Source organism: Methyloceanibacter sp. (assembly GCF_035650995.1).
Taxonomy (GTDB): domain Bacteria; phylum Pseudomonadota; class Alphaproteobacteria; order Rhizobiales; family Methyloligellaceae; genus Methyloceanibacter.
On the sequence record NZ_DASRGO010000080.1, the window covers coordinates 1 to 45,706 of the forward strand.

Below are 45,706 nucleotides of genomic sequence, written 5' to 3' on the forward strand. Positions count from 1 at the left end.
GCCCGCGCCGAGCGGCAAGGGTGCGCCGGGCGGCGGCAGAGGGGCGGGGGTGTTCAACGCGAAGGCGGGCGTCGTTAACCCAGGGACGGCCCGCATGTTGCACCCGCCGAGGGCAGGCGCAACAACGAGGATGAGCAGGACTAGCACTCGCGCGACCAAGACTCGTTGCATGTCCCTTTCTAGGCCGCGCATGGTTAACAAACGCTGATCGATCGTGCCGAAGCGGACCGCCCCTTAAGCCTTTGGTTACGAGCAATCGGTCTAATGCGGCAAACACACGAGGAGTGTACGCGGTGACGAAGTCGCATAAGCCGGCGCACGACGACGATGTGGATCTCCCCACGCTCGGCCGCGCTCTTTGGAATGCCAAGGGTTGGATCCTAGGTCTCGCGCTCGGCGCCGGCGCCATCACCTTCGCCGTCCTCTCGATGATGCGGCCGCTCTACACCTCCGAAGCCCGCATCCTCATCCAGAACGACGAGTCGGCCTTCACCCGGCCGGCCGAAGACAACAACCGCACGCCATTGCAGCAGACGCTCGACGAGCAGGCGGTGCAAAGCCAGGTGCAGGTGCTCACGTCCCGCGATCTCGCCCTCGACGTGATCAAGGCGCTCGACCTCCCCAACGATCCGCAATTCGTCAAGGACGAGGGCCTCTCTCTCTTCCGCCGCTTGCTCAACAAGATCGGCTTGCGGCCGTCGCCGAAATCCGAAGAGGAAAAGGCCGCCAACACCTTCGCCGAGAATCTCGAGGTCTTCCAGCTGTCGAAATCGAGCGTCATCGCCGTCGAATACACCTCGGGCGACTCGCCGCTCGCCGCCAAGATCGCCAACGATCTCGCCGACAAGTACATCGAGTGGCAGCGCAAGGAGAAGCTCGAGCAGACCAAGGACGCGACCGCCTGGCTCAGCAGCCAGATCGAGGTCCTGCGCAAAAAGGTCGAGGAGTCGGAAGCCGCGGTCGAGCAGTTGCGCTCGAGCGCCGGACTTTACGCCGGCAGCAACAACGTCACCTTGAACGCCCAGCAGCTCTCCGAGGTCAACAGCCAGCTCATCCTCGCCAAGGCGCAGCGCTCGGAAGCCGAGGCGCGCGCGCGGCTGATCCAGCAGATGATCGACAGCGGCGGCGACATCGACGCCACGCCCGAGGTTCTCAAATCCGAGCTGATCGGCCGCCTGATCGAGCAGCGCGTGCAGGTGCAGCGTGAGCTTGCCCAGCTCTCGGCGACGCTCATGCCGTCGCATCCCCGCATCAAGCAACTCAATTCCGAGCTCGCCGACGTCCGCGCCCAGATTCGCGACGAGGCCAAGAAGATCGTCGAAGGACTCAAGAACGAGGCCGAGGTCGCAAGCGCCCGCGAGACCTCGCTGCGCAACAGCCTGAACGACACCAAGGCGCAAGCCTCCGGCCAGAGCGACGCCGAGATCAAGCTTCGCGCGCTCGAGCGCGAGGCCAAGGCCAATCGCGATTTGCTCGAATCCTATCTCGCCCGCTACCGCGATGCGAGCGCACGCCACGACATGGGCGCGGTCCCGGCGCAGGCCGCGATCGTCTCGCGCGCGCATGCCTCGATTCTGCCGTCCTTCCCCAAGCGTGGGCCGCTGTCGCTTCTCGTCATGGCCGCGACCGCTTTGCTCGCGCTCTCCTACGTCGTCGCGCGTGAACTGATCGGGGCGACCGGAGAGGGCAGGGGGCGGCTTCCGTCCTACGAGCCCGAATACGAACCCGAAGCGCCGTCACGCCGGAGGCCCGCGCGCTCGCCGATCGCTCCGGCCGCCAAGCCCAAGCTCGAACCGGCGGCAGCAAACCCGGCGCGAACGCCCGTGGTGATCGCTCCCGGGCGAAGCGAGCTTGTGGCCCAGGCGAAGCAGGAGGCTGCCGCCTCATCAGCCGCCTCATCTGCGGCCGCGCCTGCCAAGCCCGCCGCCGATCCTAAACTCGCGCGCGGGCAGCATCCCGTGCCGGCCGCGAAACCGGAGACGGTGATTGCGCTCGGGCCGCCGGAAACGCCCAAGGCGAAGCCCGCCGAAGCGCCGCTCCCGCCCGTTGCCGAAGAGGCTCCGAAGCCGAAGCCGGCCTATGAGCCTGCCCCGGCCAAGTTCGCTCAGTCGCCGAAGCCTGAGGCGCCGGGCGCGCCGGTCGTGACCGGGCCCAAGGCGAAACCCGCCGTCGCCGAAGAGATCGAATCGGCAATCGCCGCATCCGCCGTCGCGGCAACCGCCGCCTCCACGGCAGAGAGCCCTATGCGAGCGGCGCAAGCGCCGAAGCCGGCAGCAGCGATGGCCTCACCCGGAGGGAACAAGCAGAACATGAAACCGACGGCACCAAACGCTACATCCGCATCCACGGGCGCGGCGCCGGCGGAGTCCGGACTTCTCGACCGGCTGCGTCAAAACCTCGCAAGCGCGAACCCGGAGCCCAAGACGGAGGCGGCTGAGGCTGCTCCCGGACTTCTCGCCCGCTTGCGCCGCATCCTTCCGCGCATCGAGGCGGGCAAAGACGACATCGCAGCCGCCACGGCCGTCACCGCCGGAAAATCCGCCGAGCCAATTCCGCCGCTCAAGCCCAACGACCTTCGCCACTATCTCAATCAGCGTATCGCCGCGGCCACCCACAAGCGCTTCGAGGAGCCGGCCGAGAAGGTCGTACTGACGCCTCCCAAGGTCGGCAACGGCAAGATCGGCCCGGCGTTGAAGTCGCTCGACGGCGTCATGAATCATATTCTCGCGGCTTCGAAAGGCGGAGCACCGCGCGCAATTCTCGTTTCGGGCGTTACGTCGCAGGTCGACGCTACGCAGGAGGCGATCAAAATTGCGCGCGATTTCGTTGCCAGGCGCGAGCAGGTGGTGCTCGTCGATCTCACCCGCGGCGCAAGCGCCGTCTCAGGCCCGCTCGGGCTCCCGCGTGCGCCGGGTTTCACCGATCTTTCCGCCGGCCGCGCCTCTTTCGACGAGGTGATCCGAGTCGACGCCGAAACGCCGCTCCAGGTGATCACCGCAGGCAATCCGGCAGCCAAAGGATCGGCTCCCGAGATCGACCGCTTCATGCGCGTCTTCGAGGCGCTGACCGAGGCTTACGACTGCGTGGTGCTCCACGCCGACCCCGACAGCGTACGCAAGCTAAGCCCCGCGCTCAAATTCGAGCTGCCGATCACGCTCGTCGTGCTCCCGCGCGGGGCGACGGTCGAGAGCGAGGACAGCGGGCTCCGCGATTTCGCGAGCCTCGGCTGCCAGGTCGTGGTCTACGAGAAGGCCGGAAAGGACGGCCGCACGGGGCTCCTTGGCCGCGTCGCCGCGTTCTAACCGGTGACGCCGCTATTCGCGGCCGAACAGCCTCCGGCGCAGCTGCGCCGCAAGCGGCCAGACGGTTCGGCTCGACTTGATCCTGCGCTTGAGCCGTGCCGCGGCGGCAAGCGGCAGCGTCACCAGATAGCCTTGCGGTCCGAGCGCGAGAAAGCTGTCGAACAGCGGCTGCACCACGTCGCACCACTCGTCCTTATGCCGCGCCGCGCCGACGCCGATATCGTAGAAGGCGATGCCCTTGGCGCTCGCTTCCTCGATCTGATGCTTGAGGAGAAGCGCGCCCGGAGATTGCCGCTGCCGCTCGTCCTCGGCGAGCGAAGAGAGCGCGACGCCGAGCCGGTTATGGCAGAGCGTCCCGCTGAAGGTCGCGAGCACTTTGTCGCCGATCCTGAGGTATCCGATCCTGAGCCGGCTCGGATTGTCGCCCTTAAGCCGAGCGATTTCGCGGTAGAAGGCTCGCGCGTGAGCATCGAAGATGTCTTTGACGCCCATGGCGGCGAGTTGGCGCGACTTCTGTGCGAAGAACAGCTCGAGCAACGCGAGCGCCTCCTCGTCGCCCTCCGCCCAGCCATAGACGATGGCTCCCGACTCTGCGAGTTTGCGCGCCTTCCGCTCGAGCGTGCCGCGCGAGCGCTTGCTGAACCTCGTCGCATAGAGCTTGGCGAAATCGCCGAGCCTTACCGCGTAGCCGCTGCTCGGCGCCGCTTGGTGCGGAAGCTTGGCGAAGGGATTCCGAACGCCGTCCCATTCGAATGGCTGCGCGGTCAGGATCGCCGCCACGGCGCCCGTCTTGCGGCCGACTTCCGCAAGAAGCGCGGAGAGATCGCCAGCGGTGAACTTGCTGGCGGCCCCAGGCGCGAACAATCCCATATTGTAGTTGGCGTGCTCGACGCCGAGCCACTTGATGACGGGAAGGCTTCCGACGTTCGCCGTCTCGAACGGCCACAGAAAGAGAAGCGCACCGTCGGCAGCGTGGCCGACGGCGATGACCGGTTCACGGCCCTGTGGCTCGAGGCAATGTCGCGCCCAGGCACTTGCCCAATCGAACGTCTGCGGTCCGGTGCAGGGCGCGATCGCCTGCAGGCGCTTCCAATCCTCTTCGACGCTCGCAAGATCGCCGGTAATGCGCAGCGACACCCGCCCAAGGCTAGTCGTGACGGCAATCGGGCCGTTCGATTCGATCAGGCGACGTGCGATCTCGGCCTCGGTGCGAAAAAGGGCGGTAGAGCTCATACGTTAGCGGCGTCCCTTAGACGGTTACTGGAGCCGCCGCGAGGGCGGGCTCGTGCGGCAATCGTTTCGCAAGGAAGCGCCATCACAATGGGGCATTCCTGGTCGGAACGATGGCAGAGCCGGGTTAATGGTTGATGGCGCGAAGAGGAGGGCAGCCTTGGCCAAGATAAAAACCGCCATGATGAAGGCGGCCATGTCGGGGCTTTACCATACCGGCGCGCATCGCCTGCTCGCGCCTTATACGCAAGGCGTCGGCCTCATCTTCACCTTGCACCAGGTGCATCCCGAGCCGGCAGAGCCCAAGGCTTTCGCGCCGAACCGCATCCTCGAAGTGACGCCCGGCTTCCTCGATGCCGTGATCGACCAGGTGCAGGAGGCCGGACTCGACATCGTTTCGCTCGATGAGGCCGTGCGGCGCTTGCGCGAGGAAGACCCGCGCCGCTTCGTGAGCTTCACCTTCGACGACGGCTATCGCGATAATCTCGAATACGCCTATCCCCTGTTCAGGAAGCGCTCTCTGCCGCTCACCCTCTACGTGCCGACCGACTATCCCGACGGCAAGGGCGAGCTGTGGTGGATCGCGCTCGAGGAGATCGTCGCCCGCGCCGAGGAGATCGAGCTCTGCCGCGACGGCGCGCTGTGGACGCTGCCCACAGCAACGATGCCCGAGAAATACCGCGCCTATAACGAGATCTACTGGTGGCTCCGCCGGATCGACGAGGCGACGCAGCGCCAGGTGGTCCGCGCTCTCGCCGAGCGCTACGACGTCGATATGGGGGCCGATTGCCGCAGGCTGATCATGGGGTGGGACGAGATCAGGCAGCTCGCCGAGGATCCTCTCGTCACCATCGGCGCTCATACCAAGAGCCATTTCGCCATCGCCAAGCTCCCGCCCGCCCGCGCACTCGACGAGATGACGGGAAGCGCCAGCCGTATCGAGCGTGAGCTAGGCGTCCGCCCGCTTCATTTCGCCTTTCCCTACGGCGATCCGGGAAGCGCCGGTCCGCGCGATTTCGCGCTCGCGCGCGAGGCGGGCTTCAAAACGGCGGTGACCACGCGGAAGGGCATGCTGTTCCCGGCGCACCGTCCGCATCTTGCGGCGTTGCCGCGCGTGTCTCTGAACGGTGAGTATCAATCGCTCAGCTACACCGCCCTCTATCTCTCCGGCGCGCCATTTGCGCTGTGGAACCGCTTCCGCCAGGTGAGCGCCGCCTAGCCCTCAATCGGGCCGCTGCATCCATTTGACGAGAAGCCCGGCAGGGATCACCCAGAGAAGCCCCGTGGTCGCGTAGAAGGCGAACTGCACCCATTGAGGGGCAAGAGCGATCCGGCCCGAGCCGATTACGGACGCTAGCGTCGCATAGACCGCGAGGAAGAGAAGAAGCGCGACCGTGCCGATCAGCTTGCGGGTGCGGATATGCATCAGGGCTGCCTTTCCTTGCCAGTCATGCGGCTCGCCGCTTGCCCGGTCAAGCCGAGCGATGCCGGGTGGCGTCGATCACTTTTTTCGCGCCCCCTTGAAGGCACGGAAACGGTAAACCACCTTTCGCCTGAGCGGCCAGGACGAGAAGGGGGGCCGTTCTTGCCGGCACGATGGATCGCCAACATGGCCCTCACGCCGGAACAACATCTGGAAATCGCAAGCGCTTACGAGAGCGCCGCAAGCGATGCTTCCCTCCCGGAAGAGCAGAGAGCGCGGTTCGCAAAGAAGGCGGAGTCGTTCCGCCTCCTCGCCAAGCTCGCTGCGAAACAGACGGCATCCGCCCGGCAGAGGGTGCGGACGCCAATCGACGCTTCCGAGCTTCGCCGCCAAATCTTCGAGCACCTGGAGAAAAAGCGCTCCACGCCGAACCAGCAGCGCGCCGAACCCGAAACGCCTCCTCACATCCAGGCCTTGGAGCAGCTCGCCCTCAGATGGCGGCTGTTCAAGCTCGAAACACGGACCTTCGGGCGCTATGCCCCGCTGCATCCCCGGCCAAGCGGGTCGACGCCGGCAGGGCACTGGCCGGGCGGTGAGATTGGACGGCCCTGGGCGAAGCCGTAGCGTCATTGCTCAGTGCGTGCCACCTTTGACCTCGGCTTGCACCGGGGTGACGCTGGTGGACGAGGCGGTTGTCCATCGACTTATCCCCGGCGCGTAAACCTCGGTTAGACTCACACCACCTCGTCCGTTGAGGGGCGCTTTCGCGAGGCGTCGTGAGATGCGGGACGGGGTGCGGCGCCTGCGGGCTTCGTCGCAACGAAGCGCTCGGGCGGCAACGGAGCTCCCCCCGGACCCAATAAGAGGTCCTGCCAGGAGCTGGCTGACGATTTTGCGTCATGCGCGACCGGGCTTCGGCCACCTAAGCGCTGGATGCAAAGGAGAAAGCGGGGCCCGGTGTCGTAGTGAGAACGCCGCGAAATGAGCATGCGCTTCGGGGTGCCGAAGCCTGCGCCTTGCGCTCAAGCAGCGCGAAGCGCGGGTAGCGCACTCAAAGATGCGCTTGCTGGCGCGCCGGAAGGCGCCCGCCGTGTCTCCCAAAAGGAGATGCGGACACCATAGGTTTGCGCTTTTCGGCGCGCCACCCCCTCAAGGGGGGTAGAGTGGGCTTCGCCCACCCTACGGCTCTTTGACATGACCTCGCGCCTTGCGGCGGCGAGGCGCTGAATCCTGCGCTTCCACTCGCCTGAGCCCGCGCGGAGAACTGCGGCAACGGGGCAGGGGGCCTGGCGTTGAGTTCGCGGCCCGGTCCCGCTATTCACGAGCTGCCATGTCGCAGACGTTGACCCACACCATTGCGGTCCCGCCCGCCGAAAAGCCGATGCCGGCGAAGCACATCCGCGCGCTCCGCATCTGGCTCGGCGCCGTGGCGCTCCTCATCGTCGCCATGATCCTGGTCGGCGGCGCCACTCGGCTCACCGATTCAGGGCTGTCCATCACCGAGTGGAAACCGATCATGGGAGCGATCCCGCCGCTCTCGGAGGCCGACTGGGACAAGGCCTTCGCCGCCTATCGGAAGATCCCCGAATATACCGAGTTGAAGCGCGGCATGAGCCTCAGCGAGTTCAAGACCATCTTTTGGTGGGAATGGGCGCATCGCTTTCTCGGCCGCTTCATCGGCGTCGCCTTTTTCGTGCCCTTCGTCCTGTTCTGGATCGCGGGCTTTATCCCGCGCAGCCTCTTGCCGCGGCTCGCGGGCCTGTTCGTGCTGGGAGGACTGCAAGGGGCGCTCGGCTGGTACATGGTGAAGAGCGGGCTCGTCGACCGCACCGATGTCAGCCAATACCGGCTCGCCGCCCATTTCGGCGTGGCCCTTTCGATCCTCGGCTACACGCTCTGGCTCGTGTTCGGGCTCGCACGCGAAACGCCACCGGAACGCGCGACGCCGATCGCGCGCGCCTCCGCCTTCATCGCCGGCGGCATACTCGCGCTCGTCTTTATGCAGTTGCTGGCCGGCGCTCTCGTCGCCGGCCTCGATGCCGGCATGGGCTACAACACCTGGCCCCTGATCAACGGCGCCTTCGTCCCGAACGGCTTGTTCGAGGCCACACCCTGGTATCTCAACGCCTTCGAGAACCCGCTCACCGTTCAGTTCGATCACCGCATGATCGGCTATACCGTGGTCGTCGCCTCGCTCGCTCAGCTTGCCTGGCTCGCGTGGCGCAGGGCGCCGTCACCGCTCATCGGCAGCGCCATGACGCTCGCGCTTCTCGCCCTCCTGCAGGCGATGCTCGGCGTGTGGACCCTGTTGCTCGCCGTCCCGATTCCGCTTGGTCTTGCGCACCAGGCGGGTGCCGTCGCCGTGTTTACCGCAGCCGTCTACCACTTCTGGCTCGCGGTGCATACGCCTGATCCCCGCGCCGCCGCTCAGGCGAGGGCGAGCGCCTGATCGAGGTCGGCGATGATGTCGGCCTTGTCCTCGAGCCCGATCGAGAGCCTGACCACCTCGTCGCCCGCGCCGGCCAACGCGCGCTGCTCGCTCGTCAGCTGGCGATGCGTGGTCGATGCGGGATGGATGATCAGGCTCCGCGTGTCGCCGAGATTGGCGAGGTGGCTGAACAGCTTGACATTGCTCACGAGCGCGATACCCGCCTCGTAGCCGCCCTTGAGCCCGAAGGTGAACACGGCGCCCGCGCCCTTAGGCGAATAGCGCCTGGCGAGCGCATGATAGGGGTTGGCGGGGAGGCCGGCATAGTTCACCCACGCCACCTTGGGATGGCTTGCGAGATATTCGGCGACCGAAACCGCGTTGTCGCAATGGCGCTGCATGCGCAAAGGCAGCGTCTCGATGCCGGTGAGAATGAGGAAGGCGTTGAACGGCGAGATCGCCGGCCCGAGATCGCGCAAGCCCAATACACGACAGGCGATGGCGAAGGCGAAATTGCCGAACGTCTCAGCGAGCGTGATGCCGTGATAGGAGGCCGACGGCGCCGACAGCGTGGGATAGCGACCGCTTCCGATCCAGTCGAAGGTGCCGCAATCGACGATCGCCCCGCCGATCGAGTTTCCGTGGCCGCCCAGAAACTTGGTGAGCGAATGCACGATGATGTCGGCGCCGTGCTCGATGGGGCGGATGAGATAGGGTGAGGCGAGCGTGTTGTCGACAATGAAGGGGACGCCGGCCTCCTTGGCGACGGCGGCGACCGCCTTGAGATCGGTAACGATGCCGCCGGGATTGGCGATCGACTCGCAGAAGATCGCCTTGGTCTTAGGCGTCAGCGCGGCGCGGAAGGAGTCCGGGTCGGTCGTGTCCGCAAAGCGCACCGTCCAGCCGCATTTGGCGAAGGAGTGCGTGAACTGGTTGATCGAGCCCCCATAGAGCTGGCGTGCGGCGACAAACTCGTCGCCCGGCTCGAGCAGGGTGTGGAAGATCAGCATCTGCGCCGCGTGACCCGACGCCACGGCAAGTCCCGCCGTGCCGCCCTCGAGCGCCGCGACCCGCTCTTCGAGCACCGCCTGGGTCGGGTTGGTGATGCGGGTATAGATGTTGCCGAAGGTCTCGAGGTTGAACAGCGCGGCCGCATGCTCGACGTCGTCGAACACATAGGACGTCGTTTGATAGATCGGCGTCGCCCGCGCGCCCGTGGCGGGGTCGGGCTGAGCGCCGGCATGGATGGCAAGCGTATTGAAGCCGGGCTTCCGGTCGGCGGTCATGGTCCTAGACCCTCCTTGGCGGTCCGCATGGTCGTGAAATCATTCGCCGCCGGCCTTGAGCACGCGATGCTGCACGCCCTTGGCGCCCAGCATCGGCCTTCTCGCCGACACCCTGCGCGAATTGACGCCGGCCCAATTGAGCTCGCCGGACAGACGTCCGTATTCGATCTTCGGGCAGCGATTCATCACCACTTTGAGCCCCGCCGCCTCGGCGAGCTTGGCTGCATCGTCGTTGCGCACGCCGAGCTGCATCCACACTACCTTGGCCCCGATCCGGATGGCCTCCTTGGTGATGCCGAGCGCGGCCTCCGAGTTGCGGAAGATATCGACGATGTCGACGGCCTCCTTGATGTCGGCGAGGGAGGAATAGACCTTCTCGCCGAGAATTTCCTGTCCGGCCTGCCCCGGATTGACCGGGATCACGCGGAAGCCCTTGGCCTTGAGATATTTCATGGCGAAATAGCTCGGCCGCGACGTGTTCGGGCTCGCCCCCACCATGGCGATGGTGCGGTAGGTAACGAGAATGTCCCTGATATAGGCGTCGCTATAGACGTCGTGGTTCATGGCGGCGGGGCGGGCGGGATTAGCGAACTAGCGCGGCCAGCGCGGCTCGCGCTTGTCGAGGAAGGCACCGATGCCTTCCTCGGCCTCGTCATGAAGCATGTTCTCGACCATGACGGAAGAGGCGTAAGCGTAAGCCTCCTCGAGCGGCATCTCGAGTTGGCGGTAGAACGCTTCCTTGCCGATCTTGAGCGTGGCCTTGGGCTTCTCCGCGATCTTGCGCCCAAGCTCAACCGCCTCGTTGACCACGCGATCAGCCGCCACCACGCGATTGACGAGGCCGCACGCCTTGGCGTCATCGGCACCGATCATCTCGCCGAGCAGGAGCATCTCCATCGAAGCTTTGCGCGAGAGATTGCGGCTGAGCGCGACCATCGGCGTCGAGCAGAACAGCCCGATATTGACGCCGGGGGTGGCGAAGCGCGCATCGACGCTGGCCACGGCAAGATCGCACGTGGCGACAAGTTGGCAACCCGCGGCGGTGGCGATGCCGTTCACCGCGGCGATCACCGGCTTCGGGCAGCGCACGATCGAAAGCATCATCTCCGAGCAGGCCTTCAGTGTCTTCTCGAAGAAGGCGCGCCCCCGGTCGGGGTCGTTGCGGTGCGCCGTCAATTCCTTGAGGTCGTGACCCGAAGAGAACGCACTCCCGGCGCCGGTGATGACCACGGCGCGGACGTCATCGCTTCGGCCAAGATCACCGATGGCGCGCGTCACGGCGCCGATCAGCTCCTCGGAGAGGCTATTGCGCGCCGCGGGCCGGTTGAGCGTGAGGATCGTGACTGGTCCACGGGTCTCGCGCTCGAGCACCTCGCCGCCTGGCATCCGCTTTGCCGTGTCGTTCATGCACCGACTCGAAAGAAGCTCGCTGAAAACTCGCGCCTTATATCAGAGGCCGGCGCTGACTTTGCTAGGCTTCCCTGCAGCTTGGGGGAGAGAAAACGCGGGGGCCTTGCTTCGCATCTATGTGGTACCCTCATACCACACAGATAAGTTACTGATTACGCATAGAATTCTATTTCTCCTTGACGGCCTGAGGCGAAGCCGTTAGAAGCGCCGATCTTTCAAGCCGAGAGCCGCCATGAAGAGCTATTCCGCCACGCCGAGCGACATCGAAAAGTCCTGGATTCTCATCGATGCCGACGGCCTGGTCGTCGGCCGCCTCGCTGCTTTGATCGCAAACCGCCTGCGCGGCAAGCACAAGCCCACTTACACGCCTCACATGGACTGCGGCGACAATATCGTCGTCATCAATGCCGCCAATGTCGTGCTGACGGGTAACAAGCGCGCCGACAAGGTCTATCACTGGCACACCGGCTATCCGGGCGGCATCAAGGACCGCACCGCCGAGAGGATTCTCGACGGCAAACATCCCGAGCGCGTGCTGCAGAAGGCTGTCGAGCGGATGATCCCGCGCGGGCCTCTCGGCCGCCAACAGCTGAGGAACCTGCGCATCTATGCCGGGTCCGAGCATCCGCACGCGGCGCAGAACCCGGTGAAGCTCGACGTCGCCGCCCTCAATTCGAAGAATGCAAGGAGCGCCTAACCCCATGAGCGAGACGATGACGCTTGAGGATCTTGGGCCGCTCAAGGGGGAGCAGCCCGCGCGGGTTTACGTGAAGAAGATCGACGCGCAGGGCCGCGCCTATGCCACCGGCAAGCGCAAGGACGCCGTCGCCCGTGTCTGGGTCAAGCCCGGCGCCGGCAAGATCACCGTCAACGGCAAGGAGCACACCGCCTATTTCGCCCGTCCCGTGCTCCAGATGATCCTGAAGCAGCCGCTCGTCACCGCCAAACGCGAGGGCCAGTTCGACATCGTCTGCACGGTGAGCGGCGGCGGTTTGTCGGGTCAGGCCGGCGCCGTCCGTCACGGCATCTCGATCGCGCTGACGCGGTTCGAGCCGGAGCTTAGAGGCGTGCTGAAGAAGGGCGGGTTCCTGACCCGCGACGCGCGTACGGTCGAGCGCAAGAAGTACGGCCGCCGCAAGGCGCGACGCAGCTTCCAGTTCTCCAAGCGCTAGTCCGAATTCAACCGAATCTGTCATGCCCGGGCTTGACCCGGGCCGCCATGACGTTGCACCTCACCAGTTGAGGAGCAACGGCGTGACCCAAGCTATGTGACCACCATGGCCAGTACTAAAACCATCAAAGCCGCCGTGCTCGGCGCCTCCGGCTACACCGGCGCCGACATGATCCGTCTTGCCGCGCGTCACCCCAATATCGAGATCGTGGCGCTCATCGCCAAGGGCCATGCGGGGCAGCCGCTCGCCCAGGTCTTCCCCCATCTCGGAAGCCTCGAACTGCCCGCTCTCGTCACCTCCGATCAAATCGACTGGAGCAAGGTCGATGTCGTGTTCGGCGGACTGCCGCACGGCACCTCTCATGCCGAGATCGCCAAGCTCCCTCAGAGCATCAGGGTCGTCGACATGTCGGCCGACTTCCGCCTGCGCGATCCCAAGACTTACGCTGAATGGTATGGCGGTGAGCACAGCGCGCCTGAATTGATCAAAGACGCGGTCTACGGGCTTACCGAACATTATCGGAACAAGATCAAGGCAGCGCGCATCGTCGCCTGTCCCGGCTGCTACCCGACCGCGGTGCTGCTTGCGCTTCTGCCGCTGCTGAAGGCGAAGCTCATCGAAGCCGAGGACATCATCATCGATGCTAAGTCGGGGGTCTCGGGCGCCGGCCGCACGCTGAAGCAGAACATCCTGTTCTCGGAGGCGGGCGAGGGGCTCTCGCCCTATGGTATCGGCAATCACCGGCATGTGCCTGAGATCGAGCAGGAGCTCGGCGCTGTCGCGGGCTCTGCCGTGACCATCAATTTCACGCCGCATCTTGCGCCGATGTCGCGCGGCGAGCTGTGCACCTGCTACGTGCGGCTTGCGGGCAAGGCGAGCGCGGCGGCGCTGCGCGAGGCGCTTGCGGCGTCCTACGAAACGAGCCCGTTCGTGCACATCGTCGAAGAGGGCACGATCCCGGCAACGCAACACGTGCGCGGCTCGAATTATTGCCATATCGGCGTGTTCAAAGACCGCCTCGAAAGCCGCGCCATCGTCGTCTCGGCCATCGACAATCTGGTGAAGGGATCGGCCGGCCAGGCGCTCCAGAACTTCAACGTGATGTACGGATTCGAGGAGACACTCGGCCTCGAGCAGCTTCCACTGTTCCCGTAGCTACCAGGAGACGCGCATACCGGCCTTGCCGCCAAAACCTTCGAGATCATTGCCGAAGGTCGCATCGAACTTGGCGAACACGGTCGTATTGGCTGAAGCATTGAAGAAGTTCACACCCGCTGAAGCCTCGCCCCACAAATCGTCCGGACTATCCTCGAAATTGAAAATGGCGTGGTTCGCGGTAAGGGTGGCGGTTTGCTCGCCTGACAGATTGCCCCACAGGCTACCGATAACAAAGGGCTCCATCGTCGTGCCGCGCCAGACCGGCAGCGTGGTGCCGACTCGCAAGCCCAGCCGGCCGCGCACGTTGGGATCGCTGTCGAAATCGACGTGGTTTGGTCCGGCTTTGAAGTCCTCGAGATCGGACCAGATCAGGCCGATCGTGGCGAGGGGCTCGATGAAAGTGCCATGCCGGAAACTGCCAAAGCGATAGCCCATGTCGGTGCGCACGCCGAAACTCACCGCATCGAGCTCGCCGGGAAACTCCACGGCCGTTTGTTCGTGCTTCAGAATGTCGGCCTTAAACAGCGTGTCAACGAAAAGGGCGCCTTTGAGATAGGTGGCATAAGCGCCTGCCTGCGCTCCCGACACGTCGAACTGACGGTTCACTCCGTCAAAGTCGAGATCGCCGTGCACCCAACCGCCGAGTAGGCCGAAGACGAGGATATCTCCTTGAGAAAGGAGATCCGTTTTTCCGAAGTCAATGCCGGTTTGGAAATTCTCGACGCTGAGATCACTGTCGAGCTTGTATTGATAAGTCCGGCCATACAGTTTCGTCGTTTCGCTGCCGTCGCGGCCAAACCAATTGCCACTGCCGCGCACCCAGACCGCCGGCGTGATCGAGGTGCCGGGAACCCCGTCGTCACCGGTTTGGACGGACGGCGCGCCTCCGCTGTTCAACAACACGCGAAGATCTGCGCTTCGGTCAAACCAGGTCTCGGTGCCAATGTGGAACACGTCTTCGATGCTGGTCACTAGGTGGGGTAGAACATGCGAGCCGCCGCCGGGAAGGCTTTTCAGGTAGAACACTCCGCTCCCGGTCGGCTTGAAGAACAGGTCGTATTCGAAGAAGCCGGCATCGACAGGCTTCTTGAGGTAAAACTCGTTTCCGTTGGTGTGCCCATTCACGTACACGACCGGAATGCCCTGCGTATTGAAGCCACTCGGCCCATGATTGGTGTTGACGACGTTCAACGCGGTCTTCCCGGACACGTTGCCGTTGACCGTAAAGGTATCGGAGACGGTATTAGGGCCAGGGCTCGCGAGAAAGGCGTCAACCGCGAGGATCGAGTTGCCAAAGGCGGTGAAAGTCAAATCTCTTCCGCCGACCGTATTTGAGATTGTAAAGGAGTCGCCTGCCTGGTGATCCTGCAGTGAGATCGTCCCACTGTTCTCGAAGCGCTCCAGATTCACGAAGGTGGTCTTCTCGAGCGTGCTCAGGTCGGCTGCGGTGTGGACCACGCCGGCATTTTTGAAAAGATCGTTGCCGCCGCCAAAGTCGCTTGTAGCCCGCGCCTCGAACGTTCCCGCGGTGTCGTTTTGGAATAGATCAGGCTGGTCGGTGAGATCGACGAAGCCACGAACGACACCGCCCGCGCGGTTGATGATCGTGGTCGTGGCAAAGTCGGTATCGATGGCAAACAGACTCTTGGCGCCGATCGATCCGCTATTGTCAATGAAGATAGAGCTTTCCGCCTTGCTCACGCGGATAATGCTCGCTACGCCCGAGTCAAGGTTGACACTGCCGCTGTTACTCGCGCTGTAGTTTGCGTCAGGTATCGAGGCGAAGATGCCGAGCGTGCCGCCTTCGATGCTGCCGCTATTGACCACGGCGATCTTGCTGCTGATCGTATTCGACTGGGTGACGCTCGCGGTTTGGTTTAGGTCGCCGTTGGCACCAGATGCCTGGCTTTCGCTTCCGGTCGCCGAATTGGCAAAAACGATCCCGCTGTTAAAGACTTGAGCAGAGATGGCCGCTCCGCCTGCGCTGATGCTGCCCTTGTTCGTCACCGTTATGTCATTGGCTATCGTATTCGACTGAACAATGTCCGCACTTTGAATGAGATCGTCGGCCACGCTCGTGTTCGAGTCATCGAGGTTGAAAAAGCTTAAGCTGTTGCTGAAGGAGAGGTCTTGATTGACGATCATGAGATCGATGCCGGTATAGCTCGCCCGGATTTTTGCCTCGTTCGCTACTTCGATGCTGTTGTTCACCGCGTTCGCCTGACGCAAGCTGAGTGTTTGGGTGAGATCCTCCTCATCGATGATGGCCGCGCTGCCGTTCGCGTTGGATGCGGAAATGCTGTTCTCGAAAGAGCCGATGGACAGGTTCCTGATCTCAGCGCTTATGCCTTCCTGCGGATCAAGAGAACCGGCGTTGGCGATGGCAATTTGATTGTCGATTGAATTCGCTTGATCGACGCGTCCGGACTGAGCGAGGCTATCGGCATTGACCGCCGCGGCCGTGCCATTGGCATTGGACAGGTCGACGATATTCAAGAAGCCGGAGATCGATTCATTATCGATCAGGGTTTGAATGCCGCTCTGTTCGGCATTGAGTTCATCGCCGTTCGCGATCGAGATTGCGCTCGCGATCAAATTGGCCTGGCTCAAGTTGATCGACTGCACCGCGTCCTCGGCCATGATTGCCGAAGCTTGGCCGTTCGCGTTCGAGGCCGCCGCGGTGTTGACCAACCCCGCGATTGCACGGTTGCTAATCGTTGTAGATATGCCCCCTGCAGCCGCGATGGGGCTACTGTTATCGATGGTGAGGTTGCTTCCGATGGAGTTTACCTGCGCGAAATCGATGGATTGGGTGATATCCGAGAGCGTGAAGGTAACGAGGGCGATGCTCCCATTGGCGTTAGATGCTGCCAGGCCGTTGGCAAAGCCCGCGATCGCCTGATTGTCGATTTCTGCGTAGATGCCGCTGCTTGCGTTGGACAGTTCGCCGCTCTGGATAATGGTGATGGCGCTGCTGATCGAGTTCGTCTGAGCGAAGTCGGCGCTCTGTGCGAGATCATCGAGATTCACAATCGACGCCGTGCCATTCGCATTCGACGTAGCGGCGGAATTGGCGAAACCGGCGATAGCCTGATTATTGATCTCGGCGATGATACCGGCCGCTGCGGCGATATCGCCGCTGTTCAAAATCTCGATCGCGCTCGCGATCGTGTTGATCTGATCGGTAACTACGGACTGGGTGAGATCGTCGAGCGTGATCGGCGACGCCGCGCCGTTGGCATTGCTTCCCGTCGTGAGACCATTTGAAAACGCAGCGATCAACCCGTTATTGATTGCGGCAAAGATTCCGGTCTGATCGGCCGTGATATCCCCGACATTGTTTTTAAATATTGTGTTCGAAAGCGAATTGATCTGGTCGAAATTGATTAGCTGAGTGACGTCGCCAGGTTGAGTGGTGCCATTGGCGTTGGAAGCTGCGGCCACGTTGGCGAGCGCAAATGCGGAATTGTCAATCCGAGCGGAGATCCCGATGAGCGGGTCGATATCGCCGCTATTGATGATGGTGATGTCGTTGTTGACAAGGATCTGTTGGGTGAAATCGATGAGTTGAAAGAGGTCGCCCCCCAGCACGCCGGAATTGCTTCCCCCCAGCGTGTTGGCGAAGGCAAGCGTGGCATTAGCGATCGTCTCATCGAGCGTGGCGGTCAGCTTACTGCTGTTGTTGACCGACTTGCTGTCACCCGCTGTCCGAGTTTGGCTCTGGACGATGATCTGATCGACCGCCGCTGCTGGCGTCGGCTCAAACAGGCCGCTTGCGAATAGGGCGGTGAACGCAGTTCCCAATAAAAGCGCGTCCCGCTGCCATAATGGCGCGGGAGGCCGAAACTGAATGATCGGTGAAGCGCCGCTGCACCAACGTCGAACGCCCAACATGCCCCCCGACAAGCTCGAGTTCGACTAACTCTCCGGCGACACTAAAGGGCTCCCGTTCAAAGACCAGTGCAGCGATGCCACAACCACCTATGCTCCGAGACTTATGGACACAAGTTTGAGTAGCGAATGCAAGCGACTCCCAACGCAGGCGCGATTCCGCTGCCTAAGCGCGCGGTCGGACGGCAAAGGAGCAATTCAATAGGGGCTTACTCGCGTGCAAATAAGGGCTCAGTCGCGTGACTTCACGTAGGAGCCAGGCGCATCCTCGATCGGCTTGAGCGGTCCGGTCGCGGGATCGCGTGCCGGGATCTTGGCCCCTGAATAGGCCGCAAGCCATGCCGCCCAATCCGGCCACCACGATCCTGGGGTCTCGGTCGCCGTCGCCGCCCATTCGGCCAGGGTGTTGCCCGTGCCGCCCGACCAGAACTGATATTTCCTCTTGGCCGGCGGATTGACGACGCCCGCGATATGGCCCGACCCCGCCATGACCATGCGCACGGGGCCGCCGAACAATTTCGCGCCGCGGAACACCGAAAGCGCCGGCGCGATATGATCTTCTTTCGTGAACAGCTCGTAGATCGGAATGTTGACCCGGCCAAGGTCGAGCCGCACGCCGCCGAGCTCCATCTCGCGCTTGCTCAAGCGGTTCAGGTGATAGAACTCACGGAGATAGAAGGCGTGGTTGGCCGCCGGCAGCCGCGTCGAGTCGGCGTTCCAGAACAGGAGGTCGAACGGAAACGGCTTCTTGCCCAGAAGATAATTGTTCACGACATAAGGCCAGATCAGGTCGCGGGGACGCAGCATGTTGAATACGGCCGCCATGCGCGACCCATCGAGATAGCCTTGCTCGGCCATCATCTCCTCGAGCGCCTTGAGCTGCGTGTCGTCGATGAACACGAGAAGATCGCCCGCCTCGCTGAAATCGACCTGAGCGGCAAGGAAAGTCGCCGATGCGATCCGGTCATCGCCCTTGGCAGCCATGTAGGCGAGGGTGGAGGCAAGCAGTGTGCCGCCGACACAATAGCCGAGCGCGTTGATCTGCCGGCTCGCGGTCTGACGGTTGACCGCATCGACCGCGGCGAGAATACCCTCGCGCATATAGTCTTCGAACGTCTTCTGCGCGAGGCGCTCGTCCGGATTGACCCACGAGACGAGAAAGACGGTGAAGCCCTGCTCGACCGCCCATCTGACAAACGACTTCTCCGGGACGAGGTCGAGGATGTAGTACTTGTTGATCCACGGCGGCACAATCAGGAGCGGCCGCTCGTAGACTTCCGCCGTCGTCGGCGCATATTGAATGAGCTGAATGAGGTCGTTCTGGAACACCACTTTGCCGGGCGTGACGGCGAGGTTCCGCCCGACCTCGAAGGCCGACAGATCGGTCTGGCTGATGCGCAGCATGTCCTTCGACTTGCCGAGGTCCTCGGCGAAATGCTGCATCCCTTGCACCAGATTCTCGGCGTTGGTGGCGAGTGTGGTACGCACGACCTCGGGATTGGTCAGGGGAAAATTCGAGGGCGAGAAGGCCGACAGCATCTGATTGAGATAGAACAGCGCCTTCTTGCGCGTCTTCTCGTCGATCCCCTCGGTTTTGCGCGTCACGTCTTCCGCCCAGCGCGAGGTGATGAGATAGGCCTGCTTCCAGAAATCGAAGAATTGACCGTTGGACCAGTCGGGATCCTTGAAGCGGTTGTCGCCGGGCTCGGGCTCGACCACAGGCTCGACCTCTTCGCCGAGGAAGCGGCGGACGCTGCGGCTCCAAAGATCGGCATAGCTCTTGAGCAGCTCCCCTTGTGCCGCGGCGAGCTTGGTCGGCTCGGCAACCCAATGGCGGGCAACCTCGCCCAAAGATTTCGCGGCTTCGCTCACCTCGGAGGCGACGCCGTAGGGCCCATTACCGTTGGTGCTGGTCCGCTCGGCGAGCGTCGAGAACACCTTGGCGCCCTGATCGAAGAGTCGCACCATGTTGCGGGCGAGCGCGTCGAACTGGTTTTGCTGTCCCTCGATGGGCGAGGGTGACTCGGGCCCCTTAGCTCTCTCCTGCATCAAATCGTCCTTATTTCACCCCCGATTAACCACTTTGACCGCGAACTTGGGCGCTAGCTTTGCGGCCTTTGATGGCTTTCGCCCCTCACCTCATTGTGCTATGCAATATAACAAGCAAAAGGCGATTGCCAATCGTCTCGCGAGGGGAACTCGACATCACCGGCTGCCGATGACTGTTCGTCCAGTCTTTCTTATGCTTGGGCTGATCGCCCCGCTTTGGCTTGGCGGTTGTGCCGACACGGCACCGTCCGACCGGGTGCTGAAGCCCTTTTCCGCGCTCATGCGGAGCGACGACCAAACCCTCACCAAGGCTGAGCAAAAGGCCGCGATCAGCGAACTCCAGGACGACAAGAGGAAGCAGGAAACGGCAGCCCAATCAGGCACCGTTGTTCCCGCCAAGACGGCACAATAGCGAAGCCGTAGAGCCGTCCGAGCCCACCCGTCTTGCCGCCGGGGCCGTTTCTATGGTTCAAGTGCTGATTCTCTATTCCATCGGGGCCTGACCGGGACGGGGACCCGCGCGTTCGTGAGCAGCGATTTCCATAGAATCAAGCGCCTGCCGCCTTATGTCTTCGAGCAAGTCAACAAGCTCAAGGCGGAGGCGCGCGCCCGCGGCGAGGACATCATCGACTTCGGCATGGGCAATCCCGACATGCCGACCCCCGATCACATCGTGGGCAAGCTGGTCGAGACGTTGCGCGACCCGCGCACCAACCGCTATTCGGCCTCGAAGGGCATCTCCGGCTTGCGAAAGGCGCAAGCGGCCTATTACGCGCGCCGCTTCAACGTTAAGCTCGACCCCAATACCCAAGTTGTGGCGACGCTAGGCTCTAAGGAGGGCTTCGCCAACATGGCGCAGGCCATCACCGCGCCAGGCGATGTGATCCTTGTGCCGAATCCGACCTACCCGATCCACGAGTTTGGCTTCATCATGTCGGGCGGCGTCATCCGCCACCTTCCCGCCCGCACCGACTCGCAGTTCATGGCCTCGCTCGACAAGGCGGTGCGGCACTCGGTGCCCAAACCGTCCGCCCTCGTGCTCAACTACCCGGCCAACCCGACGGCCGTCGTTGCCGACCGCGATTTCTATAGAGAGGTGGTCGCCTTCGCCAAGAAGCACGAGCTGATCGTGCTTTCCGATCTCGCTTATGCAGAGATCTATTTCGAGGGAGAACCGCCGCCCTCGATCCTCGAGATCCCCGGCGCGATCGACGTCGCTGTGGAGTTCACGACGCTGTCCAAGACCTACGCTATGCCCGGCTGGCGCGTCGGCTTCGCCGTCGGGAACGAGCGACTGATCCATGCCCTGACGCGGGTGAAATCCTATCTCGATTACGGTGCCTTCACGCCCATCCAGGTTGCCGCCGCCGCTGCGCTCAACGGCCCGCAAGACTGCATCGACGAAATCCGCGCCATCTATAAGCGCCGCCGCGATTGCCTGGTCGATGCCATAACCCGCGCCGGCTGGCCGATCCCGTCTCCGCCCGCCACCATGTTCGCCTGGGCGCCGATCCCTGAAATGTTCGCCCATCTCGGCAGCCTCGAATTCTCGAAGCTCCTGCTCGAAAAGGCGGGCGTCGCCGTCTCTCCGGGCGTGGGCTTCGGCGAATACGGCGAGGGCCATGTGCGCATCGCCCTCGTCGAGAACGAGCAGCGCATCCGCCAGGCCGCGCGCAATATCCGCAAATTCCTCGCCGACTCTGCCAAGTCGATGCATAACGTCATTCCCATGGCCTCGAAGGCGAACAGGACGTTCTGATTTTTCCCATGAGTAATGGATTGCGCGTAGGACTGGCCGGTGTGGGCACCGTCGGCGGGGGACTCTTGCAGCTCCTTGCCGCGCACGGCGATTCCATCGCCGCGCGCGCCGGGCGGCGCATCGACGTGGTTGCCGTGTCGACGCTCGAGCATCGCAGGAATCCGAACGTCGATATATCGGGCTTCCGCCGCGCGCAGGACCCGGTATCGCTCGCGCAGGATCCCGACATCGACGTGTTCGTGGAGCTGATGGGCGGCGAGGGCGGCGTGGCAAAGGACTCCGTCGAGGCTGCGCTTCGCGCCGGCAAGCATGTCGTCACCGCCAACAAGGCCATGCTCGCCCATCACGGTGCGAGCCTCGCCGCGCTCGCCGAAAAGAGCGGTGTCGCTCTCAACTTCGAGGCGGCGGTGGCGGGCGGGATTCCCATCGTCAAGACCATCCGCGAGAGTCTGCAGGGCAACGACATCAGCCGCGTCTACGGCATCCTCAACGGCACCTGCAACTACATCCTGACGCGGATGGAGCGGGACGGGAAAAGCTTCGGCGATGTTCTCAAGGAAGCGCAGGCGCAAGGTTACGCCGAGGCCGATCCCACCTTCGACATCGGGGGCTTCGATACGGCGCACAAGCTAACGCTTTTGACCAGCCTTGCCTTCGGCACCCGCACGAGCTTCGAGTCCGTCTATATCGAGGGGATCGAGTCGATCACTCCCGCCGACATCGAGGCGGCCGATGAGCTCGGCTACCGCATCAAGCTGCTCGGCGTCGCGCTCAGGACCGAAAGCGGAATCGAGCAGCGCGTGCATCCGACCATGGTACCCAAGCACACGGCGATCGCCGAAGTCGAGGGCGTGCTGAACTGCGTTGCCGTCGACGGCGATTTCGTGGGCGAGGTGGTGCTGGTGGGCCGCGGCGCAGGCGGCCCGGCGACGGCGTCTGCGGTCACGAGCGACCTGATCGACATCGCCCGTGGCAATATTCTCCCGCCATTCGGGGTCGCTGCCAAGCATTTGCGTCCCTATAAGAAAGCGGAGATGCGTGCGCACGAGGGCGGCTATTACATCAGGCTTTCGGTCTACGACCGGACCGGCGCATTTGCCGCGATCGCCAGCCGTATGGCGGAGCAGGGCATCTCAATCGAGAGCATTGTCCAGCGCCGCGCCACTGCCGAGCTTCCCGGCATCAACCGTCGCAATCAGGGCATTCCAGCCGCCGTGGTGATGATTACCCACCAGACCACGGAAGCTGCCGTCCGCAAAGCGCTCGCCGGCATCGAACGTGACGGTCATGTGGATGCCAAGCCGCAGATGATCCGCATCGAAAAATTGTGATATTGAATATGATAGTGAGGTGTACCCCGACAGGCGGCGCCAAGGATCGCGTGCGGGGAGGGAGGAACGGACGTGTTGAAGTCCGCGGCCAAGAGCGAGCTCGACCGCGCGCTCGCGCTCGACATTGTCAGGGTAACTGAGGCCTCCGCGGTCGCGGCGGCCCTGTGGCGCGGCCGCGGCAACGAAGTCGCCGCCGACGAGGCGGCCGCCACCGCCATGTATCGCGAGCTTGCCCGGTTGCCGATCGAAGGCGTGGTGGTTGTTGGCGAAGGCGAGGAAAACGAGACCCCCTTGCTTTATATCGGCGAGATGGTCGGGGCCGGCGCCCCCCAGGCGCATCGCGTCGATCTTGCGGTCGATCCGGTCGAGGGCTCGACGCTCTGCGCCAAGGCGCTTCCCAACGCGCTCTCGGTCATGGCGCTCGCGGAGGCCGGCAGCCTGCTCAAGGTGCCTCCCATTTACATGGACAAGATCGCCATCGGGCCGGGCTTCCCTGATGGACTGGTCGATCTCGATGCGGCGCCCGCCGACAACCTCAAGGCACTCGCTCTCGCCAAGGGCGTACAGGTGAGCGACATTGCCGTCTGCATCCTCGACCGGCCGCGTCACGCCAGGCTCATCGAGGAGGTAAGGGCCTCGGGCGCCGCCCTCCGCCTCATCAGCGACGGCGACATCGCCGGCATCATCCACGTGACGGAACCGCTCGAGACCGGTATCGACATCTATATGGGCACGGGCGGAGCCCCCGAGGGGGTCTTGGCCGCGGCGGCCCTTTCCTGCATTGGCGGGCAGATGCAGGGACGGCTGGTTGCCGCCAACGAGCAGCACCGCGCCAGGGCCAGGGCCGCCGGCATTCACGATCTCGGCCGCAAATATTCCATCCGCGACATGATCGCGGCGGACCTGTCCTTTGCCGCGACTGGCATCACCGACGGCTCGCTGCTCGAAGGGGTGCGTTTCACCAAGCAAGGCGTCTTCACCCATAGCGTGGTGATGCGCTCCTCAACCCGCACCGTGCGCTGGATCAGAACCGAGCACCCGGACATCAGCAAGTTCGACTGAGCGCCCGGGACGGCCGCGGCGAATCAGCTACACTCTCCGCTTCCATGCAGAGCGGATGCGAGCGAGCCCGGAGGTGACGGCGGCCATAAAATATCCTGGCGCGGAGGCCCCTTGTGTCTCAGCGTCGCTGCTTGGAGTGGAGCGCTCGGCGCGAGGCTATCGCTGGGTCGAGCGGCTCGACCCGGCGCGTTCGCATATCGCCACGGCGATCGCCCAACTCCATGCTCTGCCTGAACTCCTAGGCCGCGTGCTCGCTGCGCGCGGCGCCGAGCCCGCGACCGCCTCCCGCTATCTCGATCCATCGCTCCGCACGCTCTTGCCGGACCCAGCGCGCCTCCAAGACATGGAGCGCGCTGCCGCGCGCTTCGCCGCCGCGATTTCCACGGGCGAGAAAATCGCCGCGTTCGGTGACTACGACGTCGACGGCGCGGCATCGGTTGCTCTGATCGAGCGCTACCTGCGGGCGCATGGCCGGTGCGTCTTGACCTACATCCCCGACCGCCTCGCCGAAGGATACGGGCCGAGCGAGGAGGCGCTTCGCGGGCTCGTTGAAGAGGGCGCCCGGCTGATCCTCACGCTTGACTGCGGCACGATGTCGGGGCCCGCAGTCCGCGCGGCCATGGAGAAAGGTGCCGAGGTGATCGTCATCGATCACCACCAGGCGGACGAGGCCCTGCCGCCGGCGCTCGCCGTGGTCAATCCCAACCGCCACGACGACCTCTCCGGCCAGGGCCATCTCGCCGCGGCGGGGATCGTGTTCTTGTTCCTGATCGCAACCACGCGCGCGCTGAGGCGCGGCGGCTTCTATCGTAACGGCCCAGAGCCCGACCTGCTCGGCCTGCTCGATCTGGTGGCCCTTGCGACCGTCTGCGACGTGGTGCCGCTCAAGGAGGCGAACCGCGCCTTCGTCGCCAAGGGTCTCAAGGTGTTGAGGCTCAGGCACAATGCCGGGCTCCGCGCCCTGTCTGACGTTGCGCGCCTCGATGCGGCGCCCACTCCCTACGCGCTTGGCTTTATCCTCGGTCCCCGCATCAACGCGGGCGGACGCGTCGGCTCCTCGAGCCTGGGCGCAAGGCTGCTTGCCACCGACGACGACCTCGAAGCGCGCACTATCGCCGAGAAGCTCGAAGCCTTGAATGCCGAGCGAAAGGCCATCGAGGAGAACATGCTCGCCGATGCCTTCGCCCGGGCGGAGGCCGCGCTTGCCGCTTCGCCCAAGGCGCCCCTTCTGTTCCTTGGCGCCGAGGGCTGGCACAAGGGCCTACTTGGCCTCATTGCCGGCCGGGTCGCCGAGCGCTTCCGCCTGCCAGCCTTCATTGCCGCGCTCGATCCCGACGGGACTGCCACCGGCTCGGCGCGTTCGATTGCCTCTGTCGATCTCGGCACGGTCATCAGGGATGCCGTGCATCGAGGCCTCCTTACCAAGGGCGGAGGCCATGCCATGGCGGCTGGCTTCAGGCTCGAACGGCGGAAGCAGGAGGAGCTGATCGAATTCCTCATTGATCGCCTCGCTGAGCCGGTGCTGAGCGCCTCCACGTTGAAGCAGCTAGCCTTTGACGGCACGCTTTCGGCACGCGGAGCCACTCTCGAGCTGATGGACCTTATCGAGCGCGCTGGTCCTTATGGACAGGGTCACCCCGAGCCGCGCTTTGCCTTCCCGGCCCACCGCCTTGCCCGCGTGCGCCTCGTCAAGGACGCCCATATCCGTTGCACGCTTCAGGCGCCCGACGGAGCACGCCTCGAAGCTTGCGCCTTCCGCGTGTCGGGCACCGCAATCGAGCAGCTCCTCTTGCAGAGCGAGGGGCACGTGCTCAATGTCGCGGGCCATCTCCGCCGGGTGAGCTGGCAAGGGCGCGAAAGCGTCGAACTCCTGATCGAGGACGCTGCCCGCGCTGATACCTGAGCCGCCGCCGCGTTCTTGCGGGTCTCGTCAAAGCTTTCTATATCAGCAGGCTCAAGCCGTACCGCCCCCTTCGTCTAATGGTCAGGACGTCAGGTTTTCAACCTGAAAACAGGGGTTCAATTCCCCTAGGGGGTACCATCTACCATTTGCCAGTGTTCGGCATCGAAGCCCACGGCTCCTGCTTCGGCTTAGGCGCCCCCTTTTGCAGAAGCTCGATCGAAATGTTATCGGGCGAGCGGATGAACGCCATATAGCCGTCGCGTGGCGGACGGTTGATAGTCACGCCATTCTTCATCAGCCGCTCGCACGTTGCGTAGATATCGTCGACCTCATAGGCGATATGCCCGAAATTGCGCCCTTCGCCATAGGCTTCCGGGTCCCAATTATAAGTGAGTTCGATCTGCGCATTCTCATCGCCCGGCGCCGCGAGGTAGTAGAGCGTGTAGCGTCCTTGCGGGTTCTCCAGACGCCTCACCTCCTTCAACCCGAGCTTGTTGCAATAGAAATCGAGTGACTTCTCCACGTCCGAGATGCGCACCATCGTGTGCAGATACTTCATCGCTTGGCGCTCCTTGCACCGCCGCTTCAAGGCGAGCCTGACTTAGCGCGGCCATAGATGTGTGGCAAGCGCGTCACGGTCGCCAATCTTTTCCACGGAACTTCGTGCGAATTGCGCGGCGATTGTTGCATCCAGTCCACAGCGCCCCCTTGCGCCCGTTCCCAACACAAATTTCTCTCGTCGCCAGAGCTATTTGCGCTGTCGTAGCGGAAGCGACGGAGGAAAAATCGCGGCTGATGCACGCTTCGTTCGCATCACGGAAGAATCGCTTGCCGATCAGGCGCTTGCCTTCGCGCTTGCGGAACGGCTTCGAAGTGATCGGCGAATTGTGGAGAAGGAAGAACGCTTTGGAAAATTCCTCTGGCTCCGCAGAGCGGCGATGCTATCTTCGCCAATGAGTGATGCAGTCGATTCGTTGTGGGGCGTCGGTCGACTGTCTGAAGTTAAGCGGGGGAATGCGGCATGGGGGCGAAAGAACCGCCACGTATAGAGGGCCATACCCAACGCGACGAGGAAGCCACAGTTGATGTGTTCGAAGTGTCAGGGTCGATCAAGTGGTTCGATGCGTCAAAGGGTTATGGTTTTATAGTACCGGACGAAGACCTTCCCGACGTTCTCCTCCACGTGACGTGCCTTCGCCGCGATGGCTACCAAACCGCCTACGAGGGCGCGCGCGTGGTTTGCGAAGTGCTGCGCCGGCCGAAGGGCTTGCAAGCCTTCCGTATTCGCGCGATGGACGATTCGACGGCGGTGCTTCCCTCACAATTGCCGCACCGGACCCATGTCGTGGTCGAGCCGGAGAGCGACTGGGAGCGGGCGACGGTGAAATGGTTCAACCGCTTGCGGGGCTTCGGATTCCTGACCCGCGGATCGCAAACGCTCGACATCTTCGTGCACATGGAGACGTTGCGGCGTTGCGGCTTCACCGAGCTCCGTCCGGGCCAGTCGGTTCTGGTGCGCTACGGCCGGGGACCAAAGGGCCTCATGGCTGCGGAGTTGAAGCCCGAGGGCACGCCCGTTCCGTCCGCCCACTGAACCTCGCCAGTAGGGTGTTGCCGCGTCGAAATACCGCTGCCGCACTGCTGTTTGCGTTCACGATGCTCGCCGGCACAACGGCGGGCATCGCCGCCGGAACCGGCACGATCGTCCTCAAGACAGCGACCGGGGATCACAGCTTCAACATCGAGGTGATGGTGAGCGACCAGGAGCGCGCGCTCGGGCTGATGTTCCGCCGCTCGCTGCCGGAGAACAGCGGTATGCTGTTTATCTACGACCCGCCGCAACAGGCGACGATGTGGATGAAGAATACGTTCATCCCGCTCGACATGGTCTTCATCTCCCCCGACTCGCGTGTGCGACGCATCGAGTCGCATGCCGAGCCGTTCTCGGAGACGCTCATCCCTTCGGAGGGAGAGGTGGTCGCGGTGTTGGAGCTGAACGCGGGGGAAGCCGAGAAGATCGGGCTGAAGCAGGGCGACAAGGTGATCTACCCCGGGCTTGCCAAGAAATAGCTGCCGATTGCGTCGCCGCCCCGCAACGGCCGGTATCCAGACATTAAGCCGTTCATGCTGGACTATGGCATCCGCCGGAGCGGCGGAGGCACCCCGAGAGAGGCTAGCCTATCGCCGCTCGGCGAATTATGTATGTCGCCAAAGCCGCTAGGCGCTTTGCTTAGCAGCCAGCCATCGACCGGTCATCGGGGCATAGCGCAGTCTGGTAGCGCACCTGCTTTGGGAGCAGGGGGTCGCAAGTTCGAATCTTGCTGCCCCGACCACCGCTCGAAGGCTACATCGTCGAGGAGTTCATGACCGCCCGTATCTACAAGCCCGCCCGGACCGCGATGCAGCAGGGGAGAGCGCTCACCCGCGAGTGGGTGCTCGAATTCGTGCCCGACGAGCCGCGCACCATCGAGCCGTTGATGGGTTGGACGAGTTCGGCCGACACGCGCCCCCAGGTGCGCATGACTTTTGCCAACAAGGAGGAAGCGATCGCCTACGCCACGCGCCAGGGGATCGCCTTTCGTCTCGAGGAGCCGCGCGAGGCGGAGATCAGACCGAAGTCTTACGCCGAGAATTTCAAGTTCGGCCGTATCGACCGCTGGACGCACTGACACGAGTTTCGGCTATAGTCGCGCCCGACCGGTCCCGTAGCTCAAGGGATAGAGCATCTGCCTTCTAAGCAGAGGGTTCAAGGTTCGAATCCTTGCGGGACCGCCATTTGCTGCGCGCCGAGGTGCACCAAAAATGCGCTCCCTCGTTCTGCTCATCGCTTCGCTCTTCTTCTTTTGCGCTGAGGCCCAAGCCGCTCCCAAGCTCCTATGGGAGACGAAGGGCCTGGCCCAGCCCGAATCGGTCGTGGTCGACCCCGCGACCGGCGCGATCTATGTCAGCAACATCGTGGGCGCCGTCATGCAGAAGGATGGCAACGGCTTCATCGCCAAGCTGAGCGGCGAAGGCAAGATCGTGACCCGGCAATGGGTCAAGGGGCTCGATGCGCCGACCGGTCTCGCCCTTTACGACCGCACGCTCTACGTCGCCGACATCGACCAGCTCATCGCGATCAACGCGGCCTCCGGCGAGATCGTCAAGCGCTATCCAGCGAAGGGCGCGACTTTCCTCAATGACGTCGCGGTCGATGCCGAGGGTACGGTCTATGTCTCCGACACGCCGACCAACACCATCTGGCGCTTGAAGGATGGGAGCTTCGAGCCCTGGCTCGCCAACGACAAGCTGAACGGCCCCAACGGACTTCTCGTGCAGGGCGACGCTCTTATCGTCGCCTCGCTCGGCAAGATCCCGAGCGTCGGCCAGAAGCAGGAGCTCGCCGGTCTTTCCGTCGTCTCTCTCAAGGATCAGTCGGTAGCCCCGCTCGGAAACGGCAAGCCGATTGGCAATCTCGACGGCCTCGCTCTGTTGCAGCCTGGCGTCTTCCTCGTCACCGATTGGGCCGCCGGCGCTCTCTACCGCGTCGACTCCAAGGGCAAGGCCGAGCTCCTGATCGACCTCAACCAGGGCAGCGCCGACCTCGCCTATCTCCCTGACAAGAAGGTCGCCCTCATCCCGATGATGCTCGACAACTCCCTCGTGGCCTATCGGCTCGAATAACCAAAAAGACTAGACGATGCTGCGCACGACGCCGCCGTCAACCCTGAGCGCGGCGCCGGTGATCGCGGAGGAACCCTCTCCGGCGAGGAACACGACGAGGTTGGCAACTTCATCCGATTCGGCAAAGCGGCGGATGAGCGAGGAGGGGCGCATGGTTCGCAAGAATTCCGCCTCGACTTGGGCCTGGTCGGTATTGTGCTCCGCCGCCACCTTGGCGAGGAAATCGACCACGCCGTCGGACCTCGTCGGACCCGGGAGCACGGCGTTCGCCGTGACGCCGGTCCCCGCGACGCTCTCGGCAATGCCGCGCGACAGCGCAAGCTGCGCCGTCTTGGTGAGCCCGTAATGCACCATCTCAGCTGGGATCTGCACGCCGGATTCGCTCGAGACGAAGATGATGCGTCCCCAGTTTCTCCGCAGCATCGAGGGGAGGAGCGCCCGCGATAGTCTTACCCCGCTCATCACATTGAGCTCGAAGAAGCGGAACCAATCCTGATCCGAAATTTCGAGGAACGGCTCGGGCTCGAAGATGCCGACGTTGTTGATGAGGATGTCGATTCGTCCCGCGCGCTCGAGCAATCGGTTGACCCCCTCCGCGCTCGAAAGATCGGCGGCGATCCCGGTCGCGCTTGATCCGATCTCCGAGGTGATGCGCCTGACCGCCTCGACAACCTTGTCCTCGGTCCGTCCGTTGATGATGACCTCGGCTCGTTCGCGGGCGAGTCCGCGCGCAATCGCAAAGCCGATGCCTGCGGTCGAACCGGTCACGAGCGCCCGCTTGCCGCGAAGCTTCAGATCCATGCTTCGGTCTCCCGTTCGGGCCGCTAGCGGTGATGGGCAAGCCGCGCGAAGCCTGCGTCGAGGTCGGCCTTCAGATCTTCGACATCTTCGAGGCCCACATGCAGCCGCACCGCTTGACCTTCCACCTGCCATTTGGTCGCAGTGCGGTAGTCGCGCGGATCGAAGGGCAAGATCAGGCTTTCGAAGCCGCCCCAGGAATACCCCATGCCGAACAAGGTCAATCCGTCGAGCATTGCGGCAAGAGCGGAATGGGACACTGGCTTCAGCACAAAGGCGAAGAGACCCGAGGCGCCGGTAAAATCGCGCCGCCAGAGCTGATGACCGGGGTGCGAGGGAAGCGCGGGATGCAGCACGCGTTCGACCTCGGGCCTCGTCTCCAGCCATTTCGCTAGCTCGATTGCCGATTGCTGCTGGCGGGCGAGCCTTACCCCCAGGGTGCGCAAGCCCCGCAGGCCGAGATAGACGTCTTCGGGTCCTGGGCAAAGCCCGAGATCCTCGTGCACCTTCTCGACCGCGCGCGCGACCTTCTCGCTGGCGGTAATGGCGCCGAGCATCGCGTCGGCATGTCCGACGATATATTTGGTGGCCGCCTGGACCGAGACGTCGACGCCGTGGCCGAACGGCTTGAAGTAGAGCGGCGTCGCCCAGGTATTGTCCATGATGAGGACGGCGCCCGCCTCGTGCGCCGCTCCGGCTATGGTCGGAATGTCTTGCACCTCGAAGGTCTGAGAGCCGGGAGATTCCGCAAACACGACCGTGGTCTTGTCGCTGAGGAGGTCTTTGATCCCGCCGCCGACCAAAGGATCGTAATAGGTGGTCTTGACGCCGAGCCGCTTCAGCACGTGATCGCAGAAACGGCGCGTCGGACGGTAGACGCTGTCCGAAACGAGGATTTCGTCCCCGGCCGAGACGAAGGCAAGGAGCGAGGTCGCGATGGCGGTGAGCCCCGACGGGGTAAGCAGCGTGCGCTTGCCGCCCTCAAGTTCCGCGATCGCCTCTTCGAGCGCCTTGATTGTCGGCGTGCCGAGCCGCCCATAGGTGAACTCCTGCTCGTTCGCCTCGAGACTCGCGAGCGTGGGGAAGAGGACGGTGGAACCGCGATAGATCGGCGTATTGACGAAGCCGTGATAACGCTGCGGCTCCCGGCCCGCATGCGCCACGCGTGTGTCAGCCTTTTGCTTCCTGGTCCGTTTGCTCATCGGCTTCAGCGAGGCGCGGGGACGCGCATTGGCGCGCAGCCCTTAGCTCGTCTCGATCGGTAGGCTTTGGTCAGCACCCCACTCGGACCACGATCCGTCATAGACCGAGGTCCGCCGGTGCCCGATCTCGGTCAGGGCGAGCGCAAGCACGCTCGCGGTAATACCGGAGCCGCAGCTCGCCACCACCGGCTTGCCGAGATCGACGCCGGCTTCCTCGAAGAGCTGCTCGATTTCGCGGGGAGGCCGCAACGTTCCGTCCTTGGCGAGCAATTTCGAATAGGGAAGATTATGGGCGCCGGGGATATGGCCCGAGCGAAGCCCCGGCCGCGGTTCCGGTGATCTGCCGGCAAAACGGTCCGGCGAGCGGGCGTCGACGATCTCCGCCGAGCGATCCTTGAGCAACGCCTTCATGTCCGAGAGATCGCGCACGAGATCGGCGTTACGTCGCGCCGTGAAGTGCCGCGGTGTCCGCGGTGAGGGCTCTCCACTCTCGAGCGGACGCCCCTCCCGCTTCCATTTCGGCAAGCCACCATTGAGAACGCTCACGTCCAGCGCGCCCATGACGCGGAACGTCCACCAGACCCGCGCGGCGCTGAACAACCCCGCCGAATCATAGACCACGATGCGCGACCCGTCCCCGATTCCCATGCTGCGCATGCGCGAGGAGAACTTTTCAGGCGAAGGAAGCATATGCGGCAGCGGACTCTTGGTGTCGGCGATCTCGTCGATGTCGAAGAACAGCGCGCCGGGGATGTGCTCGGCGAGATATTCGGCGCGAGCGTCGCGACCCTCGCTCGGCATGTGCCAGGAGGCATCGAGAATGACCAGATCGGGCGCATGAAGCTCGCGGGCGAGCTCTTCGGTCTCAGTCAAGGATGTCTGCGTCTTCAACAAATCTAGTCTCTCCTAAACGAATACCTTGGGCACCGCCGCCTGCCTCTGATCGAGCCAAGGCGGAACTGGCAGCCCCTTTTCACGCAGGAATTTGGGGTTGAACAGCCGGCTTTGGTAGCGCGTACCGTAATCGCAAAGTACCGTGACGATGGTATGGCCGGGGCCCATCTCTTTGGCGAGCCGGATCGCCCCCGCCACGTTGATCCCGCTCGAGCCGCCAAGGCAAAGCCCTTCCTCGCTCAGGAGGCCGAAGATGATGGGCAGCGCCTCCCGATCGGGGATTTGATAGGCCTCGTCGATCACGGCGCCTTCCAGATTTTTGGTGATACGTCCCTGGCCGATGCCCTCGGTGATCGAGCTTCCTTCCGCCTTGAGCTCGCCATGCTTGTAATAGTTGTAGAGGGCGGCGCCCAGGGGGTCGGCGAGCCCGATGACGACGCCGGGGTTGTGCTCCTTGAGCCCCATCGAGACGCCGGCGAGCGTGCCGCCGGTTCCGACCGCGCAAATGAAACCGTCGACCTTGCCGTCGAGCGCCGTCCAAATCTCCTGGGCTGTCGTCTCGACGTGGCCTTGGCGGTTGGCCACATTGTCAAACTGGTTGGCCCAGACGGCGCCGTTCGGCTCCGAGCGGGCAAGCTCCTCGGCGAGGCGCCCGGAATACTTCACGTAGTTGTTGGGGTCCTTGTAGGGAACGGCCGGAACTTCGATCAGCTCTGCTCCGCTGAGCCGAAGCATCTGCTTCTTCTCGTCCGACTGTGTCTCGGGGATGACGATGACGGTCTTCAGCCCCAGTGCGTTGCCGACCAGGGCAAGTCCAATGCCGGTATTGCCGGCGGTGCCTTCGACCACCGTGCCGCCGGGCTGCAGTTTGCCCGCGTTGAGCGCATCGCGGATGATAAAGAGGGCGGCGCGGTCCTTCACCGACTGGCCGGGGTTCATGAACTCTGCCTTGCCCAGGATGAGGCAGCCGGTCTCTTCAGATGCGCGCTTGAGCTTGATCAGCGGTGTGTTGCCGATCGCCTCGATGATACCGTTGCGGTAGGACACTTGGAGCGTGACCTTGTTAAGATTCGACTGGGCAACCTAATGAGCCCTCGCCAGGGCCGCAAGCCAAGGGAATCGCCTAAGGCAGGCGAAACTGGTGCATTTTTGCGCGAACGCCGGACATCTAGGGCCGGCGTTGCCTTTTCTTGGCGCAAATCCTGCCCTGCGTTGCCGCATCAGGGCCCTTCGGCCGAGCCGAGCCGAGCTTTGATGAGGTCGCAGCGGTCGCTGAGGACCTTGATGGCATCGCCGCGGAAATAGCGCGAGACCGGGTTCTTGGCGAGACCGGAAACTCGCTCGCAATCGCTCGTTAGCTTTGTCTTGATGGCGGCAAGCTCGTCCGGCGACATGGCGTTTAGCTGCTCCTCCGAGGGAAGGCGGCCCGCGATCGCAGCCACATTGTTCAGGGTGGTGAGATAGCTCCAGGCGATAAAGAGTCCTGCAAGCAGAACGACGATCGCCAATGGCAGGCCAATCTTCGTCATCGGCTGAGCCCTTTCCTCGAGATTAGCGCAAGGTCACGGTCGCGATCGCGCGGGCGACCTTGGCCTGAGGCCAGATCGTCGGTGCGCCCGGCGGCTCCTCGGCCGACCTGAGACTCGAACCCTGGCTCGGTTGCGACAGCGTCACGCTTCCAGCCTCGTTCGAGACGACGACTTCACCCTCGAGGAGAAACACCCCATATGTCGCATCGATCGGGCCTCCCCAGAACTCGGTGCCCCGCACCGCGAGATTTGCGAACGGCGTTGAGACCGTAATCGACTTCTGCTTCAAGGCCTTGATGCGCCCGGTAACGAAGCGGAAGGCGCCCCGCGCGGTGCGCAGCGCGGTCTCTCCGGTTCCGTTGTCGGGATCATACACATAGCGGTCGATGACGATGCTTGCCTTCTCGCCGAGAGTAAGCTCGGTGTCGTCGCGGAAGACGACCTTGATGCGGCCGTTCTCTCCGGTGCGAAGCTCGTCCTTGAGACGGACGGGCGTGCCGACATAGGCGGGTCTCGCCGCCGAGGCCACGACGATCGAGGCCTCGTTCTCGACCTTCTCGATCACGCCGACTTGCGCGAGCTCTTCCTCGGCGGCTGAGCCGGCGGAGGGTGCAACAAGCGGCAGAACGCAAAGCGCACAGTAAAAGAGGGGAGCTCGCATCGTGAATCTCTTGGGGAAGTGGCGATCTAGCCCCGGCATAGCGGGCCGGGATCATAGACGAGAGGCACGGAAGGCAGTAGAGGAGACGGGTGCAGGTCCGGGTTTGGCGCCTTGTGGGCTAGCAGCCGAGGACTCCGCTGTGATATAGGCCGCGAGGTCGAAGGCCGGCGCGGGAAGCCGCGCGATCCTCAAGCGGGCGTGGTGAAACTGGTAGACACGCCAGATTTAGGTTCTGGTGGCTTCGGCCGTGGGGGTTCAAGTCCCTCCGCCCGCACCAGACACCCTCGTTGGGCCAGCTTTCGCCGGGATGGCTTGGAGAAACGGAAGGCGCCGTAGGCGGCGCGGAACTTATGGTGGATCAGACGGCATGAACGTCACGGAAGCGAGTGCGGACGGGCTGCGCCGCAAATTGAAGGTGGTTATCGGCGCCGACGAGCTCGAGCGCCGCCTGTCGGCGCGGCTCGATGAGCTCAAGGGGCGGGCGAGGCTCAAGGGCTTCCGGCCGGGCCGCGTGCCGAAGGACCATCTCCGCAAGGTCTATGGCCGCTCGGTGATGGCCGAGGTGCTGCAGCAGGCAGTCGCCGAGTCGAGCCGCGAGGCCATTTCCCAACGCGACGAGCGTCCCGCCTTCCAGCCGACCGTCGTCCTTCCTGAGGACCAGGCCGAGATCGACAAGATCTTCTCCGGCGCGAGCGATCTTGCTTACACGCTCTCTTTCGAGGTCATGCCCAAGATCGAGACGATGGATTTCACCAAGATCGCGCTCGAAAAACCGGTCGCTCCGGTGACCGAGCAGGATATCGAGAAGGCCATCGACCGCCTCCGCGCCGCCAATCTTCGCTATCAGCCGAAAGACGGGCCGGCCGAGAACGGCGACCGCCTGGTTATCGATTTCGTGGGCAAAATCGATGGCGAGGCCTTCCCCGGCGGCTCGACGGAGGATGCCCCGATCCTCCTCGGCAGCGGCAATTTCATCCCTGGCTTCGAGGAGGGTCTCCTCGGCGCCAAAGCCGGTGATGAGCGCGAGGTCGAGGCGACCTTCCCCGCGGAGTACCAGGAGGCGAGTCTCGCCGGCAAGACCGCGAAGTTCGAGGTCAAGGTCAAGGAGGTCGGCGCTCCCGAGACCCCGCCGCTCGATGAGGACTTCGCCAAGGGGCTGGGCCTCGACTCCGTCGATGCCCTTCGCGACATGGTCAAGAAGCGGCTCGAGCAGGACCGCGCGGTGGCTTCGCGGCAGAAGCTGAAGCGGGCGCTCCTCGACGCGCTGAACGAAGGCCACCACTTCGAGCTTCCGCCGACCCTCGTCGACAACGAATTCAACGCGATCTGGCACCAGGTCACGGCCGATCTGGAGCGCACCAAGCGCTCCTTCGCCGACGAAGGCACGACCGAGGAGAAGGCGCGGGCGGACTATCGCGAAATCGCCGCCCGCCGCGTGCGGCTTGGGTTAGTGCTGTCCGAGGTCGGACAGCGGAGCCAGATCCAGGTCACCGACGACGAGGTGAGCCGTGCGCTGCTCGAGCGCGTCAGGCAGTTCCCCGGACAGGAGCGCAAGGTCTACGATTATTACCGCAACAATCCGCAGCTCCTCGCCGAGCTCCGCGCCCCGATCTTCGAGGACAAGGTCGTCGACTACATTCTCGAGCTTGCCAAGATCGCCGAACGCCAAGTGACCCCCGAGGAGCTGTACGCCGATCCCGACGAGGACCACGACCATCACCACGGCCATGACCACGACCACCATGACCACGACCACCATGATCATGCCCACCACCATCATGAGTATGACCACGATCACGGGCATAAGCATAAATAGGGCTGAAGGGAGTATCCGACGCTCCACCCCCCTTCCGCTTGCGCCATCGACCCCATATGTAGGAGGCTAGCGTCAGAGAATCGCGTCCCCCGCCAGTTAGACCAAACGCTGAGGGCGCTAGAGGACCGCGTCTAGCCCGTGGAACCAGTAAGATGACAAGTCCGGCCGAAATCTACATGAACACGCTCGTTCCCATGGTGGTCGAACAGACCAACCGCGGTGAGCGCGCCTACGACATCTATTCGCGCCTGCTCAAGGAGCGCATCATCTTCGTCACCGGCCCGATCGAGGACCACGTGGCCTCGCTGATCACGGCGCAGCTTCTCTTCCTCGAAGCCGAGAACCCGAAAAAAGAGATCTCGATGTACATCAACTCGCCGGGAGGCGTGGTGACGTCCGGCATGGCGATTTACGACACCATGCAGTTCATCAGACCGCCGGTCGCGACCCTGTGCATCGGTCAAGCGGCCTCGATGGGCTCGCTGCTCCTTGCCGCTGGCGAGAAGGGCATGCGCTATGCGCTCCCCAATTCGCGAATTATGCTGCACCAGCCCTCGGGCGGCTTCCAGGGCCAGGCGAGCGACATCGAGCGCCACGCCGAGGACATCATCAAGATGAAGCGCCGGCTGAATGAGATCTATGTCCGCTGCACCGGGCAAGACTACGAAACCATCGAGCGGACCCTCGACCGTGACTATTTCATGTCGGCTGAGGACGCGCGGACCTTTGGTCTCATCGACGAGGTGATCACCAAGCGCCATCCGATCGACGACAAGGTCGAGAAACTGGCCTCGGTCTCTTGAGTCGCCGCAGGCCACCCGATCCTTGGCTCCGGTTTTCGTTAGGGCTAACCGGAGAATTGTGGGCAAATGCCCGGTTGCGTCGGCATAAGGCACGAACTGTGCATGATTTTTCGCCACGCTCGGCATTGTGGACGATCAGGGTGCGGCGGCGATTAATCAATCCTTGATCAGTGCCGCCTTAGCATGCTGAGATTGCACTTCGGGCGGCCTGTCCCGAAAGGAGGGGGCTCACACTTTGCGAGGCGGCAAACAAGAAGGCGGGCGCAACAGCGGAATTCCGCCAAGCGCTTGATAATGACGAAGAACTGGATGAACGAATGAGCAAGGTGAGCGGAACCGACTCGAAGAATACCCTCTACTGCTCTTTCTGCGGCAAGAGTCAGCATGAGGTTCGCAAGCTAATCGCCGGGCCGACGGTATTCATCTGCGATGAATGCGTCGAGCTGTGCATGGATATCATCCGCGAGGAAAACAAATCTTCGCTGGTAAAGTCGCGCGACGGCGTGCCCACCCCGATGGAAATTTGCGCGGTCCTCGATGACTACGTCATCGGCCAGGACTACGCCAAGCGCGTGCTGTCGGTTGCCGTCCACAATCACTACAAGCGGCTGAACCACTCGAGCAAGAACTCCGACGTCGAGCTCGCCAAGTCGAACATCCTCCTGATCGGCCCCACCGGCTGCGGCAAGACGCTGCTCGCGCAGACGCTCGCCCGCATCCTCGACGTGCCGTTCACCATGGCCGACGCCACCACCCTGACCGAAGCCGGCTATGTCGGCGAGGACGTGGAGAACATCATCCTCAAACTCCTCCAGGCTGCCGACTACAACGTCGAGCGGGCGCAGAGGGGCATCGTCTATATCGACGAGGTCGACAAGATCAGTCGGAAATCCGACAATCCGTCGATCACCCGCGACGTGTCGGGCGAGGGCGTCCAGCAGGCGCTGCTCAAGATCATGGAAGGGACGATCGCTTCGGTGCCGCCGCAGGGCGGCCGCAAGCACCCGCAGCAGGAGTTCCTCCAGGTCGACACCACCAACATCCTGTTCGTGTGCGGAGGGGCCTTCGCCGGGCTCGAGAAGATCATCTCTGCGCGCGGCCGGTCGACCTCGATCGGCTTCGGCGCCAAGGTGGAATCGGTCGACGATCGGCGCACCGGCGACATCCTCAAGGGAGTGGAGCCCGAAGATCTGCTGAAATTCGGCTTGATCCCCGAGTTTATCGGCCGCGTCCCGGTCATCGCCACGCTCGATGATCTCGACGAGGAGGCGCTGATGCGCATCCTGACCGAGCCGAAGAACGCCCTCGTCCGCCAGTACCAGCGGTTATTCGAGATGGAAGATGTCCAGCTCACCTTCGCCGAGGAGGCGTTGAAGACCATCGCCAAGAAGGCAATCGATCGCAAGACCGGCGCACGCGGGCTCCGTTCGATCATGGAGGGCATCCTGCTCGACACCATGTTCGAATTGCCCTCGCTCCGCGGCGTCGAGGAGGTCGTGATCTCCTCGGAGGTGGTCGAAGGCAAGGCGCGGCCGCTCAGAATCTACTCCGACCGCCACGAAGAGCTCGGAACGACCGCTTAAACGTGAATTGGCCCCATTCGTGCTTGTAGGATGGGGCGAATCCGCCTCAGAATGGCCGGGAGTCAAGGGCGGCGGCCACTTGAAGCCCTCTCGGCCGGTCGCCACTTACGCAGGCGGAGCGGGTATTTTGCCACAGGTTCGGTACTTTCCTTTACCGTAAACTCTGTGGCGAAGAGAGCTGACCCCTTGGGGGAGGGGATGATAGTGACCACGGCGGAACGCCTCGACGGTTCCGCCTAGCAAGAAAGCGACGGAACTGCCATGACCGACACCAAGCCGTCCATTAGAGAAACCGGGCCGGAGCTCTATCCGGTCCTGCCGCTCCGGGACATTGTCGTTTTCCCCTACATGATCGTGCCGCTGTTCGTGGGACGCGAGAAGTCGATCGCGGCGCTCGAGGAGGTGATGCGGTCGGACAAGCAGATTCTCCTGGTCGCCCAGAAGAACGCTTCCGACGACGATCCCTCGACTGACGCCATCTACAGCATGGGCACGCTCGCCTCGGTGCTTCAGTTGCTCAAGCTGCCCGATGGCACGGTGAAAGTGCTGGTCGAAGGCACGCGTCGCGCCTCGATCAAGCGCTACACCGCCAACGAGAGCTATTTCGAAGCCGAGATCGAGCGCGTGCCTGAGGCCCTTGGCGCCGAGGATGAGATTGAGGCGCTCGCTCGCTCGGTTGTCTCGCAGTTCGAGAGCTACGTTAAGCTCAACAAGAAGATTTCGCCCGAGGTGCTCGGCACCGCGAGCCAGATCGAGGACTATTCCAAGCTCGCCGACACGATTGCCAGCCATCTCGCGGTCAAGATCGCCGAGAAGCAGCAGATTCTCGAGATTACCTCGGTGTCAGAGCGGTTGGAGCGCGTCTTCACCCTGATGGAGAGCGAGATCTCCGTGCTTCAGGTCGAGCGCAAGATCAGGAGCCGCGTGAAGCGTCAGATGGAGAAGACGCAGCGTGAGTACTACCTGAACGAGCAGATGAAGGCGATCCAGAAGGAGCTTGGCGACAGCGAGGAAGGACGCGACGACCTTGCCGAGATCGAGCAGAAGATCGAGAAGACCAAGCTTTCCAAGGAGGCCCGCGAGAAGGCGCTCGGCGAGCTCAAGAAGCTCCGCCAGATGAGCCCGATGTCGGCTGAGGCGACGGTCGTCCGCAATTATCTCGACTGGCTGCTCTCCATCCCGTGGGGCGTGAAGGGCAAGATCAAGCGCGACCTCGACGAGGCCCAGAAGATCCTCGACGAGGATCATTACGGGCTCGAAAAGGTGAAGGACCGCATCGTGGAATATCTCGCGGTGCAGAACCGGACCAATATGCTCAAAGGCCCGATCCTTTGCCTGGTCGGCCCGCCCGGCGTCGGCAAGACCTCGCTCGGCAAGTCGATCGCCCGCGCCACGGGGCGCGAGTTCGTGCGCATGAGCCTTGGCGGCGTCCGCGACGAGGCCGAGATCAGAGGCCACCGCCGCACCTATATCGGCTCGATGCCGGGCAAGGTGATTCAGTCGATGCGGAAGGCGAAGAAGATCAATCCGCTCTTCCTGCTCGACGAGGTTGACAAGATGGGCGCCGATTTTCGCGGCGATCCCGCCTCGGCCTTGCTCGAGGTGCTAGATCCCGAGCAGAACCACACCTTCAACGACCACTATCTTGAGGTCGATTACGACCTCTCGAACGTGATGTTCGTGACCACGGCGAATACGCTCAATATTCCTCCCGCCCTCATGGACCGCATGGAGATCATCCGCATTGCGGGCTACACCGAGGACGAGAAGATGGAGATCGCCCGCCGCCACCTGATCCCGGCCATGACCAAAGCGCACGGGCTCGAGGCCGAGGAGTGGAGCCTGGAGGATGATGCGCTCAAGGAGATCATCCGCCGTTACACGCGCGAGGCGGGCGTCCGCAATCTCGAGCGCGAGATCGCCAAGATCGCGCGGAAGTCGGTCAAGGAACTTTTGACCAGCAAGAAGAAGGCGATCAAGGTCACGACCAAGAACCTCGAAGACTATCTTGGCGTGCCGAAATACCGCTACGGCGAGGCCGAGCTCGAGGACCAGGTCGGCGTCGTCACCGGCCTTGCCTGGACCGAGGTCGGCGGCGAGCTCCTGACCGTTGAAGGCGTGATGATGCCGGGCAAGGGCAAGATGACCGTCACCGGAAATTTGCGCGACGTGATGAAGGAATCGATCCAGGCCGCCAATGCCTATGTGCGGTCGAGGGCCGTCGATTTCGGCATCGAGCCGCCTCTGTTCGAGAAGCGCGACATTCACGTGCACGTCCCGGAGGGCGCAACCCCCAAGGACGGGCCCTCTGCGGGCGTCGCCATGGTGACGGCGATCGTGTCGCTGATGACGGGTATTCCCGTTAAACGCGAGGTGGCCATGACCGGCGAGATCACGCTCAGGGGCCGGGTGCTGCCCATTGGCGGGCTCAAGGAGAAGCTGCTTGCGGCGCTCAGGGCAGGGATCAAGACGGTGATTATCCCTGACGAAAATGCCAAGGATCTCACTGAGATACCGAATGAGCTTAAGAACGCGCTCGACATCCGGACCGTCTCGCGCATGGAGGAGGTGCTGAAGATCGCCTTCACCCGTCCGCCTCAGCCCATCGTCTGGGAGGAAATAAGCGAGGCATCGCAGGTCGTCGCCAAGAAGGACGAGACGCCGGCTGGTGTCACCGCCCATTGAGGGGCAGCGAAATTAACCCTTTCGCGGCCCCCGATTTGCCTCAATTCGATGGTCCGGCTCGGGCTCCGAGTCGGACCATTTTTATTGATTTTCCTGGATTTTTGCGCCAGTCATACACGACTTGTTTGTGAATCGGAGCGTACCCAAACGCCCTTGAGGGCCAAGCCCTCCCGATTGGGGCCCGAGCAAAAGGATGATGACCCGTGAACAAAGCTGAGCTAGTCGCCCAGGTGGCGAAGGAGTCCGATCTGTCGAAGGAGGCAGCCGAGAAGGCCGTCGATGCAACCTTCAAGAACATCGAGAAGGCTTTGAAGGGCGGCGACACCGTTCGTATCGTCGGTTTCGGCAACTTCCAGGTGGCGCAACGCAAGGCCTCGACGGGGCGTAATCCGCGCACCGGCGCCGAGGTGCAGATTCCGGCGTCGCGCGTGCCGAAATTCCGCGCCGGCAAGGCGTTAAAAGAGGCCTGCAACAGCTAGGCTTCTGGCAAAACGATCCTTTCGAGGCGGAGCCTTTGCCTTTTGAGCAAGGCTTCGCCTTCACTGTTTCGGAGGCTTGTTCCACGGGCCGCGCTGGCACAGCAGCACCTCCTCGCCATCGGCATTGTAGAAGCTGACGGTGGGCGGATGACCGCCATTGTAGATGCCGGTTCGCCCATCGAGGGCACCCCCCTTGAACTTGAGCGTCTTACCGGCAACAGTGACCAAGCCGACGACGCCAGAGGCATCGATATACTTGCTGTCCTTTAGGGTAAAATTCTTGAGCGGCTGGGGCGTATTGTAGAACCAGCATTCGTAGGGCCCAGGCGCGACGTTGTTCGCGGCGAGGAGACTGGGCCACCCCGCGGCAAGCATGAAAACGGTGAGATGGACAGGGCGCATGCTGACGATGAGGATGCCTCGCTGCGGCAACGGCGGTTGCGCCAATCCCTAGCCTTGGACCTTCCCGCCTCGGCTACGACAAAGTATCTAAGTGGGCTTAGGGCGGTTAGCTCAGCTGGTAGAGCGCCACGTTTACACCGTGGATGTCGGGAGTTCGAGTCTCTCACCGCCCACCACGCCTCGCCCATAGGGTTGAGTTATGGTAGGGGCTAACAATCGCCGGCCCCGCCTTGACTTGGCGAATCCCAAGCCGTACATGCTCTTTGTCGCCTCTGGCCGCAACGCCGGCCCGTAAGGGGGTGTAGCTCAGTCGGTTAGAGCGCCGGCCTGTCACGCCGGAGGCCGCGGGTTCGAGTCCCGTCACTCCCGCCATTTTGGCCTCCCTTACACGCGGAAAAAGTGGCAAGAACAGCCGTGGGCCAGTTGCTTCAGACATACTTTCCGCTCGTCATCTTCATCGGCATCGCGTTCGTCATCAGCGCGGCACTCTTGGTCTCGCCCTTCCTGATTGCACCGAGCAAGCCCGATCCCGAGAAAGTCTCGACCTACGAATGCGGCTTTGAGGCCTTCGATGACGCGCGCATGAAATTCGACGTGCGTTTCTACCTCGTGTCACTTTTGTTCATTATCTTCGACCTAGAGGTTGCTTTCCTGTTTCCCTGGGCGGTCGCCTTCAAAGAGACTGGCAGCTTCGGCTTCTGGGCGATGATGGTGTTCCTCGCCGTCCTCACCATCGGCTTCATCTACGAGTGGCGGAAAGGGGCTCTCGAATGGGATTGATGCCGGAACCTTATCGCGACAAGGATGGAAGGAGCGGAGGTCTCGTCGGCCCCGGCGCTACGAGCTTCGACGTGTTCTCCGACGAACTCGCCGACAAAGGTTTCCTCACGACCACAGTCGACGAATTGATCAACTGGGCGCGCACGGGCTCGCTCATGTGGATGACTTTTGGGCTCGCCTGCTGTGCCGTGGAGATGATGCAAGCCTCGATGCCCCGATACGACCTCGAGCGCTTCGGCTTCGCGCCGCGCGGCAGCCCGCGCCAGTCCGACGTGATGATCGTGGCCGGCACGCTCTGCAACAAAATGGCGCCGGCCTTGCGTAAGGTCTACGACCAGATGCCCGAGCCGCGCTACGTGATCTCCATGGGGTCCTGCGCCAATGGCGGCGGCTATTACCATTATTCCTACTCGGTGGTTCGCGGCTGCGACCGCATCGTTCCCGTCGACATCTATGTTCCAGGCTGCCCGCCGACGGCCGAAGCGCTCGTCTATGGCGTGCTCCTCCTACAGAAAAAGATCAGGCGGACCGGCACGATCGAGCGCTGAGAACCGTCCTATCCTGGAGCGCTGATGGACGAAGCCCTTAACAAGCTTTCCGGCTACTTGTGCGACCGTCTCGGAGCGAAGCTCTTGGGCGCCGAGGTCGCACTTGGCGAGCTCACCATCGAGATTGCGCGCGACGATCTCATTGAGATCATGACCATCCTCAAAGAGGATTCGCTCTGCCGCTTCGGCTGCCTGATCGACATCTGCGGTGTGGACTTTCCCGACCGTGAGCAGCGCTTCGATGTCGTCTACCATCTGCTCAGTCCATGGCTCAATCAGCGCATCCGCGTGCGCCTCAAGACCGACGAGTCGCACCCTGTGCCGAGCCTTACCGGGCTCTTCCCCGGCGCCGATTGGTACGAGCGCGAGGCCTACGACCTTTACGGCATCCTCTTCGCCGGGCACCCGGACCTGCGCCGCATCCTCACCGATTACGGCTTCCAGGGCCATCCTCTGCGCAAGGATTTCCCTCTGACCGGCTTCGTCGAAGTCAGATACGACGATGAGCTGAAGCGTGTTGTGTACGAGCCGGTGAAGCTGATGCAGGAGTATCGCAGCTTTGATTTCCTGAGCCCATGGGAGGCGATGGACAGCGCCATCCCCGGCGACGAGAAGGCAGGGGTCGCGCGTGAGCGGGACGACAAGTCATGAAACCGACGCTCAAGGCCGGCCTGAAGCATCGCTTCTCCTATGCGGTCCCGTTGACCAAGACGGTGCCGCATCTCTATCGCGAGGCGCCCGAGCTTCAGGCGATGCCCGAGGTGTTCGCGACCGGCTTCATGGTCGGTCTGATGGAGTGGACCTGCGTGCAGCTGCTCGAGCCGCATCTCGACGACGGCGAGGGGAGTCTCGGCACGCATATCGACGTGTCGCACAAATCGGCGACCCCGCCCGGCATGATCGTGACGGTCGACGCCGAGTGCATCGAGGTCAGGGGCCCCCGCGCCAAGTTCAAGGTGAGCGCCCATGACGGCGTCGACGAGATCGGCGCTGGCGTCCATGAGCGCTTCATCGTCTCCTGGGACCGCTTCAAGCGCGGCATCGCCGCCAAGCAGGCCAAAGCCTCGAACAAGGTCAACGCATGATGGCAGAGATGGAGACACATCTAGCCGAGACCGAGAGCGGCAAGCGCGAGGGCGAGGACCGCAAGTTCACCATCAACTTCGGTCCCCAACATCCCGCCGCCCACGGCGTCCTCCGCATGGTGCTCGAACTCGACGGCGAGGTGGTCGAGCGCGTCGATCCCCATATCGGGCTCTTGCACCGCGGCACCGAGAAATTGATCGAGCACAAGACCTATCTTCAGGCGCTCCCCTATTTTGACCGCCTCGATTACGTGGCGCCCATGAACCAGGAGCATGCCTATTCGCTCGCCGTCGAAAAACTCGTGGGCGTTACCGTGCCGAAGCGTGGCCAGCTCATCCGGGTGCTCTATTCGGAGATCGGCCGGCTGCTGTCGCACCTGCTCAATATCACCACGCAGGCGCTCGATGTCGGCGCGCTCACGCCGCCGTTGTGGGGCTTCGAGGAACGCGAGAAGCTGATGGTGTTCTACGAGCGCGCTTCTGGCAGCCGCATGCATGCCGCCTATTTCCGCCCCGGCGGCGTGCACCAGGACCTGCCGCCGGAACTCGTGGACGACATCTACGCCTTCTGCGACCCGTTCCTGAAGGTTTGCGACGACATCGAGGGGCTGCTGACGGACAACCGCATCTTCAAGCAGCGCAACGCCGATATCGGCGTCGTTAAACTCGAGGACGCCTGGGTGCGCGGCTTTTCCGGTGTCATGGTCCGCGGATCCGGCGCTGCCTGGGACTTGCGCAAAGCCCAGCCTTATGAGTGCTACGACGAGCTCGAGTTCGATATTCCCGTGGGCAAGCACGGCGACTGCTACGACCGCTACCTCGTGCGCATGGAGGAAATGCGCCAGTCGGTGCGCATCATGAAGCAGGCTTGCGAGCGGCTGACCACCGAGATCGGCCCCGTGAGCGTGGAGAACCACAAGATGGTGCCGCCGAAGCGGGCCGAAATGAAGAGCTCGATGGAGGCCCTGATCCACCACTTCAAGCTCTACACCGAGGGCTATCACGTGCCCCCCGGCGAAGTTTACGCCGCCGTCGAGGCACCCAAAGGCGAGTTCGGCGTCTATCTTGTCTCGGACGGAAGCAACAAGCCCTATCGCTGCAAGATCAGGGCCCCCGGCTTCCCGCACCTCGCTGCCATGGATTTCCTGTGCACCGGCCATATGCTCGCCGACGTCTCGGCGATTCTCGGCTCGATCGACATCGTGTTCGGGGAGATCGACCGGTGAGGGAACGCGCGTCCGCAACAAAAACACGAGAACAAAGCCGATGAGCGTCCGCCGCCTCGCCGCCAAGCAGCCCGAGTCGTTCGCCTTCACCCCGGAAAATCTCGATTGGGCCAAGGGCCAGATCAGGAAATATCCGGACGGGAAGCAG

Annotated in this window: 41 protein-coding genes and 6 tRNA genes; 32 read left to right on the forward strand and 15 right to left on the reverse strand. The window is 63.1% G+C overall.

What is annotated here, in order from left to right; translation table 11 throughout:
* Positions 1-293 precede the first annotated feature (293 nt).
* On the forward strand, positions 294-3,302 hold the full coding sequence (locus VFB18_RS06260) for a Wzz/FepE/Etk N-terminal domain-containing protein (protein WP_324972353.1): 3,009 nt from the start codon (positions 294-296) through the stop codon (positions 3,300-3,302).
* Positions 3,303-3,314: 12 nt separating this feature from the next.
* On the opposite strand, the gene VFB18_RS06265 is transcribed toward VFB18_RS06260, so the two are convergent.
* Complete coding sequence (locus VFB18_RS06265) at positions 3,315-4,535, reverse strand: GNAT family N-acetyltransferase (protein WP_324972356.1); 1,221 nt, start codon at positions 4,533-4,535, stop codon at positions 3,315-3,317.
* Between the two features lie 157 nt (positions 4,536-4,692).
* On the opposite strand from VFB18_RS06265, the gene VFB18_RS06270 reads away from it, so the two are divergent.
* Entirely contained in the window at positions 4,693-5,751 is a 1,059-nt protein-coding gene (locus VFB18_RS06270) for a polysaccharide deacetylase family protein (protein WP_324972359.1), read from the forward strand.
* Positions 5,752-5,754: 3 nt separating this feature from the next.
* On the opposite strand, the gene VFB18_RS06275 is transcribed toward VFB18_RS06270, so the two are convergent.
* On the reverse strand, positions 5,755-5,958 hold the full coding sequence (locus VFB18_RS06275) for a DUF2842 domain-containing protein (RefSeq protein WP_324972362.1): 204 nt from the start codon (positions 5,956-5,958) through the stop codon (positions 5,755-5,757).
* 183 nt (positions 5,959-6,141) lie between these two features.
* On the opposite strand from VFB18_RS06275, the gene VFB18_RS06280 reads away from it, so the two are divergent.
* Both VFB18_RS06280 and VFB18_RS06285 read left to right on the forward strand, forming a co-directional pair.
* On the forward strand, positions 6,142-6,579 hold the full coding sequence (locus tag VFB18_RS06280; RefSeq protein ID WP_324972366.1) for a hypothetical protein: 438 nt from the start codon (positions 6,142-6,144) through the stop codon (positions 6,577-6,579).
* Between the two features lie 706 nt (positions 6,580-7,285).
* Positions 7,286-8,404 carry a COX15/CtaA family protein gene (locus tag VFB18_RS06285; RefSeq protein WP_324972368.1) on the forward strand — a complete coding sequence of 373 codons (1,119 nt, stop codon included), beginning with the start codon at positions 7,286-7,288 and terminating at the stop codon, positions 8,402-8,404.
* Here VFB18_RS06285 and VFB18_RS06290 read toward each other — a convergent pair.
* From VFB18_RS06290 to VFB18_RS06300, 3 genes are read right to left on the reverse strand one after another with little or no spacing between them, the layout of a single operon-like run.
* A complete protein-coding gene (locus VFB18_RS06290; RefSeq protein ID WP_324972371.1) occupies positions 8,383-9,669 on the reverse strand; it encodes an O-acetylhomoserine aminocarboxypropyltransferase in 1,287 nt (428 codons plus the stop codon). The genes VFB18_RS06285 and VFB18_RS06290 overlap by 22 nt on opposite strands.
* Positions 9,670-9,708: 39 nt before the next feature.
* Positions 9,709-10,233 carry a CoA-binding protein gene (locus VFB18_RS06295; RefSeq protein ID WP_324972374.1) on the reverse strand — a complete coding sequence of 175 codons (525 nt, stop codon included), beginning with the start codon at positions 10,231-10,233 and terminating at the stop codon, positions 9,709-9,711.
* A 27-nt stretch (positions 10,234-10,260) separates the two neighbouring features.
* On the reverse strand, positions 10,261-11,076 hold the full coding sequence (locus VFB18_RS06300) for an enoyl-CoA hydratase (RefSeq protein WP_324972377.1): 816 nt from the start codon (positions 11,074-11,076) through the stop codon (positions 10,261-10,263).
* 235 nt (positions 11,077-11,311) lie between these two features.
* Here VFB18_RS06300 and rplM point away from each other — a divergent pair, with 235 nt between their 5' ends.
* The 3 genes from rplM (at position 11,312) to argC (ending at position 13,406) form a co-directional block, all read left to right on the forward strand.
* A complete protein-coding gene (gene rplM, locus VFB18_RS06305; RefSeq protein WP_324972380.1) occupies positions 11,312-11,776 on the forward strand; it encodes a 50S ribosomal protein L13 in 465 nt (154 codons plus the stop codon).
* Between the two features lie 4 nt (positions 11,777-11,780).
* On the forward strand, positions 11,781-12,251 hold the full coding sequence (gene rpsI, locus VFB18_RS06310; RefSeq protein WP_324972383.1) for a 30S ribosomal protein S9: 471 nt from the start codon (positions 11,781-11,783) through the stop codon (positions 12,249-12,251).
* 105 nt (positions 12,252-12,356) lie between these two features.
* On the forward strand, positions 12,357-13,406 hold the full coding sequence (gene argC / locus VFB18_RS06315) for an N-acetyl-gamma-glutamyl-phosphate reductase (RefSeq protein WP_324972386.1): 1,050 nt from the start codon (positions 12,357-12,359) through the stop codon (positions 13,404-13,406).
* Here argC and VFB18_RS06320 read toward each other — a convergent pair whose 3' ends face one another.
* Together VFB18_RS06320 and VFB18_RS06325 are read right to left on the reverse strand one after the other, a co-directional pair.
* On the reverse strand, positions 13,407-17,213 hold the full coding sequence (locus VFB18_RS06320; RefSeq protein ID WP_324972389.1) for an autotransporter domain-containing protein: 3,807 nt from the start codon (positions 17,211-17,213) through the stop codon (positions 13,407-13,409). It abuts the gene before it with no gap.
* Positions 17,214-17,531: 318 nt separating this feature from the next.
* Positions 17,532-19,349, reverse strand: a complete 1,818-nt coding sequence (locus VFB18_RS06325) for a class I poly(R)-hydroxyalkanoic acid synthase (protein WP_324972392.1) — start codon at positions 19,347-19,349, stop codon at positions 17,532-17,534.
* A 34-nt stretch (positions 19,350-19,383) separates the two neighbouring features.
* Between VFB18_RS06325 and VFB18_RS06330 the strand changes: the two genes are divergently transcribed.
* The 6 genes from VFB18_RS06330 (at position 19,384) to VFB18_RS06355 (ending at position 25,542) form a co-directional block, all read left to right on the forward strand.
* Positions 19,384-19,761, forward strand: coding sequence for a hypothetical protein (locus VFB18_RS06330; RefSeq protein ID WP_324972395.1), 378 nt, complete (start codon positions 19,384-19,386; stop codon positions 19,759-19,761).
* A gap of 114 nt (positions 19,762-19,875) precedes the next feature.
* Positions 19,876-21,108, forward strand: coding sequence for an LL-diaminopimelate aminotransferase (locus VFB18_RS06335; protein ID WP_324972398.1), 1,233 nt, complete (start codon positions 19,876-19,878; stop codon positions 21,106-21,108).
* Positions 21,109-21,116: 8 nt separating this feature from the next.
* Positions 21,117-22,439, forward strand: coding sequence for a homoserine dehydrogenase (locus VFB18_RS06340; RefSeq protein WP_324972401.1), 1,323 nt, complete (start codon positions 21,117-21,119; stop codon positions 22,437-22,439).
* Between the two features lie 75 nt (positions 22,440-22,514).
* Positions 22,515-23,501: a class II fructose-bisphosphatase gene (gene glpX / locus VFB18_RS06345; protein ID WP_324972461.1), complete on the forward strand. Its 987-nt coding sequence runs from the start codon at positions 22,515-22,517 to the stop codon at positions 23,499-23,501.
* 136 nt (positions 23,502-23,637) lie between these two features.
* The gene (recJ, locus tag VFB18_RS06350; protein ID WP_324972404.1) at positions 23,638-25,404 is read left to right on the forward strand and encodes a single-stranded-DNA-specific exonuclease RecJ; all 1,767 of its coding nucleotides are present in this window, start codon (positions 23,638-23,640) and stop codon (positions 25,402-25,404) included.
* 63 nt (positions 25,405-25,467) lie between these two features.
* A tRNA-Glu gene (locus VFB18_RS06355) sits at positions 25,468-25,542 on the forward strand.
* 1 nt (position 25,543) lies between these two features.
* On the opposite strand, the gene VFB18_RS06360 is transcribed toward VFB18_RS06355, so the two are convergent.
* Positions 25,544-25,963 (reverse strand): VOC family protein, encoded by a 420-nt coding sequence (locus VFB18_RS06360; RefSeq protein ID WP_324972406.1) that lies wholly within the window; start codon positions 25,961-25,963, stop codon positions 25,544-25,546.
* Positions 25,964-26,425: 462 nt separating this feature from the next.
* Here VFB18_RS06360 and VFB18_RS06365 point away from each other — a divergent pair, with 462 nt between their 5' ends.
* The 6 genes from VFB18_RS06365 (at position 26,426) to VFB18_RS06390 (ending at position 29,067) form a co-directional block, all read left to right on the forward strand.
* Positions 26,426-26,998, forward strand: a complete 573-nt coding sequence (locus VFB18_RS06365) for a cold-shock protein (protein WP_324972408.1) — start codon at positions 26,426-26,428, stop codon at positions 26,996-26,998.
* 62 nt (positions 26,999-27,060) lie between these two features.
* On the forward strand, positions 27,061-27,474 hold the full coding sequence (locus tag VFB18_RS06370) for a DUF192 domain-containing protein (RefSeq protein ID WP_324972410.1): 414 nt from the start codon (positions 27,061-27,063) through the stop codon (positions 27,472-27,474).
* A 186-nt stretch (positions 27,475-27,660) separates the two neighbouring features.
* A tRNA-Pro gene (locus VFB18_RS06375) sits at positions 27,661-27,737 on the forward strand.
* A 30-nt stretch (positions 27,738-27,767) separates the two neighbouring features.
* Positions 27,768-28,073: an ETC complex I subunit gene (locus VFB18_RS06380; protein ID WP_324972464.1), complete on the forward strand. Its 306-nt coding sequence runs from the start codon at positions 27,768-27,770 to the stop codon at positions 28,071-28,073.
* Between the two features lie 30 nt (positions 28,074-28,103).
* Positions 28,104-28,179: transfer RNA gene (locus VFB18_RS06385), tRNA-Arg, on the forward strand.
* Positions 28,180-28,206: 27 nt separating this feature from the next.
* The gene (locus VFB18_RS06390) at positions 28,207-29,067 is read left to right on the forward strand and encodes a hypothetical protein (RefSeq protein ID WP_324972412.1); all 861 of its coding nucleotides are present in this window, start codon (positions 28,207-28,209) and stop codon (positions 29,065-29,067) included.
* A 9-nt stretch (positions 29,068-29,076) separates the two neighbouring features.
* Here the strand turns inward: VFB18_RS06390 and VFB18_RS06395 are convergent, their stop codons facing one another.
* The 6 genes from VFB18_RS06395 to VFB18_RS06420 all read right to left on the reverse strand — a co-directional run bounded on the left by VFB18_RS06395 (position 29,077) and on the right by VFB18_RS06420 (position 34,151).
* A complete protein-coding gene (locus VFB18_RS06395; protein ID WP_324972415.1) occupies positions 29,077-29,868 on the reverse strand; it encodes an SDR family NAD(P)-dependent oxidoreductase in 792 nt (263 codons plus the stop codon).
* 23 nt (positions 29,869-29,891) lie between these two features.
* Positions 29,892-31,067 (reverse strand): cystathionine beta-lyase, encoded by a 1,176-nt coding sequence (gene metC, locus VFB18_RS06400; RefSeq protein ID WP_324972418.1) that lies wholly within the window; start codon positions 31,065-31,067, stop codon positions 29,892-29,894.
* Between the two features lie 42 nt (positions 31,068-31,109).
* Complete coding sequence (gene sseA, locus VFB18_RS06405; RefSeq protein ID WP_324972420.1) at positions 31,110-31,940, reverse strand: 3-mercaptopyruvate sulfurtransferase; 831 nt, start codon at positions 31,938-31,940, stop codon at positions 31,110-31,112.
* Positions 31,941-31,973: 33 nt separating this feature from the next.
* Positions 31,974-33,008 (reverse strand): cysteine synthase A, encoded by a 1,035-nt coding sequence (locus VFB18_RS06410; protein ID WP_324972423.1) that lies wholly within the window; start codon positions 33,006-33,008, stop codon positions 31,974-31,976.
* A 173-nt stretch (positions 33,009-33,181) separates the two neighbouring features.
* Positions 33,182-33,490: a hypothetical protein gene (locus tag VFB18_RS06415; protein ID WP_324972427.1), complete on the reverse strand. Its 309-nt coding sequence runs from the start codon at positions 33,488-33,490 to the stop codon at positions 33,182-33,184.
* 22 nt (positions 33,491-33,512) lie between these two features.
* Positions 33,513-34,151, reverse strand: coding sequence for a FecR family protein (locus VFB18_RS06420; RefSeq protein ID WP_324972430.1), 639 nt, complete (start codon positions 34,149-34,151; stop codon positions 33,513-33,515).
* 192 nt (positions 34,152-34,343) lie between these two features.
* On the opposite strand from VFB18_RS06420, the gene VFB18_RS06425 reads away from it, so the two are divergent.
* The 6 genes from VFB18_RS06425 to VFB18_RS06450 all read left to right on the forward strand — a co-directional run bounded on the left by VFB18_RS06425 (position 34,344) and on the right by VFB18_RS06450 (position 41,517).
* Positions 34,344-34,428 (forward strand) — tRNA-Leu (locus tag VFB18_RS06425).
* A 90-nt stretch (positions 34,429-34,518) separates the two neighbouring features.
* On the forward strand, positions 34,519-35,967 hold the full coding sequence (tig, locus tag VFB18_RS06430) for a trigger factor (protein ID WP_324972433.1): 1,449 nt from the start codon (positions 34,519-34,521) through the stop codon (positions 35,965-35,967).
* Positions 35,968-36,119: 152 nt separating this feature from the next.
* The gene (gene clpP / locus VFB18_RS06435; RefSeq protein WP_324972436.1) at positions 36,120-36,770 is read left to right on the forward strand and encodes an ATP-dependent Clp endopeptidase proteolytic subunit ClpP; all 651 of its coding nucleotides are present in this window, start codon (positions 36,120-36,122) and stop codon (positions 36,768-36,770) included.
* Positions 36,771-37,087: 317 nt separating this feature from the next.
* The gene (clpX, locus tag VFB18_RS06440; protein WP_324972439.1) at positions 37,088-38,353 is read left to right on the forward strand and encodes an ATP-dependent Clp protease ATP-binding subunit ClpX; all 1,266 of its coding nucleotides are present in this window, start codon (positions 37,088-37,090) and stop codon (positions 38,351-38,353) included.
* 261 nt (positions 38,354-38,614) lie between these two features.
* Positions 38,615-41,038 (forward strand): endopeptidase La, encoded by a 2,424-nt coding sequence (gene lon, locus VFB18_RS06445; RefSeq protein WP_324972442.1) that lies wholly within the window; start codon positions 38,615-38,617, stop codon positions 41,036-41,038.
* A 203-nt stretch (positions 41,039-41,241) separates the two neighbouring features.
* The gene (locus VFB18_RS06450) at positions 41,242-41,517 is read left to right on the forward strand and encodes an HU family DNA-binding protein (protein ID WP_324972445.1); all 276 of its coding nucleotides are present in this window, start codon (positions 41,242-41,244) and stop codon (positions 41,515-41,517) included.
* A 60-nt stretch (positions 41,518-41,577) separates the two neighbouring features.
* Here the strand turns inward: VFB18_RS06450 and VFB18_RS06455 are convergent, their stop codons facing one another.
* Complete coding sequence (locus tag VFB18_RS06455; protein WP_324972448.1) at positions 41,578-41,949, reverse strand: hypothetical protein; 372 nt, start codon at positions 41,947-41,949, stop codon at positions 41,578-41,580.
* Positions 41,950-42,019: 70 nt separating this feature from the next.
* Here VFB18_RS06455 and VFB18_RS06460 point away from each other — a divergent pair.
* From VFB18_RS06460 to VFB18_RS06490, 7 genes are all read left to right on the forward strand, one after another.
* Positions 42,020-42,095: transfer RNA gene (locus tag VFB18_RS06460), tRNA-Val, on the forward strand.
* A gap of 119 nt (positions 42,096-42,214) precedes the next feature.
* Positions 42,215-42,291 (forward strand) — tRNA-Asp (locus VFB18_RS06465).
* 42 nt (positions 42,292-42,333) lie between these two features.
* Complete coding sequence (locus tag VFB18_RS06470) at positions 42,334-42,699, forward strand: NADH-quinone oxidoreductase subunit A (RefSeq protein ID WP_324972450.1); 366 nt, start codon at positions 42,334-42,336, stop codon at positions 42,697-42,699.
* Positions 42,690-43,247 (forward strand): NuoB/complex I 20 kDa subunit family protein, encoded by a 558-nt coding sequence (locus tag VFB18_RS06475; RefSeq protein WP_414675658.1) that lies wholly within the window; start codon positions 42,690-42,692, stop codon positions 43,245-43,247. The genes VFB18_RS06470 and VFB18_RS06475 overlap by 10 nt, the downstream gene beginning before the upstream one ends.
* A gap of 24 nt (positions 43,248-43,271) precedes the next feature.
* Complete coding sequence (locus VFB18_RS06480; protein ID WP_324972452.1) at positions 43,272-43,898, forward strand: NADH-quinone oxidoreductase subunit C; 627 nt, start codon at positions 43,272-43,274, stop codon at positions 43,896-43,898.
* Positions 43,895-44,332, forward strand: a complete 438-nt coding sequence (locus VFB18_RS06485; RefSeq protein WP_324972455.1) for a thioesterase family protein — start codon at positions 43,895-43,897, stop codon at positions 44,330-44,332. Before VFB18_RS06480 ends, VFB18_RS06485 begins: the two co-directional genes overlap by 4 nt.
* 8 nt (positions 44,333-44,340) lie before the next feature.
* Positions 44,341-45,558 carry an NADH-quinone oxidoreductase subunit D gene (locus VFB18_RS06490; RefSeq protein ID WP_324972458.1) on the forward strand — a complete coding sequence of 406 codons (1,218 nt, stop codon included), beginning with the start codon at positions 44,341-44,343 and terminating at the stop codon, positions 45,556-45,558.
* Positions 45,559-45,706: the final 148 nt, after the last annotated feature.

Bases quoted from the DNA above. Each gene is read 5' to 3' on its own strand.
- VFB18_RS06265 (WP_324972356.1), bottom strand. From the start codon at position 4,535: ATGAGCTCTACCGCCCTTTTTCGCACCGAGGCCGAGATCGCACGTCGC.
- VFB18_RS06275 (WP_324972362.1), bottom strand. From the start codon at position 5,958: ATGCATATCCGCACCCGCAAGCTGATCGGCACGGTCGCGCTTCTTCTC.
- VFB18_RS06280 (WP_324972366.1), top strand. From the start codon at position 6,142: ATGGCCCTCACGCCGGAACAACATCTGGAAATCGCAAGCGCTTACGAG.
- VFB18_RS06285 (WP_324972368.1), top strand. From the start codon at position 7,286: ATGTCGCAGACGTTGACCCACACCATTGCGGTCCCGCCCGCCGAAAAG.
- VFB18_RS06290 (WP_324972371.1), bottom strand. From the start codon at position 9,669: ATGACCGCCGACCGGAAGCCCGGCTTCAATACGCTTGCCATCCATGCC.
- VFB18_RS06295 (WP_324972374.1), bottom strand. From the start codon at position 10,233: ATGAACCACGACGTCTATAGCGACGCCTATATCAGGGACATTCTCGTT.
- VFB18_RS06300 (WP_324972377.1), bottom strand. From the start codon at position 11,076: ATGAACGACACGGCAAAGCGGATGCCAGGCGGCGAGGTGCTCGAGCGC.
- rplM (WP_324972380.1), top strand. From the start codon at position 11,312: ATGAAGAGCTATTCCGCCACGCCGAGCGACATCGAAAAGTCCTGGATT.
- rpsI (WP_324972383.1), top strand. From the start codon at position 11,781: ATGAGCGAGACGATGACGCTTGAGGATCTTGGGCCGCTCAAGGGGGAG.
- argC (WP_324972386.1), top strand. From the start codon at position 12,357: ATGGCCAGTACTAAAACCATCAAAGCCGCCGTGCTCGGCGCCTCCGGC.
- VFB18_RS06325 (WP_324972392.1), bottom strand. From the start codon at position 19,349: ATGCAGGAGAGAGCTAAGGGGCCCGAGTCACCCTCGCCCATCGAGGGA.
- VFB18_RS06340 (WP_324972401.1), top strand. From the start codon at position 21,117: ATGAGTAATGGATTGCGCGTAGGACTGGCCGGTGTGGGCACCGTCGGC.
- VFB18_RS06360 (WP_324972406.1), bottom strand. From the start codon at position 25,963: ATGAAGTATCTGCACACGATGGTGCGCATCTCGGACGTGGAGAAGTCA.
- VFB18_RS06365 (WP_324972408.1), top strand. From the start codon at position 26,426: ATGGGGGCGAAAGAACCGCCACGTATAGAGGGCCATACCCAACGCGAC.
- VFB18_RS06370 (WP_324972410.1), top strand. From the start codon at position 27,061: ATGCTCGCCGGCACAACGGCGGGCATCGCCGCCGGAACCGGCACGATC.
- VFB18_RS06380 (WP_324972464.1), top strand. From the start codon at position 27,768: ATGACCGCCCGTATCTACAAGCCCGCCCGGACCGCGATGCAGCAGGGG.
- VFB18_RS06390 (WP_324972412.1), top strand. From the start codon at position 28,207: ATGCGCTCCCTCGTTCTGCTCATCGCTTCGCTCTTCTTCTTTTGCGCT.
- VFB18_RS06395 (WP_324972415.1), bottom strand. From the start codon at position 29,868: ATGGATCTGAAGCTTCGCGGCAAGCGGGCGCTCGTGACCGGTTCGACC.
- metC (WP_324972418.1), bottom strand. From the start codon at position 31,067: ATGAGCAAACGGACCAGGAAGCAAAAGGCTGACACACGCGTGGCGCAT.
- VFB18_RS06415 (WP_324972427.1), bottom strand. From the start codon at position 33,490: ATGACGAAGATTGGCCTGCCATTGGCGATCGTCGTTCTGCTTGCAGGA.
- VFB18_RS06420 (WP_324972430.1), bottom strand. From the start codon at position 34,151: ATGCGAGCTCCCCTCTTTTACTGTGCGCTTTGCGTTCTGCCGCTTGTT.
- tig (WP_324972433.1), top strand. From the start codon at position 34,519: ATGAACGTCACGGAAGCGAGTGCGGACGGGCTGCGCCGCAAATTGAAG.
- clpP (WP_324972436.1), top strand. From the start codon at position 36,120: ATGACAAGTCCGGCCGAAATCTACATGAACACGCTCGTTCCCATGGTG.
- clpX (WP_324972439.1), top strand. From the start codon at position 37,088: ATGAGCAAGGTGAGCGGAACCGACTCGAAGAATACCCTCTACTGCTCT.
- lon (WP_324972442.1), top strand. From the start codon at position 38,615: ATGACCGACACCAAGCCGTCCATTAGAGAAACCGGGCCGGAGCTCTAT.
- VFB18_RS06475 (WP_414675658.1), top strand. From the start codon at position 42,690: ATGGGATTGATGCCGGAACCTTATCGCGACAAGGATGGAAGGAGCGGA.
- VFB18_RS06480 (WP_324972452.1), top strand. From the start codon at position 43,272: ATGGACGAAGCCCTTAACAAGCTTTCCGGCTACTTGTGCGACCGTCTC.
- VFB18_RS06485 (WP_324972455.1), top strand. From the start codon at position 43,895: ATGAAACCGACGCTCAAGGCCGGCCTGAAGCATCGCTTCTCCTATGCG.
- VFB18_RS06490 (WP_324972458.1), top strand. From the start codon at position 44,341: ATGGAGACACATCTAGCCGAGACCGAGAGCGGCAAGCGCGAGGGCGAG.